General features: G+C 67.4%; 32 protein-coding genes, 1 tRNA gene and 1 other RNA gene. 31 read left to right on the top strand and 3 right to left on the bottom strand.

Features of this window, described 5'->3' with window-relative positions; translation table 11 throughout:
* Positions 1–70: 70 nt before the first annotated feature.
* Positions 71–469, bottom strand: a complete 399-nt coding sequence (locus EFAMC1_RS04030; RefSeq protein ID WP_187324548.1) for a DUF4234 domain-containing protein — start codon at positions 467–469, stop codon at positions 71–73.
* A 379-nt stretch (positions 470–848) separates the two neighbouring features.
* On the opposite strand from EFAMC1_RS04030, the gene EFAMC1_RS04025 reads away from it, so the two are divergent.
* Positions 849–1,157: a hypothetical protein gene (locus tag EFAMC1_RS04025; protein WP_187324547.1), complete on the top strand. Its 309-nt coding sequence runs from the start codon at positions 849–851 to the stop codon at positions 1,155–1,157.
* On the opposite strand, the gene EFAMC1_RS04020 is transcribed toward EFAMC1_RS04025, so the two are convergent.
* Positions 1,154–2,248 carry a YitT family protein gene (locus EFAMC1_RS04020; RefSeq protein ID WP_154053027.1) on the bottom strand — a complete coding sequence of 365 codons (1,095 nt, stop codon included), beginning with the start codon at positions 2,246–2,248 and terminating at the stop codon, positions 1,154–1,156. The two genes, EFAMC1_RS04025 and EFAMC1_RS04020, sit on opposite strands and share 4 nt — an antisense overlap.
* Before the next feature lie 451 nt (positions 2,249–2,699).
* Here EFAMC1_RS04020 and EFAMC1_RS04015 point away from each other — a divergent pair, with 451 nt between their 5' ends.
* The 29 genes from EFAMC1_RS04015 to mfd all read left to right on the top strand — a co-directional run bounded on the left by EFAMC1_RS04015 (position 2,700) and on the right by mfd (position 41,287).
* Entirely contained in the window at positions 2,700–3,869 is a 1,170-nt protein-coding gene (locus EFAMC1_RS04015) for a pyridoxal phosphate-dependent aminotransferase (protein ID WP_154053026.1), read from the top strand.
* Between the two features lie 421 nt (positions 3,870–4,290).
* A complete protein-coding gene (locus EFAMC1_RS04010) occupies positions 4,291–4,740 on the top strand; it encodes a PTS glucose transporter subunit IIA (protein ID WP_187324546.1) in 450 nt (149 codons plus the stop codon).
* Positions 4,741–5,217: 477 nt separating this feature from the next.
* Positions 5,218–5,796: a hypothetical protein gene (locus EFAMC1_RS04005; RefSeq protein ID WP_154053024.1), complete on the top strand. Its 579-nt coding sequence runs from the start codon at positions 5,218–5,220 to the stop codon at positions 5,794–5,796.
* Positions 5,797–5,922: 126 nt separating this feature from the next.
* Positions 5,923–6,486 carry a hypothetical protein gene (locus EFAMC1_RS04000; protein WP_154053023.1) on the top strand — a complete coding sequence of 188 codons (564 nt, stop codon included), beginning with the start codon at positions 5,923–5,925 and terminating at the stop codon, positions 6,484–6,486.
* A gap of 440 nt (positions 6,487–6,926) precedes the next feature.
* Positions 6,927–8,813 (top strand): ABC transporter ATP-binding protein, encoded by a 1,887-nt coding sequence (locus EFAMC1_RS03995; protein WP_261981757.1) that lies wholly within the window; start codon positions 6,927–6,929, stop codon positions 8,811–8,813.
* On the top strand, positions 8,806–9,552 hold the full coding sequence (locus EFAMC1_RS03990; protein ID WP_154053021.1) for an energy-coupling factor transporter transmembrane component T family protein: 747 nt from the start codon (positions 8,806–8,808) through the stop codon (positions 9,550–9,552). The genes EFAMC1_RS03995 and EFAMC1_RS03990 overlap by 8 nt, the downstream gene beginning before the upstream one ends.
* Before the next feature lie 288 nt (positions 9,553–9,840).
* Positions 9,841–10,158, top strand: a complete 318-nt coding sequence (locus EFAMC1_RS03985) for a hypothetical protein (protein WP_187324545.1) — start codon at positions 9,841–9,843, stop codon at positions 10,156–10,158.
* Positions 10,151–10,588: a PIN domain-containing protein gene (locus tag EFAMC1_RS03980; RefSeq protein ID WP_187324544.1), complete on the top strand. Its 438-nt coding sequence runs from the start codon at positions 10,151–10,153 to the stop codon at positions 10,586–10,588. Before EFAMC1_RS03985 ends, EFAMC1_RS03980 begins: the two co-directional genes overlap by 8 nt.
* A gap of 147 nt (positions 10,589–10,735) precedes the next feature.
* Positions 10,736–10,831: signal recognition particle sRNA small type (gene ffs / locus EFAMC1_RS03975), an RNA gene on the top strand.
* Between the two features lie 247 nt (positions 10,832–11,078).
* Positions 11,079–11,753 (top strand): DedA family protein, encoded by a 675-nt coding sequence (locus EFAMC1_RS03970; protein WP_154053019.1) that lies wholly within the window; start codon positions 11,079–11,081, stop codon positions 11,751–11,753.
* 1,028 nt (positions 11,754–12,781) lie between these two features.
* Positions 12,782–15,283, top strand: a complete 2,502-nt coding sequence (dnaX, locus tag EFAMC1_RS03965) for a DNA polymerase III subunit gamma/tau (protein WP_187324543.1) — start codon at positions 12,782–12,784, stop codon at positions 15,281–15,283.
* 267 nt (positions 15,284–15,550) lie between these two features.
* The gene (locus EFAMC1_RS03960; RefSeq protein WP_154053018.1) at positions 15,551–15,874 is read left to right on the top strand and encodes a YbaB/EbfC family nucleoid-associated protein; all 324 of its coding nucleotides are present in this window, start codon (positions 15,551–15,553) and stop codon (positions 15,872–15,874) included.
* A gap of 4 nt (positions 15,875–15,878) precedes the next feature.
* On the top strand, positions 15,879–16,592 hold the full coding sequence (gene recR, locus EFAMC1_RS03955) for a recombination mediator RecR (protein WP_154053017.1): 714 nt from the start codon (positions 15,879–15,881) through the stop codon (positions 16,590–16,592).
* Positions 16,593–16,676: 84 nt separating this feature from the next.
* A complete protein-coding gene (locus EFAMC1_RS03950) occupies positions 16,677–17,711 on the top strand; it encodes a hypothetical protein (RefSeq protein ID WP_154053016.1) in 1,035 nt (344 codons plus the stop codon).
* 208 nt (positions 17,712–17,919) lie between these two features.
* Positions 17,920–17,996, top strand: a tRNA-Asp gene (locus EFAMC1_RS03945).
* An 821-nt stretch (positions 17,997–18,817) separates the two neighbouring features.
* Positions 18,818–19,513 carry an HAD family hydrolase gene (locus EFAMC1_RS03940; protein ID WP_154053015.1) on the top strand — a complete coding sequence of 232 codons (696 nt, stop codon included), beginning with the start codon at positions 18,818–18,820 and terminating at the stop codon, positions 19,511–19,513.
* Between the two features lie 9 nt (positions 19,514–19,522).
* Complete coding sequence (locus EFAMC1_RS03935) at positions 19,523–20,116, top strand: RrF2 family transcriptional regulator (RefSeq protein WP_154053014.1); 594 nt, start codon at positions 19,523–19,525, stop codon at positions 20,114–20,116.
* Positions 20,106–20,990: an adenine glycosylase gene (locus tag EFAMC1_RS03930; protein WP_154053013.1), complete on the top strand. Its 885-nt coding sequence runs from the start codon at positions 20,106–20,108 to the stop codon at positions 20,988–20,990. Before EFAMC1_RS03935 ends, EFAMC1_RS03930 begins: the two co-directional genes overlap by 11 nt.
* 253 nt (positions 20,991–21,243) lie before the next feature.
* Positions 21,244–21,789 carry a rubrerythrin gene (rbr, locus tag EFAMC1_RS03925; protein WP_154053012.1) on the top strand — a complete coding sequence of 182 codons (546 nt, stop codon included), beginning with the start codon at positions 21,244–21,246 and terminating at the stop codon, positions 21,787–21,789.
* 340 nt (positions 21,790–22,129) lie between these two features.
* A complete protein-coding gene (locus EFAMC1_RS03920) occupies positions 22,130–22,444 on the top strand; it encodes a hypothetical protein (protein ID WP_154053011.1) in 315 nt (104 codons plus the stop codon).
* 510 nt (positions 22,445–22,954) lie between these two features.
* A complete protein-coding gene (gene glgB / locus EFAMC1_RS03915) occupies positions 22,955–25,639 on the top strand; it encodes a 1,4-alpha-glucan branching protein GlgB (protein ID WP_154053010.1) in 2,685 nt (894 codons plus the stop codon).
* Between the two features lie 69 nt (positions 25,640–25,708).
* The gene (locus tag EFAMC1_RS03910) at positions 25,709–28,150 is read left to right on the top strand and encodes a glycogen/starch/alpha-glucan phosphorylase (RefSeq protein WP_154053009.1); all 2,442 of its coding nucleotides are present in this window, start codon (positions 25,709–25,711) and stop codon (positions 28,148–28,150) included.
* A gap of 228 nt (positions 28,151–28,378) precedes the next feature.
* Entirely contained in the window at positions 28,379–29,527 is a 1,149-nt protein-coding gene (locus tag EFAMC1_RS03905; protein ID WP_154053008.1) for a glucose-1-phosphate adenylyltransferase, read from the top strand.
* 4 nt (positions 29,528–29,531) lie between these two features.
* Positions 29,532–30,629: a glucose-1-phosphate adenylyltransferase subunit GlgD gene (glgD, locus tag EFAMC1_RS03900; RefSeq protein ID WP_154053007.1), complete on the top strand. Its 1,098-nt coding sequence runs from the start codon at positions 29,532–29,534 to the stop codon at positions 30,627–30,629.
* Positions 30,629–32,125, top strand: coding sequence for a glycogen synthase GlgA (gene glgA / locus EFAMC1_RS03895; RefSeq protein WP_154053006.1), 1,497 nt, complete (start codon positions 30,629–30,631; stop codon positions 32,123–32,125). The genes glgD and glgA overlap by 1 nt, the downstream gene beginning before the upstream one ends.
* 117 nt (positions 32,126–32,242) lie before the next feature.
* Positions 32,243–35,656, top strand: coding sequence for a 4-alpha-glucanotransferase (locus tag EFAMC1_RS03890; protein ID WP_261981756.1), 3,414 nt, complete (start codon positions 32,243–32,245; stop codon positions 35,654–35,656).
* 886 nt (positions 35,657–36,542) lie between these two features.
* Positions 36,543–36,761, top strand: a complete 219-nt coding sequence (locus EFAMC1_RS11175) for a hypothetical protein (protein WP_261981755.1) — start codon at positions 36,543–36,545, stop codon at positions 36,759–36,761.
* A gap of 160 nt (positions 36,762–36,921) precedes the next feature.
* The gene (locus tag EFAMC1_RS11170; RefSeq protein ID WP_261981754.1) at positions 36,922–37,374 is read left to right on the top strand and encodes a DUF4143 domain-containing protein; all 453 of its coding nucleotides are present in this window, start codon (positions 36,922–36,924) and stop codon (positions 37,372–37,374) included.
* Positions 37,375–37,807: 433 nt separating this feature from the next.
* Positions 37,808–41,287 carry a transcription-repair coupling factor gene (gene mfd / locus EFAMC1_RS03880; protein ID WP_154053004.1) on the top strand — a complete coding sequence of 1,160 codons (3,480 nt, stop codon included), beginning with the start codon at positions 37,808–37,810 and terminating at the stop codon, positions 41,285–41,287.
* Positions 41,288–41,408: 121 nt separating this feature from the next.
* Here mfd and EFAMC1_RS03875 read toward each other — a convergent pair whose 3' ends face one another.
* Positions 41,409–42,140, bottom strand: a complete 732-nt coding sequence (locus EFAMC1_RS03875; protein WP_222838640.1) for a glutamine amidotransferase-related protein — start codon at positions 42,138–42,140, stop codon at positions 41,409–41,411.
* A 543-nt stretch (positions 42,141–42,683) separates the two neighbouring features.
* Between EFAMC1_RS03875 and EFAMC1_RS03870 the strand changes: the two genes are divergently transcribed.
* Positions 42,684–43,766 (top strand): sulfate ABC transporter substrate-binding protein, encoded by a 1,083-nt coding sequence (locus EFAMC1_RS03870; protein WP_154053003.1) that lies wholly within the window; start codon positions 42,684–42,686, stop codon positions 43,764–43,766.
* Positions 43,767–43,780: the final 14 nt, after the last annotated feature.

Genomic DNA, 43,780 nt, shown 5'->3' with positions numbered 1-43,780 from the left:
GCCCGGCGGCGCGCTGAGCTGCGCGCCGCCGGGCCCCTCGCCACCACCGTCCGGGCGTCCCGCCCGTCCCCTAGTTTAGCCCGAGCCTGCCGTTGTAGGCCCTCGCCATCGCGTTCATGTTCTTCATGATGATCCACATGGCAACGAAGGGGCCAATGCCGCAGAGCACGACGCCAAAGATGTCCCAGAGCAGGATGGTCGTGCCGCTCTCCCGGAACGTCAGGCCGTAGCGGCCGGCGTTGGCCTGCAGGCGGTTGCCGATCTTGTACTGCCACCAGTAGCTGTAGAGCCCAAGCGTCATCATTGAGAGCAGCATGTACGCCAGCAGGCCCGGCGTGTTCTCGCCGTCCCCCTCGCAGACGACGTTCATGTCCTGCGCGAGCTTGTGCGTATACCACCAAGCATATATCCCCAGCGTAATGAAGCTGAGGATGATGTACTTGATGATGCCGCGGTTCTCGGAGACCAAGGCGACGCCTTTCATGCGGGGTGCATGTTACAAGGATTGTACCAGGTTGGCCGAGGGCCCCGGGTCCCTGCCTCGTATCTTTCAAAAGCGGTCGCTTCCCGCGAGGTCTCGTCGTGCGAGGTTCGCTAAGGTTAGGGCATCTCTGACACATAAGGCCCGGGTACGCCGCGTGAGTCGCCTCGACGCGGGTCCGCCGGCCTTTTTGAACGAGGGGAGCTCGCGCATGGGAGCCCAGGGAGTCCGCACGACCAAAACGGACGGCACCGGCCCCGCGACGGGCAGCTAGCCCACGCCGGGCGGCAAGCCCACGACGGCCACCGGCCCCACCCCCGCGCCGGCGCGCCGCAAGAAGCCCCGCCTCGACCTCATGAGCCTAGTCGTGAGCCTCTGGTACTTCGTCGTGGTCGTGCTCACCACGGCGGTGCTCATGTACGCGTCGCGCAACAGCATCGCCTCCGACGCCTACCTCGCGATGGTCGTCGTGCGCATGCCGCTCCTGGTGGGCACCCTGTGGCTGGTCTTTCGCCGCATGCGGACCGCGCGTTTGGCCATCGTGGTCGTGAGCGCCGTCGACCTTGCGATGACGTTGGTCGACATCGCCACGGGTGCCTACGCCCTCTCCGAGTCCGTCTGGCAGCTCGCACTCCCGGTCGCGCTCGCGCTGTACTACCTCGCGGCGCCCCGCTAGCCCACGAACCTGAACCCGCGGCCGATGATCTCGGAGCTGGTCACGATGGTCACGAAGGCGTTCGGATCGGTCTCGCGCACGTAGGCGAGCAGCCGGCGGGCCTCGCGCCGACCCAGCACGCAGGTGATCTGCGCCATGCGCCGTCCGCTGTAGGCGCCATACGTGTAGCTCAGCGTGGCCGTGCGGTTGAGCTCGGTGATGATGAAGCGCTCGATCTCGCGCGGGTGGCGGCACACGATGGTGCAGATCTTCTTGAGGTGGAAGCTCTCGATGATGGAGTCCACCACGATGGTCTTGGCGAACAGGCCCAGCACGCAGTAGAGGCCCACGCGCATGCTGTACAGGAAGAACGTGGCGAGCACCACGCCAAAGTTGACCACCGAGAGCGCCTTGCCGATGTCGAGGCTCGTCTTCCTGTTCACGATCATGGCGAGGATGTCGGTGCCGCCGGTCGAGCCGCCCACGTCGAAGGCGATGGCGCTGGCCACGGCGGGCAGGAGCACGGCAAAGCACAGGTCAAGCCACATGTCGCCTGTGACGGTGTGCTTGGGCAGCACCAGCTCGAAGAGCGACGTGAAGACCGAGAGCGCCACCGACGCGTAGGCGCTCCACGCCACCGCGCGCCTCGGCAGGAACATGAAGCCGACGATGACGATGATGATGTTGAGCACCCACATCCAGCCGCCGAGCGGCAGGAACGGCGCCACGGAGGCCAGGATGATGGCGATGCCCGACGTGCCGCCGAACGCGAAGTGCTGCGGGCTCTGGAAGAGCACGATTGAGAACGCGTTCACGATCAGGCTGATGTTGAGGGCGGCGAAGAAGCGCCAGCGCCTGGGGGCCTCCTCGCGCTCATGGGCGAGGCGTCGGGCCTCGGCGGCCTGCTCGGTGGTCTGGGCGTCGGCGAGGGGCTCGAGGCGGACGGGCGCCGGGTCGATGGGGCGTACCTGCTCGGCGGGGTCGTGGCGAGCCTCCTCGATGGAGGTGATGTCGAAGGGCAGGTCGTGGGCGGCGCGGTCGTGCTCGCCGAGCGGGACGCCCGGCTTGGTGGCGTGGTGCCCGGTGAAGTCGCTGTCCTGCGGCTTTGTCATCGCTCGGTCCTCTCCGTCGCCCGTGTTGCCGCGTCCATGATAGCCGCGCTGTCACATTTCCTTCCGTATGATTTGTCACATTTCGGCCAGGCGGGGAGGGTGTCGGCGGCTCGGCCTGCTGTCATGTTTTCTTCCGGATGATTTGTCACATTTTGCTGGGCTGCCGGCTGCGTCCGGCCGGGTCCTCCGGCCGGGTGGGGGCGGCGGGTTGGACGCGCCAGGAAGTGCCGCTCAACCCGCAATCTCCAAGCCACTCCGCGGGCATCGTGCTACCGTAGCGGCATCGCACGACCAGGATGCAGGGGGCATCCGGCCGTGCCGCGGACGGGCGGGGATCCGGCTGTCCCGCGAGCGGGCGCGCGCAAGCGATCCTGCCCGCGCGGCAACCGGCACACAAGCGCCTCGCCGCAGACCCGCGCGCCACGGCGGCGCGCGCAGACAAGGGGGCAACATGCAGCAGCTCAGCGACAAGACCGCGCACTTCACCGACTCGGTCATCCGACGGATGACGCGCGTGTCCATGAAGTACGACGCCATCAACCTCTCGCAGGGATTCCCGGACTTCGACCCGCCGCAGGCGATCGAGGACCGGCTGGCCAAGGTGGCCTACACGGGCCCGCACCAGTACGCCATCACGTGGGGCGCGCCCAACTTCCGCGCCGCGCTGGCTGCCAAGCAGCAGCCGCGCATGGGCATCCCCATCGACCCCGAGACCCAGATTGTGGTCACCTGCGGCTCCACCGAGGCAATGATGTGCAGCGTGATGACGGTGTGCAACCCCGGCGACCGCGTCGTGATCTTCTCGCCGTTCTACGAGAACTACGGTGCCGACGCCATCCTCTGCGGCGCCGAGCCCACCTACGTGGAGCTGCGCGCGCCCGAGTTCTCCTTCGACGAGGCCGAGCTTGAGGCGGCGTGCGCCAAGCCGGGCACCAAGGCGCTCATCCTGTGCAACCCCTCCAACCCCACGGGCCACGTCTTTACCCGCGCTGAGCTGGAGTTCATTGCGAAGGTGGCCGACAAGTACGACCTCTGGGTCATCACGGACGAGGTCTACGAGCACATCGTCTACGCGCCGTACGAGCACGTGTACTTCGCGAGCCTGCCGGGCATGGCCGAGCGCACGATCAGCTGCAGTTCGCTCTCCAAGACGTACAGCATGACGGGCTGGCGCCTGGGCTATGCCATCGCATCGGCCGAGGTCATCGAGCGCATGCGCAAGGTGCACGACTTCCTGACCGTGGGTGCCGCGGCGCCGCTCATGGAGGCTGCGGTGGCCGGTCTCGAGCTGCCGCAGAGCTACTACGACGACCTGCGCGAGCTCTACACGCACAAGCGCGACCTGTTCTGCGAGGGGCTGCGCGAGCGCGGGCTCAAGTTCGTGGAGCCCGAGGGCGCGTACTACGTGATGGTCGACATCTCGGACTTTGGCTATGCGAGCGATGAGGAGTTCGCCGTCGACCTGGCCGCCAAGGTGGGCGTGGGCGCGGTGCCGGGCTCGTGCTTCTTCCATGCGCCCGAGAACCGCTTCGTGCGGTTCCACTTTGCCAAGAGCGACGAGGTGCTCACGGCGGCGCTGTCGAGGCTGGACGGCTGGCACGAGAAGATGGCGCGGGAGTAGGGGCGACTGGCGGCGCGGTCCCTCTGCCGGGCGTCTGGCGTGCCGTACCATGCCGTGTCTCGGGGGCGCCTCTCTGCGGCAATCGTTTTTGGGCGCTGACGGCCCGCCCCGTCGCCCTCCGAGGCGGCGCGGCGGGCCGTTTGCCCATCTCTGCGCCAGTTGTGGGTGCTGGAGAGAAAATAGTTTCCGTTATCTAGATTTTTCGGGCCGTTTTCGCGCACACGAGCCGTTATCAAGAATCGAACGATCAGGCTACATGCGGGTTTCCAGAGGGCCGTTCGGGGCCCACTCCGCAGGAGCCGCCGAAAATCTAGATAACGGAATAGTTTTGCTGAGGAGGGGCCGCGGGTGGCCCTCGCGCGGGGTCGCGACCGAGCTGGTTGCTGCAGAATGTGACAAATCATACGGAAGGAAGCGTGACATGGTGATTGTGGCGCCGGTGGCGGGCAGGGTGATTGCGATGGCCGACGTTCCGGACCCGGTCTTCGCCAGCGGCATGCTGGGGAAGGGCTGCGGCGTGTGGCCCAGCGGGTCGGTGGTGCGCGCGCCCGCGGCGGGCGTCGTGAGCGTCGCCATGAGCCATGCGGTTGCCATCTCGTGCGACGGCGGCGTCGAGCTGCTCGTGCACGTGGGCCTCGACACGGTCGAGATGGGCGGCGAGGGCTTCGAGCTCCTCGTGAGCCCGGGGGACCATATCATGGCTGGTCAGGAGCTTGTCCGTGTCAATCGGGACAAGATCGCCGCGGCGGGTCACCCAGACTGCGTGGTCGTGTCGGTGTCCAACTCGTCAGAGCTTGCGGGTGTGAGCCTCGTGTCCAAGCCGGGGTCGAGCGTCCGGGCGGGGCAGCCGCTGCTGAGCGTCTCGACCTAGCCACCCCGCCTGCTTCGATCCGCCGCTCCATCGTCCCCGCTTAACAAGCCGTTTACAAAAATGGGGGTTGCGCGGGCGTCGGGCGGCGCGTATGGTTAGCGGCAACGAACACGTTCGGGTCGACTCGCCCATGGCGAGGCCCGGCACATCGAGTTTTCGAGAGGAGCGCCAGAGATGAATCGCAACGCCTGCATGCTCAACAACTGGTGGTGGCGCGATTCGCAAGCGGTCGGTCGATCGTGAGTCTCTCGCGCCATATCTCTTACGCGACGAAAGGGCTCCCGGTTTGACCGGGGGCCCTTTTTGCGTGGACTGGCGCACCTCACGCGGCACGACGCGGATCGCGCGGTACAAGCGGGCGAAAGCCCAATGACGAACCAAGAGCCAAGACGACCGACTCGGCAAGGCAACAGATCAACGATTGAACATTCGGCCCCGAAGCTCGGGGCAGGAATCCGAAGGGAAGGCAGACCCACAATGTCTCAGACCACCACCCAGGCTCGCATCGTCAATACCACCGACCACGGCAAGCTCGACATCAAGGCGCTCGTGCTGCTCGCCGTGCTGCTCGCCGCCGGCTTCATTCTCAACTTCACCGTGGGCAAGGTCATCTCGAGCGCCACGGGCGGTGCCATCAGCCCGGAGTTCATCATCTCGGCCTTCTGCCTCACGATTCTCGTCGTGCGTCCCAACGTGCTGCAGGCGCTCGTCATCGGCCTCATCTCCGCGGCCGTGATCCAGATCACGACCACCTCGCCGCTCATCGACTTCGCCGCCGAGGGCGTCGCCGCGATGCTCATGGCCGCCATCGTGAAGGCCGGCATGCACGGCTCCGCCAAGAACCTCACGCCGGCGCTGGGCACGCTGGTCACCACCGTCGTCTCCGGTGTGATCTTCATGGTCATCAAGCTCGCCGTCATGGGCTTTGCGCCCGAGGTCGTGAGCGTGCTGCCCGCCGCCATGCTTCCCGTGATTGTTGCCACCGGCGTGTTCAACGCGGTGTTGGTGGGCGCGCTGTACATCCCCGTCAAGAAAGCGCTGAAGGTCACGGACTAGCGTCTCTGCCTGGGGCGTTGCAGCCTCACCGCACCGCCCGTCTCCCTGCTATGCTTTTATTACCTTCCCGGGCCGGCGGGCATCGCGGCCCGGGGCCAGCTATCTACGAAAGGCCGGCGACCAGCAATGACATCCAACCCCGAGAACGCTCGCAAGGTCACCTCGGATGCACGCGGCAACGCGCTCGTTGACGTCTCGTCGCTCATCCTCCTTGCGGTCCTTCTCGCGGCGGGGTTCGTGCTCAACCTCACGGTCGGAAACGCCCTCGCGCTCACGGGCATCAAGCCGCAGTTCATCATCGCGGCCTACGCCCTGGCGATCATCCTCACGGGAGCGGGGGTTGCGCAGGCCGCGGTCTTTGGCCTCGTTGCGGCGGCGGTGACGCAGCTCACCACGTCCATTCCCGGGCTCAACTTCGTGACCGACACGTTCTGTGCCGTCGCGATCTCGCTGCTGGTCCGGGTGCGCATCGAGGTGGCGGGCAGGTGCCTTTCCCCGTTCGTGGCAACGCTCGTCTCCGCTCTGGCCTGTGGCGTGCTCTTTGCCTGCCTGGGCACGCTGGTTACGGGCGCCGCGCTGCCGACGGCGCTCGCGAAGGGACCGGTCGTGGTCGGCTCCGCCGTCATTGATGCCGTGCTCGTACAGCTGTTGGTGGGGCCGCTGCGAAAGGTGAGGGGAGCGCGCGTCTGACGGATGCCGCGCCGGCTGGCCCCATACATATATGTATCTCTTTGCAACCAGGCCCTTTGAGTGCCTCGTGCTTGAATGGGGGCCACGGTTTTTGTCCGTGGCCCCGATGCTCTGCATGGCCCGTTTTTGAGGGCGATCGGGGTTCACTATCGCAATCTGCGACCAAAATAAAGCGTTGCCGCCCGGTAGACGGCTTGCGGGCGGGTTTGGCGGCGTCCGGACCTGGGGTGGCGAGGGTTCAGGCCGCGGTCCTGTCCCTGTTCGCGCTATCTTATGACCGGCGCCGCGCACGGTGCCACGCGTGGCGGCCACAGCCGTGACGTCCCCGCGTCCGGCCGTTCCGTGGGCGCCAAGGCCTGCATCCGACCAGGGTGCGCGCCGCGAGCGCACGGCACATCCGGCAGATGCGGTCGCACGAGTTTCGACCAGGAAGGTTCATCGTGTCTGATTCTGACGTGCGCCCGGCAGGCGCGCCCATCATCGAGCTCCAAAGCGTCTCATTTGCCTATGGCGACGCCGACGAGAACACCCCTCGCGCGCTCGACGACGTGTCCCTGACGGTGCGCCAGGGCGATTTCGTGGGCGTCATCGGCCCGTCCGGCGCGGGAAAGTCCACGCTGGCCAGCGTGATGAGCGGCGCCATCCCGCACCACTTCTCGGGTCAGCTCTTTGGCGCCACGCTCGTGGATGGCAAGGACACCTGCGACGTCACGCTCACCGACATCTCGCGCCTCGTGGGCAGCGTGCTGCAGGACATCGATACGCAGATGGTGGCGTCGGTGGTCGAGGACGAGATGCTCTTCGGCCTCGAGAACTTCGGCGTCCCGCACGACCAGATCGAGGCCCGCGTGGCCGAGACGCTCGAGACCGTTGGCATCGCCGACCTGCGCGAGCGCGAGATCGCGACCCTCTCGGGCGGCCAGAAACAGAAGGTTGCCATCGCGGCGATCCTGGCACTGCGCCCGCGCGTGCTCGTGCTCGACGAGCCCACGGCGGCGCTCGACCCGGCCTCGTCGCGCCTCGTGTTCGACACCCTGCGCCACATCAACGAGTCGCAGGGTGTGACCGTCGTTGTCATCGAGCAGAAGGTCGCGCTGCTGTCCGAGTACTGCAATCGCGTCGCGGTGCTCGACCACGGCCATCTCGCGATCGAGGGCACGCCGCACGAGGTCTTTGCGCGCGGCGACGAGCTGCGCCGCATTGGCGTCGACAGTCCGCGCGTGGCCCGCATCGCCAACAGCCTCGCGCAGAAGGGCCTCGTCGAGCCCGGCGACCCCTGCCTCAACGTTCCCGAGGCCGAGGCGCTTATCTCGGGCCTCGTGTCACCTTTCCTTCCGGATGATTTGTCACATTCCGGTGCGGTGGGGGAGAAGTCCATGGCTGTGACGGGCGGCGCTGCGGCGCCTGACTCCGCAGCGGCCGCCGACGCCGCGCCTGCGTCCGGCCGCGTCGCGCCCGAGAAGTCCCCCCATGCCCCCGCCCGCCCCAAGGCCGATGGCGCCAAGCCCGTCGTGACCTTCCGCGACGTCACCTTCGCCTACCCCGGCGGCGGCGCCTCCGTGCGAAACCTCGAGCTTATGGTCTATCCCGGCGAGCTCGTGGGCATCGTGGGCCAGAACGGCGCCGGCAAGACCACGCTCACCAAGCTGCTCAACGGTCTGCTCAAGCCCAGCAAGGGCGAGGTGTGCGTGGCCGGTCTCGGCACGCGCGAGGTCCCCACGAGCAAGATCGCGGCCCACTGCGCGACGCTCTTCCAGAACCCCGACCGCCAGCTCTGCCGCGATACGGTCCTCGACGAGGTGGCCTTTGGCCTCGAGCTGCAGGGCGTCCCCGCCGAGGAGGCCCGCGGCCGCGCCCGAGCCGTGGCCGAGCGCTTCGGCCTGTCGCTCGACGAGGCGCCCTTCTCGCTCTCGCGCGGCCAGCGCCAGATGGTGGCCCTGGCCAGTGTGGTCGTCATCGAGCCCGACGTCATCGTGCTCGACGAGCCCACGAGCGGCCTCGACTACCGCGAGTGCATGACCGTTATGCAGACGGTGGGCGAGATGGCCGAGAAGGGCTGCGCCGTCATCATGGTCTGCCACGACATGGAGGTCGTGAGCGACTTTGCCGAGCGCATCGTGGTCATGGCCAACGGCGAGATTCTCGACCGCGGCGACGCCCGCACGCTCTTCGCCGATGCCGACCTCATGCGGCGCGCCAGCGTGGCCCCGCCGCAGGTCATCGAGCTCTCGGGCGTGCTCGCGCGCGATGTGTCGCCGCGCTTTGCGGGCATCAGCGAGGTCTCCGACATCGTCGACGTCACCGAGGAGATGGTTCGTCGTGGTTAACGTCATTGACTTCGTTCCCGGCAAAACCCTGCTGCACAGGCTCAATCCGGTCACCAAGCTCGCCATCGCGGCGGCCATCATCATCGCGACGTTCCTCTCCGCCACGTACCCGATGCTCGTGGGGCTTCTCGCGCTGACGCTGATGCTGGGCGTGTACGCGGGCGTGTTCTCCCAGCTGGTCAAGCTGCTCAAGCTGCTCGTGCCGCTTGCGGTCATCATGCTGGTACTGCAGACGGCGTTCGTGCGCAACGGTATCTCGGTGTTTCTCTGGATGACCGACGAAGGCCTGGTCACGGGCTCGAAGGCGTGCCTGCGCCTGCTGGGCGTGGCGCTGCCGCTCATCCTCATGCTCATGGTGACCAAGCTTAACGACCTGGCCAACGCCTGCGTCGAGAAGCTCCACATCCCGTACCGCTACGCGTTCACGTTCACCACGGCGCTGCGGTTCGTGCCCGTGTTCTCGCAGGAGATGAACGCGATCATGGAGGCCCAGACGGCGCGCGGCGTGGAGTACGACACCAAGAACCCGCTCAAGAAGATGCAGCTCATGCTGCCTCTGTGCGTGCCGCTGCTGGTCTCGAGCGTGGGCAAGACCGACGCGACGGCCCTTGCTGCCGAGGAGCGCGGCTTCTACCTGCGCACGCGCGAGAGCAGCTTCAAGCGCTATCCGTTCGCGGGCATGGACTACGTGGTGCTCGTGCTCTGCGTGGCGCTGATTGCGGCGGGCGTGGCGTTTTAGGGGAGGACGCTGGCGGGCTGGTGTGGTGGCCGACTGTCGGCCGCCCGCGTACACCAGGCCCCGCCCTCTCTATCTAGAGTTTTGCGAAAGCCGGCACGGGATGAACGACGCTGTTTATCCCGTGCCGGCTTTTCCGGGTTGCCTTTGACGAGGGCGTAAGGTCGGCTGCTGGGTCGGTGCGGGATGATGTGGCACATGCAGCAGATCATTTCAAGATTTGGATGTGGTATTCGTACGCGTGTTCGTGTATACTTGGCTGTGATGTAATACCGTATTACGGAGAATGCCATGGACGCAATGGTGACGGCGCGCGTGCCGGTGGAGGTCAAGCGGCAAGGGGACGAGGCCCTGCGCAAGATGGGCTCGTCTGCGACAAGGCTGGTCAACGCTGCGTATGCCTATGTCATTGCGACGGGCCATTTGCCGGAGGCCAAGTCTGTCGAGACTGAGGGCGACGCCGGTCTTTCGGATTCCCAACGGGCCGAAATCCTCGCGTTCTTCGAGCGATCGAGCTCTCCTGCTCCGGAAGCCTTCTGGGAGGGTTTCACATCGTATGACGAGCTCTTCACCGAAGGGAGGGCGGCAGACTATGAGGCTCTTGGCTGACACCAACGTGCTGCTTGACTATTTGCTGCGGCGTCCTGGTTATGGCGAGGATATCCGGGACCTCTTTGTCATGGACTTCTGTGGTGATGCGGAGCTGTGGGCATCGGCCAAGTCGTTCGCTGACGTCTTCTATGTCGCGCGAAAGGCCATCGGCTCACGAGCGGCCCAAAAGAACATGCGGGCCCTTCTCGAGCACCTCCGCGTTGTGGCCATCGACGGCGATGACGAGCAAGCTGCGGCCGAGGCATGCTGGTCAGACTATGAGGACTGTCTGATTGCCCGTGCGGCTGAGAAGGTGAAGGCCAGCTACATCGTTACTCGTGACAAGGCCGGCTTCTCACGGGCAGATATTCTTGCCCTGGCGCCGCGGGAGCTGCTGGAGGAGGTGTCGAGCAAGACTGGCCATCACTATGCGGAGGTGACGTGGTAGATGCTGAGATGGTGTGGTGACGGAGTGCTTGGATGGCCGGACAATCGGGCGAACAAGTCCCGTGGAAACCTGATGGGGGAGCGTCCTGCGGCAGACCCCTCGCGTGCGAGCGTATTGGCCTCAGTTATACTGTAATTTCGAGCGCGTTTGGTGGGTTCGGGTGACGTCACACCTCGAACCTGGTCAGGGCCGGGAGGCAGCAGCCATAAGGGGCCTCTGACGGGCATCCGTTCCCACCAAGCGCGCTTGGCTTGCTCACACGACGTCCCTTGTCCGCAGCGCGCGGCCGAGGGACGTTTTGCTGAGTGGCCGAACCCTTGCCCGTGCTTAACGGCGTGCGGATTCCGTCTGCGGTGGCAGAGCGCGGGTAGCGCGCGCCTACAATCCGTACGGCGCCCGCGAGGGATGGCCTCGATGCGCTCGCCGAGCCGCATCGCGCCGGGCAGACAGGAAACCAATCGTGGCCGAGCGCCGCGGGAACGGACGGAACATGGGCTTCGTCAACTTCATCGTCGAGCTGCTGCACGACCCGCGCATGGCTATCGCCAGCTGGATTGCCGCCGGCCCGCTCATGGCCTATGGATGCGTCTTCCTCATCGTCTTCATCGAGACCGGCGTGGTGTTCTTCCCGTTCCTGCCCGGCGACTCGCTGCTGTTTGCCTCGGGCTTCTTCGCTCAGGGCGGTGGCTTCAACATCGTGGCGCTGCTGGCCACGGCGTGGTGCGCGGCCATCTTGGGCGACCAGTGCAACTTCATGATTGGCCACTTCTTCGGCCGCAAGATCATCGAGTCGGGCAAGGTCAAGGTCATGACGCCCGAGCGCATCGAGAAGAGCGAGAAGTTCCTCGAGAAGTGGGGCCATCTGGCCATCTTCCTCGGCCGATTCTTCCCGTTCATCCGCACGTTCGTACCGTTTATCGCGGGCATGGGCGGCATGCACTGGCGCAACTTCGTGGTCTTCAACGTGCTGGGCGGCATCACGTGGAGCACGCTGTTCACGCTGCTGGGCTACTTCTTTGGCGGCATTCCCTTCGTGCAGGACCACTTCGAGCTCCTCATCGTGGGCATCATCCTCGTGTCCGTGGTGCCGACGATTGTGGGCCTCGTGAAGAGCCGCCTCGCCAAGAAGAAGGGTCCGCAGAAGCGCGGTAAGCACATGGCGTAGCGCGGAGCGGCGGGCGGCCAGCGGGTTACGTGGTGGGCTCCGGGATCTCGGCGCGGTGGGTGGCCAGCTGCGTAGCCGGTGGCGTCTTGCACAGCGAGCGATGTCTTCCCATGCAACGAGCGCCATCACGCCAGACCGGCGAGTTACGCAACAATCTCCACCGCGTCAGACGGACAAGCGGCCACACCTCTCCAGCGAGCGGGGTAGCGTGTTTTACGCGTCTAAGCCTGCTTGGCCTTTCGCGTGCTAAAACCTACCGTTCGCGGCAATGCGAGTACTTGTGGGCACTAATTTGCGGACAGGCGGTCAATATAGACTGCGAAGCGCGCGTCCTCCTGAACGCTCGTCTCCCCTCCGGTCGTCGGGTAGTCAGTTTGGGCGCTTTGCAATGCAGTTCGTCCAACGGTTCGTCAGAGATTCTTCCAACCCCCCTGTTCTCTGGGAGGACGCGCGCCAACCTGGAAGCCCCCGAGCCACCAGCGCAGCTGGGATACGGTGCCATGAGTAGCCACAGGCTCGGTCAAACGCCCCGCGGGCAATCGTCCGCGGGGCGTTCCTTGTGCCGCCGCCTATGGATTTCTCAAGTCGTGGTCACGAACCCCGGTTTACTTGGTTCTCGAGGATTCGATCGGAGGCTCGCCGGGCGTGCGAGCCCCATTCATCGGGGTCTTTTCCTCTCTGGAGCGGGTGCCCCTGCGGAAATGCCGGCTGAAACCGGCTCCTGGCTTCTTTGGAGCGGGTTCGCCCCTCTCCAAATCCAAGTAAATCGCCCTTCGTGACCACGAGTCGCAGAATTGACGGCCGACATGCCTCACGGCGTTGGGGTGACTTCGCAATGGCCTGATTCTCGTGTCCGAATCTGCTCCCGCAATCGGCTGGCAGTCCGAAGGCGTCTTTCGTTGGCCGCGAACTGCTCCCTGAGCCCGTGTCCGGCGCCTCCCCTATACTTGGATGCACCAAATCGCCCGCCGGCCGCGGGCGTGCGCGTGGCGTCCGCGGCCGGCTCGCAGAGCATAGCCGGAGGCCTCATGGAGTCGCTGTATCGCAAGTACCGCCCGCAGACGTTCCAGGACGTCGTTGGCCAGAGCCACGTGGTCTCCACGCTCGAGCGCGCCGTCACCGAGGGCCGCGCGAGCCACGCCTACCTGTTCTGCGGCCCACGCGGCACCGGCAAGACCACCATGGCGCGCATCCTCGCCAAGGCGCTCGAGTGCGAGCAGGGCCCGGGACACCTCCCCGACGGCACGTGCGAGGAGTGCCGGCTCATCGCCGCCGGTGACCACCCCGACGTCTACGAGCTCGACGCGGCCAGCCGCACGGGCGTCGACAACGTGCGCGAGGAGATCATCAACCGCGTCGACTACGCGCCGGTGCGCGGCCGCTACAAGGTCTACATCATCGACGAGGTCCACATGCTGACCCCGGCGGCCTTCAACGCGCTGCTCAAGACCCTCGAGGAGCCGCCGGCGCACGTGGTGTTCATCATGTGCACCACCGACCCGCAGAAGATTCTCCCCACGATCCTGTCGCGCGTGCAGCGCTTCGACTTCCACGCCATCGGCAACGACGAGATGCACGCCCACCTGGCCGAGATTTGCGACAAGGAGGGCTTCTCGTACGAGGACGAGGCCCTTGACCTGGTGGTTCGCCACGCGCGCGGCGGCATGCGCGACGCCATCTCCACGCTGGAGCAGCTGAGCGTCTTTGGCGACGGCAAGGTCACGGCCGCGGCGGCGCGCGACCTTCTGGGCGAGGTCTCGGGCTCGCGCATGGCGGGCGTGTCCGAGGCACTGGCCTCGCGCGACGTGCCGGCGCTCTTTGCCGAGGTGGCGGGCATCGTCGATTCCGGCCGAGACCTGCTGCAGTTCACGCGCGAGCTGGCGGCGCGGGTACGCGACGCGTACGTGGTGTCCGTCGCGGGCGCGCGGCCCGGCGTGGTGGACACGACGCCCGACGAGGAGGCCGAGCTGGCGCGGGAGGCTGCCGCGTATGGTGGCCCGGACCGTCTGGCCCGCGTGCTCACGATTCTGGGCGACGCGGCAAGCGAGATGCGCACGGCGGTGAACCAGCGCCTCGTGCTGGAGATCGCGCTCACGAAGGCGGCCCGTCCCAAGAGCGACCTCACGCTCGAGGCCCTGGCCGAGAGGATCGAGGAGCTGGAGAACCGGCTGGCGAGCGGGGAGGGGGCTGTGGCTGCGCCGGCGAGTGCCGCTGCGCCGGTGGCCGCGCCTGCTCCGAGCCCGGATCCAGTGCCTGTTGCCGCGTCGTCTCCGAGCTTCGCGGCCACGTCCGCCCCGGCTCCGGTTTCGCTTCCGGTTCCCGCGCCCTCCCCCAAGAAAGAGCTGCACGGCGCGTCCGACCATGCGGCCCAAAAGCCCGAGGCGGGCGGACACGCTGCACAGATTCCCGAGAAGCCCCGCCCGGCGACCGACGATGCGGTGGCTCCGAAGCCGACGCCGGCCCCCATGCCCTCGCCAGCACCCGAGCCAAAGCCTGCGCCCGCTCCCAGTGCGACCGCCCCGGCGCCTGCGTCGGGTGCCTCCTCGCCCGCACCTGCTCCGGCTCCTGCGCCAGCTTCTGCTCCCGCCCCGACACCTGCGCCTGCACCCGCTCCGGCGTCCGCCGCGGTGGCAGACGGCAACCTGCATCGCACCTGGAAGTCGCTGGTAGATAGCCTGCTCAAGACCAATGCCTCGTGCGGCTCGCTGTTGCTCAATGCCACGGCGACGTCCGACGACGGCTCGGAGCTCACGGTGACGCTCCCCGGCGGCAGCTCCTTCACGCGTCGCATGCTCGAGCGCGCCGACGTCAAGGAGATCGTCGACGCCGCGGTGACGGCCGCCTTCGGTCCCCGCAAGGTGACATACGCCGAGCCCGGCTCGCCCGCGCACCAGGCCTCGGCGCCGGCGGCTCCCAAGCCAGCCCCGGCCCCGAAGCCAGCGGCGCCAGCTCTGGCTCCCGCGCCCGTTCCGCCTGCGCCGACCCCCGCTCCAGCTCCCGCGCCCATCCCGTCCACGCCAACCGTGCCTGCGCCGACCCCCGCACCGGTCTCCACTCCAGCTCCCGCATCCGGCCCCGCCCAAGCCACCGCGCCAGCTCCGACCCCAGCCCCCGTCTCCGTTCCGGCCTCCACAGTCCAGGCCCCGACCGACGACGAGCCGCCCTACGACGAGGTCCCCTACGACGACGCCGACGTCTACATCCCGGAGGACGAGACGCCCGACGACGGGCCCGCGACAAACGCCGCGCCGCCTGTGACGCCGCTCTCGTCCATGCCCGTGCCCGCCCGCGCCGCCTCGCTGCAGATCCCACCCGCGGCCCGCGCGCACGCCAAGGACACGGCCGCCGCGGCTCACGCGCTTTCGCCGGACACCACCCCGGCCCCGGTCAACGATGACGATGCGGCGGACGACGCCCCCGCCGACTCCGACCTCCTCGACAACCCCGACGAGCTCGCCTCGGCCCTCACGGACATCTTCGGCAAGTCCAAAGTCACCGTCGTCGACGACGACGGCAACCCCGTGACGTGAGCGCGCAGGCTGGCTTGCGGTCGTATGTGCCGGCTTAAGAAAACCAGAGTTGGAAAAGGGTGTTGACGCGGCTCCCCCAACTCCCGTTGATGGCCTTGTCCACTTTTCGAGGACTCACGTGGCCAGTTTTCGAGGAGCTGTCCGGTGGCGATCGCATGTCCGCGTGACCAGCCGTCCCAAGTGACGGCTTCGCCCAGAACCGCTAGAGTCTTGCTAGCGAACGAAGGCGCGCCCCGAGTCGCCGCCGGCACACCGTCAGGAGGACCCATGCCCCAGATGAACATGCAGCAGATGATGAAGCAGGCCCGCAAGATGCAGGAGCAGCTTGCGGCCGCGCAGGAGAAGCTCAAGGACGTCGAGGTCTCGGCCTCCACGGGTGGTGGCATGGTCAAGGTCGTCGCCACCGGCGAGCTCAAGCTCAAGTCCATCGAGATCTCGCCCGACGCCTGCGACCCCGAGGACGTGGAGCTGCTCCAGGACATGGTGCTGGCCGCCGTCAACGAGGCCCTCAACTCCGCCCAGGAGGCCGCGAGCTCCCAGATGAGCGCTGCGACCGGCCTTGGTGGCATGAACATCCCGGGTTTGTTCTAGCCCCATGACATATCAGCAGCTTGATGCCGGTGTCTCCGCGTTGGGGACGCCGGCTTCTTCGGGAGCATGGGGCGGGGGCGCGTCAGCTGGCTCCACCTCGCCGTCGACCTCGGACGCCCCGCACAACGACGGCCGGGCCCTCCGCCGCCTGCTCGACGAGCTGGGCCGCCTGCCGGGCATCGGTCCCAAGAGCGCCCAGCGTATCGCCTACCACATCCTCGGCGCGGACGCGGAGGAGGCCCGCCGCCTCGCCCAGGCCATCCTCGACGTGAAGCAGCAGGTCCACTTCTGCCCCGTCTGCTTCAGCTACGCCACGCGCGAGAAGTGCGACGTGTGCGAGGACCCCACCCGCGACCGCGGGCGCATCTGCGTGGTCTCCGAGCCGCGCGACGTCTCCGCCATCGAGCGCACGGGCGCCTACCGCGGCCTTTACCACGTGCTGGGCGGCGTCATCTCACCCATGGACAAGATTGGCCCCGAGCAGCTCCACGTCCGCGAGCTGCTCGCCCGCCTGGCTGACGGCGAGGTCACCGAGGTCATTCTGGCCACGAACCCCGACGTCGAGGGCGAGACCACGGCCACCTACCTCTCCCGCACGATCAAGCCGCTGGGCGTGCACGTCACGCGCCTTGCAAGTGGCCTTCCCGTTGGTGGAGACCTGGAGTATGCCGACGAGGTGACCCTCGGCAGGGCGATAGAGGCGCGCCGGGAGCTGTAGAATCGACGGGATTTGCGGCCTTGTTCGCGCAGCGCGCGTCGGACGCCGGCCGCTCGCACGGGCAGGCAAGGGAGAGCGAGTTCGATGGCAGCCAAGCGCTTCAAGCAGCAAGTTCCTGGGGAGAACCCATATCAGCCCAGCTCGGAGCCGCGTTCGGCCGCGGGCGCATCCCGCTCCGCCGCGCATCCGGCGACTCGCCCCGCCGCCTGGCCCTCCGCCGACGCGACCTCCGCGCCCCGCCGTGCCCAGCGCTTCGCCGACGCCTCGCGCGCCACGGCCTCGGCGCACAAGTTCCCGCGCCTGGGCGGCACGCACGACATTCGCCTCGCGTCGGGTGAGGTCCCCGTCACCTCGTCGGTGGGGGACGGGGCCGGCTCCTTCGCAACCGACGACGCCCCGCGCCCCATCGGCGTCGACCCGTCCGAGACCGGCTCGTTCAGCACGATTGATGCGCGCGCCGGCGCGGTCATTTCCGACCGCAAGACCGCCGCGCGCGCGGCAAAGGCGGCCCGCAAGGCCATGCCCGCCTCCGAGCGCAAGCGCGTGCGGTCGTTTCGCCGCCGCGGCGCCGATGGCTCGGGCGTCATGAGCAAGGCCTCGGCCCCCTCGCGCCCCATGGTCATCGGCATCGGGGTCACCGCGCTGGTGGTCATCATCCTGTTCGTGGCCCTCATCGGCAGCATCATCTCGCCGAGCAACACGGCCGGCACCGGCGCCGACAGCGCGGCCACGACATCCGAGAACGTCTCGACCGATCAGGGCGTGAGCCTCGGCGGCTACACCTACAGCGTCTCGCAGGGCTCGGACGGCGCCTGGTCGCTCATGCGGCAGTCCGGGGACAACTCCGACGGCTCGGCGGTGGCGATTGTCAGCCTGTCCGGCACGCCGGTCTCCGTGGCGCTGCACCAGGACACGCTGCTCGTGGCCGAAAACCTCTCCGACGGCACGTGGGACGTCATCAGCTACGTGGCGGCCGACGGCTCGACGGCGTCCCAGCTGCTTGGCAGCGACGGCAACCCCGTGACGGGCCAGGGCGAGCTCGCGTCGTCCGAGGTGGACGGCAGCAACCTGGTGCTCACGGACACGGCGGGCGCGAAGACGACCGTCCCGCTTGGGTAGGCACGGGCGACGTCCCTGTTGGCCGTGGCCACGCTAGCCATGGCCTTGCCCGCGCGGGCAAAACCTCGCCCAATCGGCCCGATAATCTTGTCAATTCATCCCGTCTACCGGCAGGTATGCCACCCAAGCAAAGAAATCCCAAAATTATTGAAATTGGGGCTAGACACGGAGAATCGAATTACTGTAATATAGCCCTCGCACCACGCACGGGGTATTAGCTCAGCTGGTTAGAGCGCTGGCCTGTCACGTCAGAGGTCGCGGGTTCGAGCCCCGCATATCCCGCCATGAATGCGCAGAGGGCTCCGGGAAACCGGGGCCCTTTTTGCTGCCGCTCCATCGAGCGAGGCGTAACGGCGGCATGCGTGCGTTCCCCAGAAGGCCGAAGCCCTTCGTGTTCGTGGGCTGCCATCTCGCGGCCGGATTCTTGAGGCGGCGCGCAACGCCAAGCAACACCAAGCGGTGTGCCAAATGCAGCCTTCGACGTCAAGCCGTGTTCTGTGGGCGTTGCACGACGGCAAACCCTGTTCCACGGGCGGTGCACGGCGCCAAGCGATGCTCCGCGGACGGCGCATGCGCCCCCGGGCGGCCTTCCCCGGCCCTCTGGGGCCTGCAAGACGTTGCCGCAAGCAATCTACGTTGCATTTGACAAAACGGGTCTTCGCACTTTTGAGTTGTGAACGATTATTTGCTCCATATTCGAGTCACTGCGAGTAGTCTATTTGGCGTTTGCCGCCGGAGGTCTCCAGCTGGCCCTTATAATTCGTTCACAACTCAAAAGTGCGAAGACGTGAATCCGAGATTTCCCGGTAGATTGCGTGCGGGCACCTGTCACGGCCGCGTCCCCTGTGCCAAACGAGACAAATGCAGGCACAGTTGGTACAATTGCCAGGCAAAGAATGTGCGGGCTAGCAAGCGCAATCGGCATCACGACCCGAGGTTTCACGCAAGGGGCCACCGGCACGCCGCAGCAAAGGCTGCGCCCGTGCCGCAGATGCGTCACGCACGTGCAGTGCGTCGACGCGGCGCCTGCGAAGCGGCCGGGGCGCGAAGCCGCCGCGCATGGCATCGAATTCCAGACGCGCGCAAACATCGATGGGGGACGCCACATGGCCGAGGACGAGCAAAAGACAGGCGGGAAGACCCCGATTGCCGTCTTCGACTACGATGGCACCATCATCGACGGCCAGTCCGGCTCGCTCTTTGGCACCTACCTGCTCTCGCACGGCCTCATCTCGATCCGCACCGGCCTGCGCCTCGTGTGGTGGGGCGCGCGCTATAAGCTGCACCTGCCCTATCGCCAGGACGAGGCCCGCGAGCTCATCTTCCACGACCTCGCACGCCTCGAGCGCAGCGAGACCCTCCGCATCATGTGCGACTTCCACGACGAGGTCCTGAAGCCCCTCTACCGCGCCGACGCCATGGCCGAGGTTCGCAGGCGCCACGACGAGGGCCTCGTCACGTTGCTCGTCTCGGCCACGTTCTACGAGATCGCGCACGTCGCGGCCGCCTACCTCGGCATGGATGGCGTCGCGGCCACCCACATGGAGCTCGATGCCAACGACCGCTTCACCGGGCGCGTCGAGGGCGAGGTCGTGGCCGGTCCCGGCAAGGTGCACGCCACGCACGCCTGGGCCGACGAGAACCTCGGCGCCGGAACCTGGCGCATCGCCTGCGCCTACGGCGACCACTTCACCGACGAACCCCTGCTCGAGCAGGCCGACGAGCCCTTTGCCGTCTGCCCAGGCGCCACGCTCGCGCACATGGCCAAGCGCCGCAAGTGGCCCGTGCTGGACTGGAACTAGGGAGCAACCATGGACGTCTCCAAGAAGACCGACTACGCCCTGCGCATGCTTGCCGCGCTCGTCCGCGACCCGTCGGGCGTCGTGTCGGTGCGCGCCGCCGCGCGCGACAACGGCGTGCCGTACTCGTTTGCCCGCTCCATCCAGCACGACCTCGTGTGCGCCGGTATGGTGGAGAGCCTACGCGGCGCCCGTGGCGGCATGCGCCTCTCCGTCGATCCCGAGAAGATCACGCTGCTCCAGGTGGTCGAGGCCATCCAGCGGCCGGTGTCGCTCTCGCCCTGCGCAACCAGCGGCCCCGACGGCGGCGCCTGCCCGCGTGCCCTGAGCTGCCGCTTCAACCCCATCTGGGCGGGCGCGCAGGAGCTTCTCAACAGCTATCTCTCGTCAGTGACCCTGGCCGACGTGGTGGCTGGGACGGCACAGCCCGTGGTGGAGGAGCGTTTCGTGCGCCCGGGCGGTTCGGGCCGCACGCCGTCGGTGCTGCTGGGCCAGGCGAGCGGCTTGGCGGCGACGCGGGCCGACTTGGCCGCGGCCGGAGCCAACGCCGACGACGAGCCACTGCCCGAGGGCTGCCCGCTTGCCGAGGCCGTCGATGTCGCCTGAGCTTGAGGCGTTTCGTACCCGCGTCTACCTGCGCGGGTACGAGCTCTACCGCGACCTGCCGTGGCGCGACACCCGCGATCCCTACGCCGTGTGGGTGTCCGAGGCGATGCTCCAGCAGACGCAAGTGGCGCGCGTCGACGGCAGGTGGCAGCGCTGGCTTGAGCGCTTTCCCACGGTGGAGGCGCTCGCGCACGCTGCGCCGGTCGATGTGCTCGACGAGTGGCAGGGGCTCGGCTACAACCGTCGTGCCCTCGCGCTGAGAAACGCCGCCGAGGTCGTGACGCGTGACCACGCCGGCACCATGCCAACCGACGAGGCCGAGCTCAGGGCGCTGCCTGGTATCGGTCCCGCCACGGCGGCGGGCATCCGCGCCTTCGCGTACGACCTGCCCGGCGTCTATCTCGAGACCAACGTGCGCGCGGTCTTCCTCCACGAGCTCTTTCCCGACGCCGAGGACGTGCCCGATTCCGCGCTACGCAGGCTCGTGGCTGAGGCATGTCCCGAGACGGCCGTGGACGTTGCCGGTGCCGACGTGCCGTGCACGCCTCGGAGCTGGTACTATGCGCTGCTCGACTACGGGTATCACCTCAAGCAGACGGTGCCCAACCCGTCGCGTCGCTCGCGCTCGAACGTGCGGCAGTCGCGCTTCGAGGGGTCGCATCGCCAGAAGCGCGCGGCCGCGGTGCGCCTCATGCTCGACGCCCACGCGGCGGGGGAGGCCGGCGTCACGCCGCAGGCCCTGGCTGCGGTGCTGAGCGAGTCGGAGGCCAAGGCCGGCCGCGGACCCGTCGACGAGGCCTATGCATCCAAGATCCTGGCCGAGCTCGCCTCCGAGGGCTTCTGCCACGAGACCGATGGTCTCTGGCGCGTGTAGCGCCCACCGGGACGCACTGCCCCCGGCTCCCCTCGTGTCGGCGAGCCAGCCTGCGTTTCCCCAGCGCCGGCCCCGTCAGGCCAGGCTAATAGATAGCCTTGTCTAACTGGATGTATTCTTCTTAATAAGACTTATTCCTATTTATTACCGTTCAATAATGGGTATGCTAGAGCCAGCCGAGCGAGAGGTTCGGCGGGGCGGGTGGTCGCGGGGAATCGGCCACCGCCGGAGAGCTGACCCAAGGAGGAACCACATGGCTGTTGATTTCAACGAGTCCCAGACCAAGAAGAACCTCGAGACCGCCTTTGCCGGCGAGTCGCAGGCTTCCATGAAGTACAGCTACTACGCCAAGGCCGCCAAGAAGGAGGGCTACGTCCAGATCTCCGACATCTTCACGGAGACCTCCGGCAACGAGCGCGAGCACGCCAAGCTCTGGTTCAAGTACCTCCACGACGGTGACGTGCCCGACACGCTGACCAACCTCAAGGACGCCGCCGCCGGTGAGCACTACGAGTGGACCGACATGTACAAGGGCTTCGCCGAGACCGCCGAGGCCGAGGGCTTCAAGGAGATCGCCGCCAAGTTCCGCGGCGTCGGTGCCATCGAGAAGGCCCACGAGGAGCGCTACAACAAGCTGGCCGAGCGCGTCGAGAAGGGCGAGGTCTTCGAGCGTCCGGGCGTCAAGGTCTGGAAGTGCCTCAACTGCGGTCACCTGCACGTTGGCGAGAAGGCCCCGAAGATCTGCCCGGTCTGCAAGCACCCGCAGTCCTACTTCGAGGAGCAGGTCGTCAACTACTAGCAGGTGGCTGGCGCTGCGGCGCTGTGCCACGGCTGTTCTCGAGCCTTGGGCCCGTCTCCATGTGGAGGCGGGCCTTTTTTGCGGTTCGATGCCCGGCTGCGGGCCTTTCGTGGCCGATTGCTGCTCCTCGAGAGGCTCTGGAGTGACTCGTGAGCGCTTCGAGAGCGACTCGTGCGAGATTTTTGCAGTTTGGCCCCTTCACCTCGAGTAGCTTGGAATTGGGCATTCGGCTGACCTGCAGTTTTGTGGCCCACGGGCGGCCCGGTAGGGGCGTTTACTCTGGCACAACGCCAAAAACTGCAATAATCGCGCACGACTCTGCGCGGGCAGGTTCGGCGACATGGACCGCTTCCTGGAGCGGGACTTCTTTGACGAGAACGACACGGCCTCGCTCGTGCTGCCCGACCGCGCGCTGAGCCTTGAGGCCGTTGCGGTGTGCCGGGCGGACGCCTGCGACACCGACATGTACGACACGCCGTTTGACCCCGAGGACATGGACCGCTTGGTCGCCCGCGCACACGAAACCGCCGTCTTCGAGCGCGCGGGCGCATATGGCGAGGGAGACCAGCTGATTGGCCTCTCTACCTGCTACTCAACGGGCGCCGACGTCCGCACCATGCTCATCTGCAAGGTCACGGGGGAGTCCGTCGGCTAGGGTGTGAGCCGGGCTTCTGCGCCGTGGCAGCCTGCGGTGTGCGAAGGCCCCGCGGGTCGGGTGCCCTGCCGTTTGCCGATGGACGCTTGCATTTATTCGAGCGAGCGCATCAGACGTCAAGAAAACCGCAGGTGAGACAAAAGGCCACACAGGGTTGGTGTCGAAAACAGCAGGTAGCACCCAATTGAATGCAAGCCGATAGGCTAATTTACTCGCAATATAAGTGCTGCTTAACGCCTTGTCCTTATGCTCCCTTCATACAAACGACCATCAAAGAAGAGCCCAATCGACGGCGAAACACTCCGTTTACCGACTCCTAATAAAAGGCCGGGTCCGTTTGGTCTCTATGGGGATAAAGTGGAGATGTCTTTCGGCCCCGACCGGAGCCCATATAGCCCCAGCTCCCCACCAGGAGCTGGATGCCCGCCGGCTTGAGGCCGCGTCGTGCCCGCCCAATGGCGGCGCTCGCGATGCCCGTCGGGGGAGATGTGGGCAAGGAAGGGGTGCTTGATGAGTCAGGCAAAGGCAGCAGGTACGAGCACGAGTTCGTCGAGGGCGGCAACAGCCAGGAAGCCGGGTGCCGAGAAGCTCGCTGGCGAGAGGCCCACCACGAAGGCGGCTGCGCCCGCGAAGGCTGCCGAGGCCGCGAAGGCCGTCAAGCCCGCGCCGGCCGCCAAGCCCGCAGCCAAGCCTGCAAAGCCCGCGCCGGCCGTCAAGCCCGCGCCGGCCGCCTCCCTCGCCATCACCCCGGACGACCTCTACCTCATGGCTGCCGGCACGTGGTACCGCAGCTACGACAAGATGGGTGCCCATCCCACCGCCGAGGGCGGCCAGGATGGCTACCGCTTCGCCGTCTGGGCCCCGGAGGTCCGCTCGGTCCACGTCGTGGGCGAGTTCAACGGCTGGGACACCAAGGCCAACCCGCTCACGCTCACGCCCACCGGTGGCGTCTGGTACGGCTTCGTCCCCGGCGTCCGCCCCGGCGAGCTCTACAAGTACCTGATCGAGACCCGCGACGGCAAGCTGCTCTACAAGGCCGACCCCTACGCCTTCTCCGCCGAGATGATCCCCGGCACCGCCTCGCGTACCACGGCCGAGCCCGCCTACGCCTGGGGCGACGACGTCTGGCTCAAGCACCGCCGCGAGACCGACCACATGCACCAGCCCCTCAACATCTACGAGGTGCACCTCGGCTCCTGGCGCCGCCACGGCGACGAGCCGCAGGGCGACCCGCGCCCGGACGGCACCTACCCCGGCCCCGGCGACCCCTTCCCCGCGCAGCGCGGCAGCTTCTACACCTACGACGACCTGGCCGCCGAGCTCGTGCCCTATGTCAAGAAGATGGGCTACACCCACATCGAGGTGCTGCCCGTCATGGAGCACCCCTTTGACGGCTCGTGGGGCTACCAGGTCACCGGTTACTACGCGCCCACCAGCCGCTATGGCACGCCCGAGGGCCTCATGCGCCTCGTCGACGCCTGCCACCAGGCCGGCATCGGCGTGATCCTCGACTGGGTGCCCGGCGGCTTCTGCGCCGACGAGCAGGGCCTCGCCACGTTCAACGGCAAGATGCTCTACGAGCGCGAGATCCACCCCAACTGGGGCACGCACAAGTTCGACTTCGCGCGCGGCGAGGTGCGCTCGTTCCTCGTCTCCAACGCCCTGTACTGGCTCGAGCGCTTCCACGCCGACGGCATCCGCATGGACGGCGTGTCCAGCATGCTCTACCTCAACTTCGGCGTGGACAACCCGGCCGACAAGAAGTTCAACGAGAAGGGCACGGAGGAGGACCTCGACGCGTCGGCGTTCATCCGCCAGGCCAACTCGGCGGTGGAGAAGTACTTCCCCGACGTCATGATGATGGCCGAGGAGTCCACCGCGTGGCCGCTCGTGACCTACCCGCCCGCGGACGGCGGCTTGGGCTTCCACTACAAGTGGGACATGGGCTGGATGAACGACACCCTGCACTACATGCAGACCGACTTCCCCTGGCGTCCGGGCAACCACGGCATGATCACGTTCTCGCTCATGTACGCGTTCAACGAGAACTTCATCCTGCCGCTCTCGCACGACGAGGTGGTTAACGGCAAGTGCTCGCTCATCACGCGCATGCCGGGCGACCAGTGGCGCCAGTTCGCGGGCCTGCGCACGCTCGCGCTCTACCAGCTCGCGCATCCGGGCGGGAAGCTCAACTTCATGGGCAACGAGCTGGGGCAGTATATCGAGTGGCGCTACTACGAGTCGGTGCAGTGGTTCCTGGCCGACCAGTTCGAGCCGCACCGCAAGCATCAGTACTTCTGCGAGGCGCTCAACAACTTCTACCTCAAGGAGCCGGCGCTGTGGCGCGAGGCCTACGAGTGGCGCGGGTTCGAGTGGCTCTCGGCGGACGACTCCGAGCACTCGATCGTGTCGTTCGTGCGCCGTGGCGACACGCCGGACGAGGAGCTCGTCGTCATCATCAACTTTGACGTGAACTTCCGTCCGAGCTGGCGCGTTGCGGTGCCCCAGGAAGGCGACTACGAGGAGGTCTTCAACTCCGACGCTACCGAGTTCGGCGGGTCCGGGCAGCTCAACCCCGGCGTCATCTCGAGCCGGCCGGAGAACTGCGACGGGCGCGACGACTCGGTCATCCTCAACGTGCCGCCGCTGGGAGGCACGATCCTTCGTCGCATGGGGCACTCGAGCTACGTGTCGCCCGAGGCGAAGGAGGAGGCCGAGAGGGGCGCAGCTGCCGAGAGGGCCAAGGCGTCGCGCGCGGCGAAGGCCCCGCGTGCCCGCTCGGGTCGCGCCACCGCCAAGCCCGCGCGTCCGGCAGCGAGGCCTGCGCCCGTGACGGCTGCTGCGCCCAAGGCCGAGAGGCCCGCGGCACCGGCCGAGGCCGCCAGGCCGGCCGCCGCCCCGAAGGCTAAGGTCGCCCCGGCTGCCGCCCCGAAGGCCACTGGGCCCGCCGCGTCCAAGGCTCCCAAGCCTGCCGCGCCCCAGGCCCCCGCTCCCGCCCCCGCCAAAAATGTGACAAATCATACGGAAGGAAATGTGACAGCGCGGGAGCCGGAGCCGGTGCACCCGCCCAAGCACATGCGCCACACGAGCTGCCGGGTGGAGGACCTCGCCAAGAAGCACGGCACCAAGGGCGCAAAGGGAACCAAGGGCGGCAAGTCCAAGAAGATAACTCGAGCTACGTCGCGGAAGGCGTAGCCAGCCCATAGCAAGCAGCCTGACCACACGCGGCCAAGCCGAACAACGCATCCAGAGGGGATTGCAAACATGGCAGAAAAGATCTTCAGCAGCCCGGAGGAATTTGCAGAGGAGTTCCGCGCCAAGCTACGCGCCGAGGCCGGCAAGGACCTCAAGGGCTGCAACAACGCGCAGCGCTACCATGCCCTCGCGCGCCTCATCGCGCAGAAGGCCAACGAGCAGTTCGCCCGCAGCGACTCGCAGAACAAGAAGGGCGAGCTCAAGAAGGTCTACTACTTCTCGCTCGAGTTCCTGATTGGCCCGCTGCTCGACAACTACCTGCTCAACTACGGCGTCCGCGACATCGTGGCCGAGGGCCTCGAGTCCATGGGCATCGACCTCGACGAGCTTGTCTCCGAGGAGCAGGACCCGGGCCTGGGCAACGGTGGCCTGGGCCGCCTCGCCGCGTGCTTCCTCGACTCCATGGCCGCCGAGGGCATCCTGGGCTTCGGCAACGGCATGCGCTACCAGTACGGCCTCTTCAAGCAGAAGATCGAGGGCGGCCGCCAGGTGGAGGTCACCGACAACTGGCTCGACAAGGGCTTCCCGTGGGAGACCAAGCATCCCGAGAGCGCCGTCTACGTGCGCTTCGGCGGCAACGTCGTGCGTCACGAGGGCGAGGGTGGCAAGTTCTGGTTCACCCAGGAGGGCGGCGAGCTCATCAAGGCCGTCCCGTACGACGTGCCCATCGTGGGCTATGAGGGCAAGACCATCAACCGCCTGCGCCTCTGGAGTGCCGAGCCGGGCGAGGAGGCCTTCGACCTCGAGGCCTTCAACGCCGGCGATTACGCCAAGGCGTCCAAGTTCCGCACCGACGCCGAGGCCATCTCCGAGATTCTCTACCCCAACGACGCCGGCGAGCACGGCCGCATCCTGCGCCTCAAGCAGGAGTACCTGTTCGTCTCCGCAGGCATCAACTCCATCATCCGCAACTTCAAGTACGACCATACGGGCGCCGACTGGAAGACCTTCCCCGACCTCGTCTCCATCCACACCAACGACACGCACCCGGCCATGTGCGGGCCCGAGCTCATGCGCGTGCTCGTCGACGAGGAGGGCCTGGACTGGGACACCGCGTGGGACATCACCACGCGCACCATCTCCTACACCAATCACACGGTGCTGCCCGAGGCGCTCGAGAAGTGGCCGATCGACACGTTCCGTCGCCTACTGCCGCGCCTCTACATGTACATCGATGAGATCAACCGCCGCTACATGGCCGACTTCCCGCGCACCTCTGACCACTGGCAGGACCAGCTGCGCAACACCGCCATCCTCTGGGACGGCCAGGTGCGCATGGCCAACCTGTCGGTCATCTGCAGCCACAGCGTCAACGGCGTGGCCGAGCTCCACACCGAGATTCTGAAGCGCGAGACCCTGCACGACTTCTACGCGCTCGCGCCCGAGAAGTTCAACAACAAGACCAACGGCATCTCGCCCCGCCGCTTCCTCGGCAACTCCAACCCCACGCTCTCCAAGCTCATCACCGACAAGATCGGCGACGGCTGGCTCAAGGACGCGAGCGAGCTCAAGAAGCTCGAGGCCTTCTACGACGACGGCGAGTTCCTCGACGCGCTCTCCAAGAGCAAGCGCGCCAACAAGGTGCGCCTCGCCAACTACGTCAACAAGACCCTCGGCCTGGAGATCGACCCGGACACGGTCTATGACGTGCAGGTGAAGCGCTTCCACGCCTACAAGCGCCAGCTGCTCAACGTCTTCAAGATCATGCACGTCTACAACCGCATGCTCGAGGACCCGAGCTACCGTCCGCGCAAGACCACGTTCTTCTTCGCCGGCAAGGCGGCGAGCGCCTACACCTTCGCCAAGGAGGTCATCCGCCTCGTCAACTCCGTGGCCGACGTCATCAACAATGACGAGCGCGTGAACGACTACATCAAGGTCGTCTTCGTGCCCAACTTCGCGGTTTCCAACGCCGAGCTCATCTACCCGGCGGCCGACATCTCCGAGCAGATCTCGACGGCCGGCAAGGAGGCCTCGGGCACCTCGAACATGAAGCTCATGATGAACGGTGCCATCACGCTGGGCACCCTCGACGGCGCCAACATCGAGATCGCCGAGCTTGCAGGTGCCGAGAACGAGAAGATCTTCGGCATGAAGGTCGAGGAGGTCGAGGCGCTCAAGGCCAGCGGCAAGTACTTTGCCTGGGACGTCGCCAACGCCGACCCCGAGGGCGCGGGCCGCTGCGTGGCCCAGCTCACCGATGGCACCTTCGCGCGCCTGTCCGGCGACTTCCAGCAGATCCACGACGAGCTCATGGGCAACAACGACTACGACCTCGTGCTCGCCGACTTCAAGAGCTACGTCCAGGCCTGGGAGGAGCTCGTCGCCGAGTACGACGACCAGCGCTCCTGGCAGAACAAGGCGCTGCACAACATCGCGAACTCTGGCCACTTCTCCAGCGACCGCACCATCCGCGAGTACGCCCGCGACATCTGGGGCCTCGACGACTAGCTAGCGACTAGACGCGTCGCGCGAAGGGCGCCGCCGGAGCTTGGCGGCGGCGCCCCGGGCGCAGGCGCGAAGGCGGAAGGGGAGACACCCCTTCCGCCGCTCCCGGCGGGATGGGAGACCATCTCGGCAGGAGCGGCGAATCAAAACGGCAACGAAGCCCCGGGTGCGCCCGGGGCAAGCGGCAAAGGGTCAGCGAAGGAACAGGGAAGGATTCGAGAAGGGGGAACCATGAGCAGCAAAGAGTGCATCGCGATGCTCCTTGCCGGCGGACAGGGAAGCAGGCTCCAGGCGCTCACGCGCAACATCGCCAAGCCTGCCGTCTCGTTCGGGGGCAAGTACCGCATCATCGACTTCGCGCTGTCCAACTGCATGAACTCGGAGATCGACACGGTGGGCGTGCTGACGCAGTACCGCCCCTACCTGCTGCATTCCTACATCGGAACCGGCGAGGCCTGGAACCTCGACGAGCGTGACGGCGGCGTGTCGATCCTGCCGCCCTACGCCACCGAGACGGGCGGCAACTGGTATGCCGGCACGGCCGACGCCATCTACCAGAACATCGGCTACATCGAGAGCTACAGCCCCAAGTACGTCGTGATTCTCTCGGGCGACCACCTCTATCGCATGGACTACGCCAAGATGGTCGAGAGCCACAAGGCCAACAACGCCGACCTCACCATCTCGGTCATGCCGGTCGAGTGGGCAGAGGCCAGCCGCTTTGGCATCATCACCAAGAACAACGACGACTCGGTGGCCAAGTTCACCGAGAAGCCCAAGCAGCCGGACTCCAACCTCGCCTCCATGGGCATCTACGTGTTCAGCACCGACGTGCTGCTCAAGGCCCTCAAGGAGGACGCGCTCGACCAGACGAGCGACCACGACTTCGGCAAGAACATCATCCCGAAGCTCCTCGAGGAGAAGAAGCGCATCTACTGCTACGAGTTCCACGGCTTCTGGCGCGACGTCGGCACCATCGCGAGCTACCACGAGACGTCGATGGATCTGCTTGGCGACAACCCCGAGTTCGACCTGTTTGCCAAGGACTTCCCGATCATGACGAACGCCCCGGTGCGCCCGCCGCACTACATCGGGCCCGACGCGCACGTGGAGGACTGCATCATCGCCAACGGCTGCCACGTCTACGGCACTGTGCGCCACTCCATCCTCTCGACCGACGCCCGCGTGGGCGCGCGCGCCATCGTGGAGGACTCCGTGCTGCTTCCGGGTGCCATCGTGAAGGACGGGGCGCACGTGGTGCGCGCCATCCTGGGCGAGCGCTCCGTCGTGGAGGCCGGCGTTGAGCTGGGCAGCGTTGACGTGACCAAGGACACCGCAGTCATCGGCGACGAGGTCGTCGTGGGAAAGGGGGAGGAGTAGGGCCATGCTGAGCGCAATCGGACTGATCACCACCAACTACTCCATCAAGAATCCGAGCGTCCTCTCGAAGCACCGTCCCGTGGCCTCCGTGCCGTTCATGGGCCGCTACCGCCTCATCGACTTCCCGCTGTCGAACATGGTGAACGCCGGCATCAAGACCGTGGGCGTCATCATGCCGTTCAACTACCGCTCGATCATGGACCACCTGCACACGGGCAAGGACTGGGGCCTCGACCGCAAGCTGGGCGGCCTCTTCCTCATGCCGGGCTCTGCCTTCGGCACGAGCCGCAAGGGCCCGCGCTTCCTGCTGCGCGACCTCATCTCCAACCGCGTGTTCCTCGAGCGTGATACCGCGTCCAACGTGGTGGTCTCGGCGTCCAACGTCATCTACAACTACGACTACCGCGACCTCGTGAAGGCGCACGTCGAGAGCGGTGCCGACATCACGCTGCTCACCAAGACCTACTCCTGCGAGGCCGAGGACGTCACGAGCGTCTACACCGAGGACGGCCGCGCGCGCGGCTTCACCTACGGCACGCACTTCGGCGACGAGGGCTTCCTCGACTGCTTCGTGGTGAGCCGCACCAAGCTGCTCGACCTGCTCGAGCGCTACGCCAACGTGGACTACCTCGACCTGTTCGAGGCCATCGAGGCCGACCTGGGGCAGATCGACGTGCGCGCCAAGCGCGTCGACATGTATACGGGCACCGTCTTCGACGCGCGTACCTACTACAAGCGCAGCCGGGAGATGCTCAACCCCGACGTCATCGCCGACCTGTTCAACCCCAAGCGCACGATCAAGACCAAGTCGCACGACAACCCGCCCACCAAGTACGAGCGCGGCTCCCGCGTCACCAACTCGATCGTGTCGGGCGGCTGCCGCGTCGCCGGCTCCGTGGCCGACTCGATCCTGTCGCGCAGCGTCACGGTGGAGCCGGGCGCGTCGGTGCGCGGCTGCGTGATCCTCACGCATTGCACCATCTGTCGCGGCGCCCGCGTGGAGAACGCGATCATCGACCGTGACAACGTCATCACCGCCGGCGTCGAGCTGCGCGGTACCCCCGACAGCGTTCTCGTGAAGGAGAAGGGTGGTCTTTCCTAATGACCGGCCGAACGAGAAGAAAGCTCAAGGTGGTCTTCTGCGCCTCCGAGGCCGCGCCCTTCGTCAAGACGGGCGGCCTCGGCGACGTGGCGGGGTCGCTGCCCCATGAGCTGCGTCGCTGCGGCGCCAAGGTGTGCGTGGTGCTGCCCAAGTACCGCCGCATCCCCGCCGAGTACCGCGATGCCATGCGTCACGTGTCCGACTTCTGGATGAACCTGGGGTGGCGCAACGTCTGGTGCGGCGTCGACCACCTCAAGTGGCACAACATCGACTACTACTTCATCGACAACGAGGACTACTTCGGGCGCGATACCATCTACGGCGACTTCGACGACGGCGAGCGCTTCGCGTTCTTCTCCAAGGCCATCACCGAGTGCCTGGGCCGCGTGCCCGAGCTCGGCGGTGCCGACATCCTGCACTGCAATGACTGGCAGACGGCCCTCTCCTGCGTGTTCCTGCGCGAGTTCTACAAAGGTCTGCCGGGCTATGACAACGTGAAGACCGTCTTCTCGATCCACAACGTCAAGTTCCAGGGCCAGTTTGGTGACGAGGTCCTCTCCGACATCTGCGGCCTGGCGGAGACCCCGGCCGCCGGACAGATGTACGTGGGCCCCAAGACCATCAACTTCATGAAGGGCGCGCTGCTCTACGCGGACACCATCACCACGGTGAGCCCCACCTACGCCGAGGAGCTCAAGATGCCGTTCTACGGCGAGGGCCTCGACGAGATTTTCCGCGAGCGCGCCTGGAAGCTGCACGGTATCCTGAACGGTATCGACACGCAGGAGTACGACCCCAAGACCGACTCGGGCATCGCGGCCAACTTCTCGGCCGAGGACCTGGCCGGTAAGGCCGCGTGCAAGGCGGCGCTCCAGCGCGAGCTGGGGCTCGTCGAGGACCCCACGCGTCCGCTCTGCGTCATGGTGAGCCGCCTCACCAAGCAGAAGGGCCTCGACCTTCTGCAGTACGCGCTCTCCAAGCTGCTCGACCGCACCGTGCAGGTGGCGGTGCTGGGCACGGGAGACCCGCAGTACGAGGACTCCATGCGCTACTTCGACTGGAAGTACAAGGGCCATATGGTGTCCCGCATCGACTTCGACTCAGCGCTCTCGCACCGCATGTACGCCGGCGCGGACATCTTCCTCATGCCGAGCCAGTTCGAGCCGTGCGGCCTCTCGCAGATGATCGCCATGCGCTACGGCGCGCTTCCCGTGGTGCGCGAGACGGGCGGCCTCAAGGACTCGGTGGTCCCGTTCAACAAGTTCACCGGCGAGGGGACGGGCTTCTCGTTCACGAACTTCAACGGTGACGAGTTTGCGAACGCCGTGCTAGACGCGTGTGAGGTATTCTGGACAGACAGGGGAGCTTGGGAGGGGCTCATGCGCAACGCCATGGAAGCCGACTTTGGCTGGAGGCGTGCCGCAAACCAGTACCTCGATGCCTACCACGAGCTTCATCCCGAGGTCATTCCCTACAACAAGAAGCGGAGCCGGTAGCCGGCACCTCCCCTGGAGCCTCGGGAGAGGCTGGGACTCTAGGGGAAGGTAGGGATTATGTGGGCATATCATGACAGCCGCAACGGGCTGTACCGCTCTCCATTCGGGGCGGTTCCCGTGGGCGGAAGCGTACGGCTACGGCTCGACGTGGGCGGTGCTACGGGCGCCACGGTCTCTGTGCGCACGTGGATCGATGGCGTGGGCGAGGGCTTCGTGCCCATGATGGGCGAGCAGGTGGGTGACTGCGTGCGCTTCTCGGCCACGCTGCCGTGCGAGTCCGCTGCCATCGTGTGGTACACGTTCGTGATCGAGCGCGCCGATGGCAAGGTGGTGCGCTACGGCGCCAAGGAGGGGCGGACCGGCGGCGAGGGCACCCTCTGCGACTGGCAGCCGCCCTCGTTTCAGCTCACGGTCTACAAGCCGCGCGCCGTCAAGCCCGAGTGGTTCACGCGCGGCATCGTCTACCAGATCTTCCCGGACCGCTACCGCAGGGGCCCGGGCTGGCGCGAGCTCACCCGCAAGGCCATGGACTACCACACCGGCGACTCCGACGACGGCATCCCCGGACCGCAGCGCCGCGTGGTGAGCCGTTGGGACACCGAGCCCGCCTACGACCGCGACCAGAGCGGTCGCATCGGGGTGTGGGACTTCTACGGCGGCACGCTCTCCGGCATCCAGGAGAAGCTGCGCCACATCGCCGACATGGGCATCACCACCATCTACCTCAACCCCATCTTCGAGGCGCGCAGCAACCACCGCTACGACACGGCCGACTTCCTGTGCATCGACCACATGCTGGGCCAGACCGAGGACTTCGCGGCGCTGTGCCGCGAGGCCGAGAAGTATGGCATCTCCGTCGTGCTCGACGGCGTGTTCAACCACGTGGGCGCCGACTCGCGCCCGTTCAACCGCTACAACACCTACGAGGAGCCGGGTGCCTGGCAGGCGCACAAGGCCGGCGTGGAGGCCGCACGCGAGGCCGGCTCGGCAGATCCCGTGGCAGACGCTGCGGCGGGCGCCGAGGGTCCCGCGGCCGATGCCGCGCACGCCGCCGAGCGCGCGTGCTCGCCGTTTGCCACCTGGTTCAACTTCAAGCCCGACGGCACCTACGACTGCTGGTGGGGCGTGGACGACTTGCCGGCCGTGGTTGAGTCCGGCGAGGGCTGGCGCGACTTCATCGCCGGCAAGGCGGGCGTGGTGCGTCACTGGCTGGCTGCGGGTGCGCGCGGCTGGCGCCTCGACGTGGCCGACGAGCTCTCCGACGAGTTCATCGCGCAAATCAAGAGCGCGGCCGTGGCCGAGCGCGACGACGCGCTCGTGCTGGGCGAGGTTTGGGAGGACGCCTCCAACAAGGTGAGCTACGGCAAGCTGCGTCGCTACCTGCTGGGCGACGAGCTCGACAGCGCCATGAACTACCCGTTCCGCACGGCGGTGCTCGACTTCCTGCTGGGCAAGACGAGCGCGCCCGACGCGGCCGAGAGCCTCATGTCCATCGCCGAGAACTACCCGCCCGAGGCCATGGCGGCCGCGCTCAACCTGCTCTCGAGCCATGACCGTCCGCGCCTCATGAGCGTGCTGGGCGACGCGCTCGACCACCCCGAGGGCCAGCCCTGGCCCGACGACTTCCCCGGTCGCCTCAGCCGCGGCGAGCGCAACATGGCCAAGGGTCGCTTCTGGCTGGCCGTGCTGCTCCAGATGACCTACGAGGGCGTGCCGAGCATCTACTACGGCGACGAGGTGGGCATGGAGGGCCTGTCTGACCCGTACACCCGCGGCCCCTTCCCCTGGGGCGAGGGCGGGCACGCCGGCGGCGACCGCGACTGCCGCACCATGTACCGCAACGTCATCCAGCTGCGCCAGGCCGTGCCCGTGCTCACCACGGGGTCGGTGCGCCCCATCTCGTGCGGCGACGACGTGCTGGGCTGGTGGCGCCTGCCTGAGGGCGCCGAGTTGGCCGACGGCGCCGTGGGTGCGGCGCTGCCGGGCGCGTCGGGCAAGCGGGCGGTGCCGGGCCCGAGTGCGTGCGTAGTCGTGAACCGCAACCTCCGCGAGAGCCGAAACGTTTCCATCTCCAGCCGCGGCACCAAGGCCACCGAGGTCATCAGCGGCACCGAGCTGCGCCGCGACGGCGACTCCGTGTCGCTCACGCTGGGGCCGCTCGGCAGTGCCCTCGTGCTGTTCGACGAGGCCGAGCGCCTCTCCAAGCCGATGGACCCGGGCGCGGGCGTGGTGTGCCACATCACGAGCGTGCCCAACGGCGGCAAGCCCGGCACGCTGGGGACGCCGGCGCGCGCGTTCGTTGACTACCTGGCCGGCGCGGGCCAGCGCTACTGGCAGATCCTGCCGGTGAACCCCACCGACGGCTATGGCTCACCGTACGCGGGCTCGTCGGTGTTCGCGGGCAACGAGCGGCTGCTGGAGCTAGACAAGGACGAGCTGCGTGAGGCATTCGAGGAGTTCGAGCCCGACGCCGACTTCCGCGACTTCTGCGTCGCCAACGTGGCGTGGCTCGACCCGTACGCGTGCTTCGTGGCCATCGGTGAGGTTACGGGCAACGACCACTGGCAGGAGTGGCCCGAGGAGTGGCGCACCTACGGCATCGGGCTCTCGACCGACAAGCGGCTGGCCAGGCGCGTGGAGTTCCACAAGTTCGCGCAGTGGGAGTTCGAGCGCGAGTGGGCCGACCTGCACCGCTATGCGGGCGAGCATGGCGTGCAGATCATCGGTGACATCCCGATGTACCCATCGTGCTCCTCGGCAGACGTCTGGGCCGACCCGAGCCAATTCTGCGTGAGCGCGGCCGGGCGCGTGGAGATGCAGGCGGGTACGCCGCCCGACGAGTTCGCGGCGTCGGGCCAGCTCTGGGGCAACCCGTGCTACCGCTGGGAGGCCATGCGCGAGGACGGCTACTCGTGGTGGATGCGGCGCCTGGCGCGCACGTTCTCGCTCTACGACGTGGTGCGCCTCGACCACTTCCTGGGCTTCCAGAACTTCTACGGCGTGCCGCGCGGCTCCACGGCGGCCGGCGGTCACTGGCATGCGGGGCCGGGCATCGACCTGTTCCGTCGCGCGTACGAGCTGTTTGGGCCGCTGCCAATCCTGGCGGAGGACCTCGGCAGCATCACGCCGGCCACGCGCGCGCTGCTCGCGCAGGTGGGTTGCCCGGGCATGGACGTGCTGCTGTTCTCCGACAGCGACCCGCGCGACGGCTGGGTGCCCAAGTCCGACCGCGTGGCGTACACGTCGACGCACGACACCTCGACGTTGGCCGGCTGGTGCGCGAACCGCTACGGCTTTGCCGCCGACGACGCGCGGTCCTTGGCCGAGCACCTCATGGAGGAGGCGTACGACAGCAAGGCGAAGGTCGTGATGTGCACGCTGCAGGACGCCATGTGCCTGGGCGACGAGGCCCGCATGAACGTGCCGGGCGTGGCCGGCGGCAACTGGCGCTGGCACGCCGATGCCGACGAGCTGGCTCGGAGCCAGGCCTGGCTGCGTCAGCTCACCGAGCAGAGCGGCCGCCTCGTCTAGCTCGCCTGTCACATTTCCTTCCGGATGATTTGTCACATTTTGGGGCGTCGCGGTTGGCGGCGCCCCTTTCTTGTGCGTTGGGGTCGTCAGTGGCGATTCGTGCGGTCCGATCGTCCGTCCGCCGTGCCCGACCCGCCCGCGCGGTGCCCGACCCACCTGCCAGCTCGTCTCGCCCGCACGGCTCCCATTGCCGGCCTGCTCGCCCGGCGGCTGCCCCGGCAACCCTCGCCCGCCGCCCACAGAACGTGCAAAATGACCAGTTGATGCCCTCTCGCAGGGGGAACAACTGACCATTTTGCACACTATGTGAGAGAGACACGCCGTCGCGGCTAGCCCGGGCGGCTTGCCGCGACAGCCGGGCGGCCCACCGCTGCGGCTCGGCGGCCAGGCGACCTACCGTGGCGGCCGAGCCGGCCACGTCACCCCGTCGAGGCGCCTACTCGCGCCCGGCGCCGCCCCTGCCGCGGCCGTTGCGCAGGCAGCAGGCGACGGCGTACATGTTGAGGGCCACCAGCGCTGCGACGACGATAACGTGCTCGATTGCCATGCCCGACACCTCCGAGGCTCGCGGTCCCCGAGGGGCGAGCGCCGATGCCGAGTCTGCCTCGCCTCTCCGTGTGACCAGCAGTATAGGGCGCGCCCCCGCGCCCGCGCCCCACAACGTGCGAAACCGTGTTCACGCGTCGGGCGAGAAGGGCGTGCGGGACGAGAGGGGGCACCAACGAGGGCCTCTCATCCGGCCTTGAACCACCGTGTTCGTACGTCCAGCGGTCGATATCAACCCCCAAACGGCGAATCGCATGCCGCCCAAAGCGCTCCCGACCCGTACGCCCCGCAAAGACGAGAAAACGATTTCTCATATGACACCGCAGGTAGGAGTGGGCATATGTGCATCACCCGAGAAGCCGAGGCCACCTTTGGACGTCTGCTTGCGCAGTACAAGGTCGTTTTGGTCACGGGTTCGCGTCAGGCGGGCAAGTCGACGATGATCAGGCACTGCCTGGGCGAGACATGCGGCTATGTCACGCTTAACGACCCCATTGCCCTCTACAGGCTTCGCGCGACCAGGCTCTTTTCTTCCAGGACCACCCACTGCCCCTCGTGATTGACGAGGTCCAATATGCCCCAGAGCCCTACTGCTTCCTCGTGGCGACGGCTGCTAGGACGGGCCAGCCCCTCAACATGTCTGACATCGCAAACGACGCCGACGCGGACGCGAAGACGGTCTCCCGATTGCCTCGTTGCTCGAGGCCTCGGGAATCGTCTTGAGACCGCAACCCTATTTCACCAACGCGTCGAAGCGCGTCTCCAAGACCCCCAAGCTCCACTTCATGGACACGGGCCTCACGGCACACCTGCTGGGGTGGATCACCCCGGACGTCCAAGCGCGCGGCGCCATGGCCGGCGCCCTGTTCGAGTCCTACGTGGTGGGCGAGGTTGCCCGCACGCGCATGAACGCCGGCCGGGGCGCGGACGGCCTCTACTATTATCGCGACACGAGAAAACGCGAGATAGACCTGCTCATCGTTGAGGGGCGGGTGGTGCATCCGGTCGAGGTGAAGGCCGGCGCGAATCCCGGTCGGGACGACATCGGGAGCTTCTTGGCCCTCAATGCGCTCAAGGGCGTCGAGGTGGGAGATGGCGCGGTCGTGTGTCGCGCGCCCAGGGTCTACGCGATAGGCGAGCGCGTGAAGGCCGTGCCCATCTGGGCCCTCTGACGGCAGGGGACGGAGAGGAGGCCTCTGGCGGGCGTCACGCGGCGCTCGACCGGCGACTGCTTGGGGGCGTTCGACCGGCGGCCGCCATTTGCCACCTGCAGAATGTGCAAAATGGTCAGTTGATACCTCCTTGCAGGGGGAACAACTGATCATTTTGCACGTTATCTGGAAGAGGCGCCCCGCGCGGAAGGGGCACCCCCGAGCAGAAGAGATGTCCCGCGCGGAAGGGACGCCCCCGCGCGGCGTGGCGGCCAACGCGGCAATCCCCGCACCCCGCGCCGTCCGGCGGCACGGCTACAATGGTTGCCACGTTGCGCGTCGACGCCCGCTGGCCGGGCGCCGACCGCTTTTGCATGTCCGCCGGGCGCGGCGCGGGCTCCCCGGGGCCCGCCTGCCCGCCAGCGCCCGGCCAAAGCAAGGAGAGGCCCCGCCCATGCTCATCAACCGCGTGTCCCGCCAGCTGCTCGCCGTCCCCGAGCTCGAGCCCGCCGTCCGGGGCCTCAGGGCCGGCAGCGATGTCACGCTCGCCGTGTCCCAGAGCGCCCGCCCGCTCGTGCTCGCGAGCGTCTGGGCGGCCAACCCGCGCCCCTGCCTCTTCGTGGTCTCGGGCGAGGAGGCCGCAGGTCGCGCGGCCAAGGCGCTGCAGGCGTGGCTCGGCATGGACGTGGTCTGCCGCTACCCCGACCGTCCCGACCTCCCTTGGAAGTCCGACGCCCCCGACGACGCCCTCATCGGCGTGCGCTGCGAGGCCATCGGTCGCCTCGCCGCGGGCGAGCCCTGCGTCGTGGTCGCGAGTGCCCGGTCGCTGCTGCGCCGCGTGCCGCCCAAGGGCTCGGGCTACTGGCAGAGCTCCACGTTCACCGTGGGCGAGGAGGTCCCCTTCGAGGACGTGGGGTCCCTGCTCGTGGGCCTGGGCTATGCCGACCCCGGCGAGCTTGACGGCCCGGGAACCTTCCACATCCACGGCGACTCGGTCGACATCCACCCCGCGCAGGCTTCCACGCCCGTGCGCGTCGAGTTCTTCGGCGACGAGATCGACCGCGTGCGCCGCATGGTGGCCTCGACCGGCCAGACCATCGGCGACCTGCACTCGGTCACCGTGCGTCCCTGCCGCGAGCTCGCCCTCACCGACGAGACGGTGGCCCGTGCGCGCAAGGCCCTCTGGACGATGGCCCAGTCCGACACCAAGCTGGCCGCCGACCTCGAGCTCATCGAGGCGCGCAGCCCCGAGCCCTCCCTCGAGCGCTACCTACCCGCGCTCTACGGCAAGACCGCCAGCCCGCTCGAGCACGTCTCGCGCGAGACGCTCATGTGCTTCGCCGAGCCCCGCGCCCTCTTCGATGACTGCACCCGCGCGGCCGACGACCTTGCCCAGCTGGCCAGAAACGCCGGCGAGTCGCTCGACGGCCTCTTCACCATGCCTCGCGACCTGGACTTTGGCACCCAGCAGCGCCTCTCGTTTGCAAGCATGCTGCGCGCGGGCGCCCAGGTCACGGCCGAGCTGCCCGTGCGCCAGCCCGGCATCGCCGGCGGCGACACGCGCCTCTTGGGCCGCGTGCGCCAGCTGCTGAACGACCACGTCACGGTGCTCTTCTCCGTGCCCGACCGCCAGGCTCGCGAACAGCTCGAGCTCAACTTCGGCGACGAGTCCGTGCCGTTCGAGGAGTCGCTCGGCACCTCGGCCGAGAACCGCGTGCCGCTCGGCGACCCTCACGCCAACGAGCCCTCCGCCGCGCCGGCCCTGCCGCTCGGGCGCGTCACGTTCACCGACGCGCCGGTGCCGGCGGGCGTCATCGTGCCGAGCGCCCGCCTCGCCGTGCTCTCGGTGGGCGACCTCACGGCCCGCATGGCGAGGCACCGCCGCGCCCGCCGCGTGGACCCCACGAGCATCACCTTCCCGTTCAAGCCCGGCGACTACGTGGTCCACGCCACGCACGGCATCGCCCTCTTTGCCGACATCGTGCGCCAGGAGGTGGCCGGCAAGGAGCGCGACTACTTCCTCCTCGAGTACGCCGGCGGCGACAAGCTCTTCGTGCCGCTCGAGCAGGTCGACCGCATCACGCGCTACGTGGGCCCCGACGGCAGCTCGCCCCGGCTCACGCGCCTCAACACCGCCGACTGGAGCCGCGCCACCGGCAAGGCCCGCAAGAACGCCAAGCGCCTCGCCTTCGACCTCGTCGACCTCTACACCCGCCGTGCCAGCGTGCCCGGCCATGCCTTCCCGCCCGACACGCCCGAGCAGGCCGACATGGAGGCCGAGTTTCCCTACGAGCTCACGCCCGACCAGAAGACCGCCATCGCCGACATCAAGGCCGACATGGAGACGGCCAAGCCCATGGACCGCCTGCTCTGCGGCGACGTGGGCTTCGGCAAGACCGAGGTGGCCCTGCGCGCGGCGTTCAAGTGCGTGAGCGAGGGGCGCCAGGTCATGGTGCTCTGCCCCACCACCATCCTGGCCCAGCAGCACTACGAGACGTTCTTCAACCGCTTCGCCCCGTTCGACTTCGAGGTGGACGTGCTGTCACGCTTCCGCACGCCCAAGCAGCAGCGCGAGGCGCTCGAGGGCTTCGCCGACGGCCGCGTCTCCGTGCTCGTGGGCACGCACCGGCTGCTCTCGGCCGATGTCAACCCGCACGACCTGGGCCTCGTCATCGTGGACGAGGAGCAGCGCTTTGGCGTGCAGCACAAGGAGCAGCTCAAGAACATGCGCGAGCAGGTCGACGTGCTGACCCTCTCGGCCACGCCCATCCCGCGCACCATGCAGATGGCCATGAGCGGCGTGCGCGACATGTCGATGATCATGACGCCGCCGCCGGGGCGCCTGTCGGTCAAGGTCACCGTGGGCGAGTTCGACTCGGACGTGGTGAGCGCCGCGATCCGCCGCGAGCTCGAGCGCAAGGGGCAGGTCTACTACGTGTCCAACCGCGTCAAGACCATCGACGAGGCCGAGGCCCGCGTGCACGAGGCGGCGCCCGAGGCCCGCGTGGGCGTGGCGCACGGCAAGATGAGCGCCAAGCAGGTCGAGGACATGATGATGCGGTTCCAGCGCGGCGAGATAGACGTGCTCGTGGCTACCACCATCATCGAGAGCGGCATCGACAACCCGCACACCAACACGCTCATCATCGAGGACTCGCAGCGCCTGGGTCTGGCGCAGCTCTACCAGCTCAAGGGGCGTGTGGGGCGCGGCCGGGTCCAGGCCTACGCCTACTTCATGTTCCCGGGCGAGCAGCCCCTCACGCCCGAGGCCACCGAGCGCCTCACGGCCATCAACGAGTACCAGGACCTGGGAAGCGGCATGCGCGTGGCCATGCGCGACCTCGAGATTCGCGGGGCGGGCTCGCTCATGGGAGCAGAGCAGCACGGCAACCTGTCGAGCGTGGGCTTCGACCTGTTCACGCAGATGCTCGGCGAGGCCGTGGCCGAGGCGCGCGGCGAGGTGGGCGAGGACCTGGCGGCGAGCGAGGTCACCATCAACCTGCCGGCCGACTTCTACCTGGCCGAGGAGTACCTGCCTGACGTCGACCGGCGCGTGCTGGCGTACCGCAAGCTCGCCGGTGCCGTGGAGCTTTCCGAGGTGGACGCGCTCGAGCGCGAGACCGAGGAGCGCTACGGCTCGATGCCGGCGGCGGCCAAGAACCTCTTCGACCGAGCGAGGATTCGCATCCGGGCGCAGCGCCTCGGCGTCACGAGCGTGTCGCTTACGAGCGGGCGCATCATCTACCTGGGGCTTTCATGCGACCGCGCACTCACGCTCAAGCTCAAGGAGCGCGGGGCGCTCGTGTACCCCAAGACCAAGAAGGTGGCCTACCCGTTCCGCAAGGGGCAGGAGGACCTCGTCATGGCGGCGCTGGCCGTGCTCGAGGAGGCCGGCGGAGACGACGAGCCTGATGACGGGGACAACCTCGCCTAGCTGCGCTGTCACATTTCCTTCCGGATGATTTGTCACATTTTGCGGCGGGCCTCCCTGCCGACGGGCCGCGCGTCTCGAGCCGCCGACCCTCCGTCGGCGCTTCCTCGCCCGACCTGCGCGGCTAGCCGCGGGTGGGCGTCACCCCGGCCAGCCGGTCGAGAAATCCATACAATGCCTGGTTCATCGGCCGATAGTCGTTGGCGAGCAGCTGCTCCGCGGACTGCACGAACGGCCGGCCCGCATTCTGTGCAAGCTCCTCGGTCGAGGCTGCCACGATGCCCCTGATGGACTCGCCCGTGAACTCGAGATGACACTGGAATCCGTAGATGCGCTCGGCATAGCGGACGATCTGCCGCGGGCAGCCGGCGCTCTTCGCCAGCACGCGCGCGTCGGCCGAGAGGCCGGGCATGTCACCGTGCCAATGGCCCACGGCAAGCCCCATGCCAAGGTCCGCAAGCAGCGGGTCGGCAAGGCCGTCATCCGTGAGCTCGATGGGGAAGAGACCGATCTCGCGCTCCGGGCTGTGGGCGAAGGCGCCGCCAAACGCCTCGCCCATAAGCTGCGAGCCCAGGCACACGCCCACCACGCTGGCGCCGGCATTCGAGCACGAGCGGATGAGGCGCTCCTCGGCCGCGGCGTCGAAGTGCGGACACTCGGCGAGCGTCGTCGCCGGCGACTGGGGGCCGCCCATGACGACGAGTAGGTCGATGCCGTCGGGCGAGGTGGGGAGGGTGTCGCCGGCGTAGAGGCGCGTGGTCGAGACCTCGTGGCCGCGCGCGAGCGCCCAGTCGGCGTAGGCCCCCGGTGCCTCGAACGGCTCGTGGACGACAAAGCGAACATGCAGGTGAGGCATGGTTTCTCCTATCCGTGGGGCTGCGTTGCCATCCAGGCCCGGCGACGTGGCAACGTGGTCGGCCCAGGGCGCTCGTTGCTGGCTCCCAAACAACATAGCCACTCATGATGCGCGTGGTGTGGGCTCGCGCGGGGCATTGAAAGATGCTTGTTACAAAGTCGCAGGTATCAAAGTCGCTTTGGCCGCTCGCGAGACAACGTTTTCACTATCTGGGGACGGTTCTGCCGGCGGCCCTGGCGGCAGTTGGCACCGGGCCTCTCCTTCCACCGGGTGCCGGGAGCATGAAGAGGTCCGAGAACCTGCTGGTAGAAGGCTATAGCGGCCAAAACCGTAGCCCATGTGGCATCCCCCCCGTGGACCGAGCGCCCCCATCGACGGCGTACCCCCATCGCGAGTCCACGGCCATCCCCGTTTCACGTCACGCTGCCACGCGCGCACACGTTTTCACGCAATCTCGCATCCCAGGCGGCACGGCGCGACCCATAGTGTCCCCTACAAAAACGCAGACCGGTGAAAACGCGATCAGGGAAGGGGCGGCAAGCGATGAAGACGGACGACAGGCACAGCCCCCAGGCCCCGGCAACCCCTCGCCCCGCGCGTCTCATCACCCGGCGCTCCTTCCTCTCCCTCACGGCCGCAGGCACCGCTGCCCTCGCAGCCCTTGGGCTCACGGGCTGCGGTGCCCTCGCCCCCGGCGCAACCGCCCAGCTCATCAACGTCTCCTACGACCCCACCCGCGAGCTCTTCGAGGCTTACAACCAGCTGTTTTCCCAGCACTGGGCCGCATTGCACGACGGCCAGACGGTCGACGTCACCCAGTCGCACGGCGGCTCGGGCAAGCAGGCGCTCGAGGTGGCCAACGGCCTCAACGCCGACGTCGTGACCCTCGCGCTGGAGGCCGACATCGACTCGCTCGTGAGCGAGGGCCTCGTCCAGCCCGGCTGGGTGGACCGCCTGCCCAAGGACTCCGCGCCCTACACTTCCACGATCGACTTCCTCGTGCGCAAGGGCAACCCCAAGGGCATCCGCGACTGGGACGACCTCGTGGCCGACGGCGTGGGCGTTATCACGCCCAACCCCAAGACGAGCGGCGGCGCGCGCTGGAACTACCTCGCCGCCTGGGCCTACGCAAACATGCGCTTCGGCGGCAACGAGCCGCAGGTCAGGGACTTCGTAGCGCGCCTCTACCAGAACGTGCTCGTGCTCGACTCGGGCGCGCGCGGCTCCACCACCACCTTCGTGGAGAACGGCCAGGGCGACGTGCTCGTCGCCTGGGAGAACGAGGCCAACCTGTCGCTTCTCGACCACCCGGACGACTACGAGATCGTGACGCCGTCGCTCTCGATCCTGGCGCAGCCCTCGGTGGCTGTGGTGGACGAGGTGGTCGACCGCCACGGCACGCGCGAGCTGGCCACCGAGTACCTGAGCTACCTCTACGCGCCGGAGGCCCAGCGCATCGTGGCCGAGAACCACTATCGGCCCACCGACGAGACCGTGCTCGCGGAGTACGCCGACAGCTTCCCTCAGCTTGAGCTCGTGACCATCAAGGACTTCGGCGGATGGCGGCCGGCCCAGGAGACCCACTTCGCAGACGGCGGCACCTTCGATCAGATCTACGGCGCCTGACCTTCTGACCAGCG

It is taken from the genome of Olsenella uli (genome assembly GCF_901212675.1).
In the GTDB taxonomy this organism is placed as follows: Bacteria; Actinomycetota; Coriobacteriia; order Coriobacteriales; family Atopobiaceae; genus Parolsenella; species Parolsenella uli_B.
This window is presented reverse-complemented; position numbering and strand designations above follow the sequence as displayed.

Excerpts from the sequence above, each read along its gene's own strand:
- EFAMC1_RS03970 (WP_154053019.1), top strand. The coding sequence starts at position 11,079 with ATGGGCTTCGTCAACTTCATCGTCGAGCTGCTGCACGACCCGCGCATG.
- EFAMC1_RS03920 (WP_154053011.1), top strand. The coding sequence starts at position 22,130 with ATGGACCGCTTCCTGGAGCGGGACTTCTTTGACGAGAACGACACGGCC.
- EFAMC1_RS04000 (WP_154053023.1), top strand. The coding sequence starts at position 5,923 with ATGACATCCAACCCCGAGAACGCTCGCAAGGTCACCTCGGATGCACGC.
- EFAMC1_RS11175 (WP_261981755.1), top strand. The coding sequence starts at position 36,543 with ATGTGCATCACCCGAGAAGCCGAGGCCACCTTTGGACGTCTGCTTGCG.
- glgD (WP_154053007.1), top strand. The coding sequence starts at position 29,532 with ATGCTGAGCGCAATCGGACTGATCACCACCAACTACTCCATCAAGAAT.
- EFAMC1_RS03960 (WP_154053018.1), top strand. The coding sequence starts at position 15,551 with ATGCCCCAGATGAACATGCAGCAGATGATGAAGCAGGCCCGCAAGATG.
- EFAMC1_RS03870 (WP_154053003.1), top strand. The coding sequence starts at position 42,684 with ATGAAGACGGACGACAGGCACAGCCCCCAGGCCCCGGCAACCCCTCGC.
- EFAMC1_RS04010 (WP_187324546.1), top strand. The coding sequence starts at position 4,291 with ATGGTGATTGTGGCGCCGGTGGCGGGCAGGGTGATTGCGATGGCCGAC.
- glgA (WP_154053006.1), top strand. The coding sequence starts at position 30,629 with ATGACCGGCCGAACGAGAAGAAAGCTCAAGGTGGTCTTCTGCGCCTCC.
- EFAMC1_RS03875 (WP_222838640.1), bottom strand. The coding sequence starts at position 42,140 with ATGCCTCACCTGCATGTTCGCTTTGTCGTCCACGAGCCGTTCGAGGCA.
- EFAMC1_RS04015 (WP_154053026.1), top strand. The coding sequence starts at position 2,700 with ATGCAGCAGCTCAGCGACAAGACCGCGCACTTCACCGACTCGGTCATC.
- EFAMC1_RS04020 (WP_154053027.1), bottom strand. The coding sequence starts at position 2,248 with ATGACAAAGCCGCAGGACAGCGACTTCACCGGGCACCACGCCACCAAG.
- EFAMC1_RS03940 (WP_154053015.1), top strand. The coding sequence starts at position 18,818 with ATGGCCGAGGACGAGCAAAAGACAGGCGGGAAGACCCCGATTGCCGTC.
- EFAMC1_RS04005 (WP_154053024.1), top strand. The coding sequence starts at position 5,218 with ATGTCTCAGACCACCACCCAGGCTCGCATCGTCAATACCACCGACCAC.
- EFAMC1_RS03910 (WP_154053009.1), top strand. The coding sequence starts at position 25,709 with ATGGCAGAAAAGATCTTCAGCAGCCCGGAGGAATTTGCAGAGGAGTTC.
- EFAMC1_RS03930 (WP_154053013.1), top strand. The coding sequence starts at position 20,106 with ATGTCGCCTGAGCTTGAGGCGTTTCGTACCCGCGTCTACCTGCGCGGG.
- rbr (WP_154053012.1), top strand. The coding sequence starts at position 21,244 with ATGGCTGTTGATTTCAACGAGTCCCAGACCAAGAAGAACCTCGAGACC.
- glgB (WP_154053010.1), top strand. The coding sequence starts at position 22,955 with ATGAGTCAGGCAAAGGCAGCAGGTACGAGCACGAGTTCGTCGAGGGCG.
- recR (WP_154053017.1), top strand. The coding sequence starts at position 15,879 with ATGACATATCAGCAGCTTGATGCCGGTGTCTCCGCGTTGGGGACGCCG.
- dnaX (WP_187324543.1), top strand. The coding sequence starts at position 12,782 with ATGGAGTCGCTGTATCGCAAGTACCGCCCGCAGACGTTCCAGGACGTC.
- EFAMC1_RS03950 (WP_154053016.1), top strand. The coding sequence starts at position 16,677 with ATGGCAGCCAAGCGCTTCAAGCAGCAAGTTCCTGGGGAGAACCCATAT.
- EFAMC1_RS03935 (WP_154053014.1), top strand. The coding sequence starts at position 19,523 with ATGGACGTCTCCAAGAAGACCGACTACGCCCTGCGCATGCTTGCCGCG.
- EFAMC1_RS03905 (WP_154053008.1), top strand. The coding sequence starts at position 28,379 with ATGAGCAGCAAAGAGTGCATCGCGATGCTCCTTGCCGGCGGACAGGGA.
- EFAMC1_RS03985 (WP_187324545.1), top strand. The coding sequence starts at position 9,841 with ATGGACGCAATGGTGACGGCGCGCGTGCCGGTGGAGGTCAAGCGGCAA.
- mfd (WP_154053004.1), top strand. The coding sequence starts at position 37,808 with ATGCTCATCAACCGCGTGTCCCGCCAGCTGCTCGCCGTCCCCGAGCTC.